Annotated in this window: 59 protein-coding genes and 2 tRNA genes (2 of these 61 running past the window's edge); 27 read left to right on the top strand and 34 right to left on the bottom strand. The window is 55.2% G+C overall.

Features of this window, described 5'->3' with window-relative positions; genetic code table 11:
- The 5 genes in view from DXY16_RS03830 to DXY16_RS03810 are tightly spaced (at most 44 nt apart) and all read right to left on the bottom strand, a layout consistent with a single transcriptional unit that may run on beyond the window.
- A protein-coding gene (locus DXY16_RS03830; protein ID WP_115119650.1) for an exodeoxyribonuclease V subunit gamma crosses the window boundary here: on the bottom strand, positions 1-969 show its start. It extends 2,274 nt beyond the left edge of the window; 969 of the gene's 3,243 nt are visible here — the first part of the coding sequence; the start codon lies at positions 967-969; the stop codon falls past the left edge of the window.
- The gene (locus tag DXY16_RS03825) at positions 963-1,649 is read right to left on the bottom strand and encodes a metallophosphoesterase (RefSeq protein WP_170953829.1); all 687 of its coding nucleotides are present in this window, start codon (positions 1,647-1,649) and stop codon (positions 963-965) included. The genes DXY16_RS03830 and DXY16_RS03825 overlap by 7 nt, the downstream gene beginning before the upstream one ends.
- Positions 1,650-1,693: 44 nt before the next feature.
- Positions 1,694-2,119: a hypothetical protein gene (locus DXY16_RS03820; protein WP_371410856.1), complete on the bottom strand. Its 426-nt coding sequence runs from the start codon at positions 2,117-2,119 to the stop codon at positions 1,694-1,696.
- Positions 2,116-2,433, bottom strand: coding sequence for an MgPME-cyclase complex family protein (locus DXY16_RS03815; protein ID WP_115017891.1), 318 nt, complete (start codon positions 2,431-2,433; stop codon positions 2,116-2,118). The genes DXY16_RS03820 and DXY16_RS03815 overlap by 4 nt, the downstream gene beginning before the upstream one ends.
- A complete protein-coding gene (locus DXY16_RS03810) occupies positions 2,433-3,179 on the bottom strand; it encodes a pyridoxine 5'-phosphate synthase (protein WP_115119648.1) in 747 nt (248 codons plus the stop codon). Before DXY16_RS03810 ends, DXY16_RS03815 begins: the two co-directional genes overlap by 1 nt.
- A 135-nt stretch (positions 3,180-3,314) precedes the next feature.
- Between DXY16_RS03810 and DXY16_RS03805 the strand changes: the two genes are divergently transcribed.
- The 4 genes from DXY16_RS03805 (at position 3,315) to grxD (ending at position 5,298) form a co-directional block, all read left to right on the top strand.
- Positions 3,315-4,013 (top strand): 1-acyl-sn-glycerol-3-phosphate acyltransferase, encoded by a 699-nt coding sequence (locus DXY16_RS03805; RefSeq protein ID WP_170953828.1) that lies wholly within the window; start codon positions 3,315-3,317, stop codon positions 4,011-4,013.
- A gap of 26 nt (positions 4,014-4,039) precedes the next feature.
- Positions 4,040-4,582 (top strand): hypothetical protein, encoded by a 543-nt coding sequence (locus DXY16_RS03800; RefSeq protein ID WP_115119646.1) that lies wholly within the window; start codon positions 4,040-4,042, stop codon positions 4,580-4,582.
- A 57-nt stretch (positions 4,583-4,639) separates the two neighbouring features.
- Positions 4,640-4,873: a BolA family protein gene (locus tag DXY16_RS03795; protein ID WP_115119644.1), complete on the top strand. Its 234-nt coding sequence runs from the start codon at positions 4,640-4,642 to the stop codon at positions 4,871-4,873.
- A 101-nt stretch (positions 4,874-4,974) separates the two neighbouring features.
- Entirely contained in the window at positions 4,975-5,298 is a 324-nt protein-coding gene (gene grxD / locus DXY16_RS03790; protein ID WP_115017901.1) for a Grx4 family monothiol glutaredoxin, read from the top strand.
- A gap of 13 nt (positions 5,299-5,311) precedes the next feature.
- Here grxD and DXY16_RS03785 read toward each other — a convergent pair whose 3' ends face one another.
- Both DXY16_RS03785 and DXY16_RS03780 read right to left on the bottom strand, forming a co-directional pair.
- On the bottom strand, positions 5,312-6,193 hold the full coding sequence (locus DXY16_RS03785; protein WP_170953827.1) for an alpha/beta fold hydrolase: 882 nt from the start codon (positions 6,191-6,193) through the stop codon (positions 5,312-5,314).
- A gap of 46 nt (positions 6,194-6,239) precedes the next feature.
- Entirely contained in the window at positions 6,240-6,509 is a 270-nt protein-coding gene (locus DXY16_RS03780) for a DUF6761 family protein (protein WP_115017906.1), read from the bottom strand.
- A gap of 100 nt (positions 6,510-6,609) precedes the next feature.
- On the opposite strand from DXY16_RS03780, the gene DXY16_RS03775 reads away from it, so the two are divergent.
- Positions 6,610-7,353: a response regulator transcription factor gene (locus DXY16_RS03775; RefSeq protein WP_371410861.1), complete on the top strand. Its 744-nt coding sequence runs from the start codon at positions 6,610-6,612 to the stop codon at positions 7,351-7,353.
- Here the strand turns inward: DXY16_RS03775 and DXY16_RS03770 are convergent.
- From DXY16_RS03770 to DXY16_RS03760, 3 genes are all read right to left on the bottom strand, one after another.
- Positions 7,328-7,894: a hypothetical protein gene (locus DXY16_RS03770; RefSeq protein WP_115119640.1), complete on the bottom strand. Its 567-nt coding sequence runs from the start codon at positions 7,892-7,894 to the stop codon at positions 7,328-7,330. The genes DXY16_RS03775 and DXY16_RS03770 overlap by 26 nt on opposite strands.
- A gap of 161 nt (positions 7,895-8,055) precedes the next feature.
- The gene (gene crtH, locus DXY16_RS03765; protein ID WP_115119638.1) at positions 8,056-9,597 is read right to left on the bottom strand and encodes a carotenoid isomerase; all 1,542 of its coding nucleotides are present in this window, start codon (positions 9,595-9,597) and stop codon (positions 8,056-8,058) included.
- A 169-nt stretch (positions 9,598-9,766) separates the two neighbouring features.
- Entirely contained in the window at positions 9,767-10,741 is a 975-nt protein-coding gene (locus tag DXY16_RS03760) for a cation transporter (RefSeq protein ID WP_244281531.1), read from the bottom strand.
- 1,096 nt (positions 10,742-11,837) lie between these two features.
- Here DXY16_RS03760 and DXY16_RS03755 point away from each other — a divergent pair.
- Positions 11,838-13,619 carry a TolC family protein gene (locus DXY16_RS03755; RefSeq protein ID WP_115119724.1) on the top strand — a complete coding sequence of 594 codons (1,782 nt, stop codon included), beginning with the start codon at positions 11,838-11,840 and terminating at the stop codon, positions 13,617-13,619.
- A gap of 25 nt (positions 13,620-13,644) precedes the next feature.
- On the opposite strand, the gene trmFO is transcribed toward DXY16_RS03755, so the two are convergent.
- The 3 genes from trmFO to DXY16_RS03740 all read right to left on the bottom strand — a co-directional run bounded on the left by trmFO (position 13,645) and on the right by DXY16_RS03740 (position 15,831).
- Positions 13,645-15,027 carry an FADH(2)-oxidizing methylenetetrahydrofolate--tRNA-(uracil(54)-C(5))-methyltransferase TrmFO gene (gene trmFO, locus DXY16_RS03750; RefSeq protein ID WP_115119636.1) on the bottom strand — a complete coding sequence of 461 codons (1,383 nt, stop codon included), beginning with the start codon at positions 15,025-15,027 and terminating at the stop codon, positions 13,645-13,647.
- 45 nt (positions 15,028-15,072) lie between these two features.
- The gene (locus DXY16_RS03745) at positions 15,073-15,195 is read right to left on the bottom strand and encodes a photosystem II protein Y (RefSeq protein ID WP_115119634.1); all 123 of its coding nucleotides are present in this window, start codon (positions 15,193-15,195) and stop codon (positions 15,073-15,075) included.
- Positions 15,196-15,312: 117 nt separating this feature from the next.
- The gene (locus tag DXY16_RS03740) at positions 15,313-15,831 is read right to left on the bottom strand and encodes a gamma carbonic anhydrase family protein (RefSeq protein ID WP_115119632.1); all 519 of its coding nucleotides are present in this window, start codon (positions 15,829-15,831) and stop codon (positions 15,313-15,315) included.
- Positions 15,832-15,974: 143 nt separating this feature from the next.
- Here DXY16_RS03740 and DXY16_RS03735 point away from each other — a divergent pair.
- Together DXY16_RS03735 and DXY16_RS03730 are read left to right on the top strand one after the other, a co-directional pair.
- Positions 15,975-16,046, top strand: a tRNA-Lys gene (locus DXY16_RS03735).
- A gap of 47 nt (positions 16,047-16,093) precedes the next feature.
- The gene (locus tag DXY16_RS03730; protein ID WP_170953826.1) at positions 16,094-16,525 is read left to right on the top strand and encodes a response regulator; all 432 of its coding nucleotides are present in this window, start codon (positions 16,094-16,096) and stop codon (positions 16,523-16,525) included.
- Here DXY16_RS03730 and DXY16_RS15095 read toward each other — a convergent pair.
- A complete protein-coding gene (locus tag DXY16_RS15095) occupies positions 16,496-17,584 on the bottom strand; it encodes an ATP-binding protein (protein ID WP_371410860.1) in 1,089 nt (362 codons plus the stop codon). The genes DXY16_RS03730 and DXY16_RS15095 overlap by 30 nt on opposite strands.
- Positions 17,585-17,684: 100 nt before the next feature.
- Positions 17,685-18,068 (bottom strand): PAS domain-containing protein, encoded by a 384-nt coding sequence (locus tag DXY16_RS03720; protein ID WP_115015422.1) that lies wholly within the window; start codon positions 18,066-18,068, stop codon positions 17,685-17,687.
- Between the two features lie 77 nt (positions 18,069-18,145).
- On the opposite strand from DXY16_RS03720, the gene DXY16_RS03715 reads away from it, so the two are divergent.
- A tRNA-Pro gene (locus DXY16_RS03715) sits at positions 18,146-18,219 on the top strand.
- A gap of 767 nt (positions 18,220-18,986) precedes the next feature.
- Here DXY16_RS03715 and DXY16_RS03710 read toward each other — a convergent pair.
- The 3 genes from DXY16_RS03710 to DXY16_RS03705 form a co-directional block, all read right to left on the bottom strand.
- Positions 18,987-20,099 (bottom strand): amidoligase family protein, encoded by a 1,113-nt coding sequence (locus tag DXY16_RS03710; protein ID WP_170953825.1) that lies wholly within the window; start codon positions 20,097-20,099, stop codon positions 18,987-18,989.
- A gap of 2 nt (positions 20,100-20,101) precedes the next feature.
- Positions 20,102-20,737, bottom strand: coding sequence for a hypothetical protein (locus tag DXY16_RS14285; protein WP_137007013.1), 636 nt, complete (start codon positions 20,735-20,737; stop codon positions 20,102-20,104).
- A 363-nt stretch (positions 20,738-21,100) separates the two neighbouring features.
- Entirely contained in the window at positions 21,101-21,412 is a 312-nt protein-coding gene (locus tag DXY16_RS03705; protein WP_115119624.1) for a hypothetical protein, read from the bottom strand.
- A 650-nt stretch (positions 21,413-22,062) separates the two neighbouring features.
- Between DXY16_RS03705 and DXY16_RS14600 the strand changes: the two genes are divergently transcribed.
- Complete coding sequence (locus DXY16_RS14600; protein ID WP_170953824.1) at positions 22,063-22,224, top strand: hypothetical protein; 162 nt, start codon at positions 22,063-22,065, stop codon at positions 22,222-22,224.
- A 143-nt stretch (positions 22,225-22,367) separates the two neighbouring features.
- On the opposite strand, the gene DXY16_RS03700 is transcribed toward DXY16_RS14600, so the two are convergent.
- Positions 22,368-22,661: a DUF1330 domain-containing protein gene (locus DXY16_RS03700; RefSeq protein WP_115119622.1), complete on the bottom strand. Its 294-nt coding sequence runs from the start codon at positions 22,659-22,661 to the stop codon at positions 22,368-22,370.
- 89 nt (positions 22,662-22,750) lie between these two features.
- Positions 22,751-23,071, bottom strand: coding sequence for a hypothetical protein (locus DXY16_RS14995; protein ID WP_115119620.1), 321 nt, complete (start codon positions 23,069-23,071; stop codon positions 22,751-22,753).
- A gap of 283 nt (positions 23,072-23,354) precedes the next feature.
- On the opposite strand from DXY16_RS14995, the gene DXY16_RS14280 reads away from it, so the two are divergent.
- From DXY16_RS14280 to DXY16_RS03680, 3 genes are all read left to right on the top strand, one after another.
- A complete protein-coding gene (locus DXY16_RS14280) occupies positions 23,355-23,678 on the top strand; it encodes a hypothetical protein (RefSeq protein WP_137007012.1) in 324 nt (107 codons plus the stop codon).
- Positions 23,679-24,049: 371 nt separating this feature from the next.
- Positions 24,050-25,039 (top strand): hypothetical protein, encoded by a 990-nt coding sequence (locus DXY16_RS03690; protein ID WP_137007011.1) that lies wholly within the window; start codon positions 24,050-24,052, stop codon positions 25,037-25,039.
- Positions 25,040-26,664: 1,625 nt separating this feature from the next.
- Positions 26,665-26,895, top strand: coding sequence for a hypothetical protein (locus tag DXY16_RS03680; RefSeq protein WP_115119722.1), 231 nt, complete (start codon positions 26,665-26,667; stop codon positions 26,893-26,895).
- A 38-nt stretch (positions 26,896-26,933) separates the two neighbouring features.
- Here the strand turns inward: DXY16_RS03680 and DXY16_RS03675 are convergent, their stop codons facing one another.
- Entirely contained in the window at positions 26,934-29,042 is a 2,109-nt protein-coding gene (locus tag DXY16_RS03675; protein ID WP_115119614.1) for a sigma 54-interacting transcriptional regulator, read from the bottom strand.
- 48 nt (positions 29,043-29,090) lie between these two features.
- Here DXY16_RS03675 and DXY16_RS03670 point away from each other — a divergent pair, with 48 nt between their 5' ends.
- A complete protein-coding gene (locus DXY16_RS03670; protein ID WP_244281527.1) occupies positions 29,091-29,495 on the top strand; it encodes a hypothetical protein in 405 nt (134 codons plus the stop codon).
- Between the two features lie 12 nt (positions 29,496-29,507).
- On the opposite strand, the gene DXY16_RS03665 is transcribed toward DXY16_RS03670, so the two are convergent.
- On the bottom strand, positions 29,508-29,720 hold the full coding sequence (locus DXY16_RS03665) for a hypothetical protein (protein ID WP_115015595.1): 213 nt from the start codon (positions 29,718-29,720) through the stop codon (positions 29,508-29,510).
- 105 nt (positions 29,721-29,825) lie between these two features.
- Positions 29,826-30,578, bottom strand: a complete 753-nt coding sequence (locus DXY16_RS03660; protein WP_115119610.1) for a metallophosphoesterase — start codon at positions 30,576-30,578, stop codon at positions 29,826-29,828.
- A 64-nt stretch (positions 30,579-30,642) separates the two neighbouring features.
- On the opposite strand from DXY16_RS03660, the gene DXY16_RS03655 reads away from it, so the two are divergent.
- Positions 30,643-31,095: a Fur family transcriptional regulator gene (locus DXY16_RS03655; RefSeq protein ID WP_115119720.1), complete on the top strand. Its 453-nt coding sequence runs from the start codon at positions 30,643-30,645 to the stop codon at positions 31,093-31,095.
- Between the two features lie 22 nt (positions 31,096-31,117).
- On the opposite strand, the gene DXY16_RS03650 is transcribed toward DXY16_RS03655, so the two are convergent.
- Together DXY16_RS03650 and arsS are read right to left on the bottom strand one after the other, a co-directional pair.
- Positions 31,118-31,576, bottom strand: a complete 459-nt coding sequence (locus tag DXY16_RS03650) for a hypothetical protein (RefSeq protein WP_115119608.1) — start codon at positions 31,574-31,576, stop codon at positions 31,118-31,120.
- Positions 31,577-31,603: 27 nt separating this feature from the next.
- Positions 31,604-32,599: an arsenosugar biosynthesis radical SAM (seleno)protein ArsS gene (gene arsS, locus DXY16_RS03645; RefSeq protein ID WP_371410859.1), complete on the bottom strand. Its 996-nt coding sequence runs from the start codon at positions 32,597-32,599 to the stop codon at positions 31,604-31,606.
- A 112-nt stretch (positions 32,600-32,711) separates the two neighbouring features.
- On the opposite strand from arsS, the gene DXY16_RS03640 reads away from it, so the two are divergent.
- Positions 32,712-33,617: a hypothetical protein gene (locus DXY16_RS03640; RefSeq protein WP_244281526.1), complete on the top strand. Its 906-nt coding sequence runs from the start codon at positions 32,712-32,714 to the stop codon at positions 33,615-33,617.
- Here DXY16_RS03640 and stpA read toward each other — a convergent pair.
- The gene (gene stpA / locus DXY16_RS03635; protein ID WP_115119718.1) at positions 33,614-34,813 is read right to left on the bottom strand and encodes a glucosylglycerol 3-phosphatase; all 1,200 of its coding nucleotides are present in this window, start codon (positions 34,811-34,813) and stop codon (positions 33,614-33,616) included. The genes DXY16_RS03640 and stpA overlap by 4 nt on opposite strands.
- A 343-nt stretch (positions 34,814-35,156) precedes the next feature.
- Here stpA and DXY16_RS03630 point away from each other — a divergent pair, with 343 nt between their 5' ends.
- On the top strand, positions 35,157-35,408 hold the full coding sequence (locus DXY16_RS03630) for a hypothetical protein (RefSeq protein WP_115119716.1): 252 nt from the start codon (positions 35,157-35,159) through the stop codon (positions 35,406-35,408).
- A 323-nt stretch (positions 35,409-35,731) separates the two neighbouring features.
- Here DXY16_RS03630 and DXY16_RS03625 read toward each other — a convergent pair whose 3' ends face one another.
- Entirely contained in the window at positions 35,732-36,319 is a 588-nt protein-coding gene (locus tag DXY16_RS03625; protein WP_115119601.1) for a glutathione S-transferase family protein, read from the bottom strand.
- Positions 36,320-36,408: 89 nt separating this feature from the next.
- Here DXY16_RS03625 and DXY16_RS03620 point away from each other — a divergent pair, with 89 nt between their 5' ends.
- A complete protein-coding gene (locus DXY16_RS03620) occupies positions 36,409-37,731 on the top strand; it encodes a site-specific integrase (RefSeq protein ID WP_115119599.1) in 1,323 nt (440 codons plus the stop codon).
- Between the two features lie 520 nt (positions 37,732-38,251).
- Here DXY16_RS03620 and DXY16_RS14275 read toward each other — a convergent pair.
- A complete protein-coding gene (locus DXY16_RS14275; protein WP_137007010.1) occupies positions 38,252-38,578 on the bottom strand; it encodes a hypothetical protein in 327 nt (108 codons plus the stop codon).
- Positions 38,579-38,753: 175 nt separating this feature from the next.
- Here DXY16_RS14275 and DXY16_RS03605 point away from each other — a divergent pair, with 175 nt between their 5' ends.
- The gene (locus tag DXY16_RS03605; RefSeq protein WP_137007009.1) at positions 38,754-39,197 is read left to right on the top strand and encodes a hypothetical protein; all 444 of its coding nucleotides are present in this window, start codon (positions 38,754-38,756) and stop codon (positions 39,195-39,197) included.
- 248 nt (positions 39,198-39,445) lie between these two features.
- On the opposite strand, the gene DXY16_RS03600 is transcribed toward DXY16_RS03605, so the two are convergent.
- Both DXY16_RS03600 and DXY16_RS03595 read right to left on the bottom strand, forming a co-directional pair.
- Positions 39,446-39,832: a hypothetical protein gene (locus DXY16_RS03600; RefSeq protein WP_115119593.1), complete on the bottom strand. Its 387-nt coding sequence runs from the start codon at positions 39,830-39,832 to the stop codon at positions 39,446-39,448.
- A 1,504-nt stretch (positions 39,833-41,336) separates the two neighbouring features.
- Entirely contained in the window at positions 41,337-41,606 is a 270-nt protein-coding gene (locus tag DXY16_RS03595) for a Nif11-like leader peptide family natural product precursor (protein WP_115119591.1), read from the bottom strand.
- A 59-nt stretch (positions 41,607-41,665) separates the two neighbouring features.
- Between DXY16_RS03595 and DXY16_RS15085 the strand changes: the two genes are divergently transcribed.
- Positions 41,666-42,181, top strand: coding sequence for a DNA-3-methyladenine glycosylase (locus DXY16_RS15085; protein WP_244281525.1), 516 nt, complete (start codon positions 41,666-41,668; stop codon positions 42,179-42,181).
- Positions 42,182-42,413: 232 nt separating this feature from the next.
- Here the strand turns inward: DXY16_RS15085 and DXY16_RS03580 are convergent, their stop codons facing one another.
- Together DXY16_RS03580 and DXY16_RS14270 are read right to left on the bottom strand one after the other, a co-directional pair.
- A complete protein-coding gene (locus DXY16_RS03580) occupies positions 42,414-42,689 on the bottom strand; it encodes a Nif11-like leader peptide family natural product precursor (RefSeq protein WP_244281524.1) in 276 nt (91 codons plus the stop codon).
- A gap of 1,291 nt (positions 42,690-43,980) precedes the next feature.
- A complete protein-coding gene (locus DXY16_RS14270) occupies positions 43,981-44,247 on the bottom strand; it encodes a hypothetical protein (protein WP_137007008.1) in 267 nt (88 codons plus the stop codon).
- Positions 44,248-44,859: 612 nt separating this feature from the next.
- Here DXY16_RS14270 and DXY16_RS03575 point away from each other — a divergent pair.
- Positions 44,860-46,398, top strand: a complete 1,539-nt coding sequence (locus DXY16_RS03575; protein ID WP_115119589.1) for a hypothetical protein — start codon at positions 44,860-44,862, stop codon at positions 46,396-46,398.
- Positions 46,399-46,435: 37 nt separating this feature from the next.
- On the opposite strand, the gene DXY16_RS03570 is transcribed toward DXY16_RS03575, so the two are convergent.
- Both DXY16_RS03570 and DXY16_RS03565 read right to left on the bottom strand, forming a co-directional pair.
- Positions 46,436-49,162 carry an AAA family ATPase gene (locus tag DXY16_RS03570; RefSeq protein ID WP_115119587.1) on the bottom strand — a complete coding sequence of 909 codons (2,727 nt, stop codon included), beginning with the start codon at positions 49,160-49,162 and terminating at the stop codon, positions 46,436-46,438.
- Positions 49,159-50,400: a DNA repair exonuclease gene (locus DXY16_RS03565; RefSeq protein WP_115119585.1), complete on the bottom strand. Its 1,242-nt coding sequence runs from the start codon at positions 50,398-50,400 to the stop codon at positions 49,159-49,161. Before DXY16_RS03565 ends, DXY16_RS03570 begins: the two co-directional genes overlap by 4 nt.
- 95 nt (positions 50,401-50,495) lie before the next feature.
- Here DXY16_RS03565 and DXY16_RS03560 point away from each other — a divergent pair, with 95 nt between their 5' ends.
- From DXY16_RS03560 to DXY16_RS03535, 6 genes are all read left to right on the top strand, one after another.
- Positions 50,496-50,717: a hypothetical protein gene (locus DXY16_RS03560; RefSeq protein ID WP_115015457.1), complete on the top strand. Its 222-nt coding sequence runs from the start codon at positions 50,496-50,498 to the stop codon at positions 50,715-50,717.
- Between the two features lie 117 nt (positions 50,718-50,834).
- Complete coding sequence (locus DXY16_RS03555; RefSeq protein WP_115119714.1) at positions 50,835-52,001, top strand: phosphotransferase enzyme family protein; 1,167 nt, start codon at positions 50,835-50,837, stop codon at positions 51,999-52,001.
- Between the two features lie 11 nt (positions 52,002-52,012).
- Entirely contained in the window at positions 52,013-52,600 is a 588-nt protein-coding gene (locus DXY16_RS03550; RefSeq protein ID WP_115119583.1) for a DOMON-like domain-containing protein, read from the top strand.
- 14 nt (positions 52,601-52,614) lie between these two features.
- Complete coding sequence (locus DXY16_RS03545; RefSeq protein WP_115119581.1) at positions 52,615-53,634, top strand: lytic transglycosylase domain-containing protein; 1,020 nt, start codon at positions 52,615-52,617, stop codon at positions 53,632-53,634.
- Positions 53,635-54,339 carry a hypothetical protein gene (locus DXY16_RS03540; protein ID WP_115119579.1) on the top strand — a complete coding sequence of 235 codons (705 nt, stop codon included), beginning with the start codon at positions 53,635-53,637 and terminating at the stop codon, positions 54,337-54,339.
- A 27-nt stretch (positions 54,340-54,366) separates the two neighbouring features.
- A protein-coding gene (locus tag DXY16_RS03535; protein ID WP_115119577.1) for an O-acetylhomoserine aminocarboxypropyltransferase/cysteine synthase family protein crosses the window boundary here: on the top strand, positions 54,367-55,479 show its 5' portion. 216 nt of this gene lie beyond the right edge of the window; 1,113 of the gene's 1,329 nt are visible here — the first part of the coding sequence; the start codon lies at positions 54,367-54,369; its stop codon lies beyond the right edge, outside the window.

Genomic DNA, 55,479 nt, shown 5'->3' with positions numbered 1-55,479 from the left:
GTCGTTGTTCTCAGCAGCGCTGGCCGGGCAAAAGAACAAGTCTTTCTCTCCCCATTCGCCTAGCTGGGTTTCGCCACTGCCCTCAAGCAATTGTTGAAACTCTGCCCCTAGCCGTCCGAAGCGAGCCTCCAGGCTGGGAACACTGAGTAGCCAATCCTCCGCCAGCGGTGCTTCGGCGAAGGCCACCTGCTGGCGTTGCCAGAGGTCCTTGCAGGGGGTGAGCAGATAGAGCTCAATCCTGCGCAAGGCCGAGATGGCTTGCAGCAGTTCCACCTGGACAGGCGCCAGGCTGCTGAGCCCAAAAAGACGCAGAGGAGGCTGAGGGGAAGCTTCAGGTCTCCACCCTTGCTGAAGGCGGCGGATCAGCTGCCGTGCTTTGAGCCCAAAGGGAAGGCACTTGAGCTCGTTGTGAAGTCGCCGCACCAGTTCCGGTTGCCACAGAACGCTCTCGGCCAATGCCTCACCTCTGCTTCCACCGTTCTTCCCCGCCAACCAGGCCTCGAGCATGGCCGGCCGGTAGAGGGTGTAGTCATCGATCGCATCGGCCATGGCTCGGGTCAGTTGCCATAGGGGTTGATCGAGGTTGTCGAGTCCGGCCGCATGCCGGTCCTGCAACCAGCGTTGCAAGGGTGCGCTGCTGGGATGCTGGAGCAGATCCGGTAGCAACTCGAGCAGTGGCCAGACCAGGTTTTGTGCTCGCCAGGGATCGGGGCCGGTGGAGGCCTGGTCGGGCTCGAGTAGCTGTTCCACGAGCTGCCGTAACAAGCCAGTTGGGAATGGAAAGCGCAGGTTGGCGCAGATGCCCGCTGGGTTGGCCAGGGCAAGCTGTTCGCCCAGCCATCGGCTGGTAGGCCAAGTGTTGACCCCCACTTGGGCCTGCTCAAGAATGCCCGGCGGATCCAAGCTGAAGTTGGCCGCCAGCACTGAGGCCAGCAGTTCCGATCGGTTACTACGGAAGACAGTCAGCAAGGGCCGCTGCTAACGAGAACGGGCTTGATCTGCTCTGCTTCCGTTTGGGTCGCGTCCGCTGCGGTCGATCCCGTCAGGTTGCTGAGACCGTTCACCTGAACGACAGCCTCTGTCTCAGGGCAGAAGGCGGTCAGCTGTCCGCCGTAGACCGCACCGGTGTCGATGATCACGATCTGCCCTTGATAGCGCACATCATCACCAGGGGTATGGGCCACCACTACCCGGCCGAAACGTCCGTCATAGGTGCGCCAAAACGGTTCTCGGATTTCCAGATCAGGTTGCCAATCTTGATCGAAGCCGGCGTGGGTGGCGACCCAGCCATCGCCTTGGAACACCACTGGCAGGGTGCGTAGCCGTGCGATCCACTGTTTGGTGTTGCACGGATTGGTCTTGCACGGAGTGTCGTCCTCTCCCTCCAAACGAGCGGCTTGTGCGTCAATCAGTCGTTGTTCATGGTTTCCACGCAGCCAAGTGGCTCGACCGCTGCTGACCAGTCCCCAAACCCTCTCAGCTGTGGTCTGAATGTCGGGCCCTCTCCCCACGACATCACCGCAGAAAATCAGATGATCACCAGGCGGTAGGAGCTCCAGCAACTCGTCTAGGGCCAAGAGGCAGCCGTGAACGTCCCCGATCACCCAATGGCGTGTGCTGGTTTCAGACACCTGGACGGTGGAGTGCATGGATTCATTCTGATGGCCTTGGCGGCCCCCAGGACTGAAGAGAGTTAGAAAATCCCGAGGAATTTCTTGCGTTGCGAGGGCTCAGGTCGATCGATGTTCTGTTGATAACGAGGCTTACGGTCGCCCACCGTGAGCAGAGGGTCGTTGTTGCGAAACCAGATCCAGTCACGGATCGGTGGGGTTTCCAGTAGGTCACGCCGGGTCAACCTGAGGCCAAGTTTGGCTGAGGCCCCAAGCAGAATGTCCACCATCTCATCACCGTTGCGGCAACGGGCAAGTGCTTCGTTGGTGCGCTTGGCTCCATCCAGCGCTTTCACCAGCAGGGCGATTTGCTGAGGCACAGGGAGTTGGTTGGCTTGCATCACTCCACTCCCTTTGCCGATGGCAACCGTGCTAATCGATCGCTTGCGGTCTGATCGATCAGCACGGGTTCTTTTTATCGAACGTTGATGAGCAGGGCCGTTGCTCAAGCTTCGGCGAGTGCATCGGGGATTGTGGTGGATGGTGCCTCGAAACGTCCCTCTGCAACGAACTCCAAACGCAGCTTCATGAAGGTGATAAAGCGGGGATCGGTCGACACCACCGCGGCTGAGGGTGTTGGAACCTTGGCGGCAATGCTTGAGAGCTCAGCAGCTTGAAGGAATGCCGGGTGCCGCACCAGCCAGAAATCAATGTCTTTGCCCTGCTCGGCATAGTTCCGTCTGCGCTCTTTCAGCACTTCTTCTAGGGGCTCTTCTTGCGTGAGGAAGCGTTCGCTGGCGGCAACGAAGTGATAGGTGGTCATCAGTTCAGACGTCCGAACAGGGGGTCACGGCGTGGATTCTCTATCAGACGCCGCATCTCGCTCACCGCGTTCTGCAGACCGACTGCCAGAGCCCTGGTCACGATCGTATGGCCAATGTTGAGCTCCTCCATGCCCTCGATGGCGGCAATCGGCTCCACGTTTTGATAGGTGAGTCCATGGCCTGCATTCACCCGGAGGCCGAGGGCCCTGGCGTGGGCAGTGGCTTGCGTCAGTCGTGCCAGCTCCACGGCTTGCCGATCCCAGCGCGCCTCTGCATAGGCACCCGTGTGCAGTTCGACCCAGCGGGCCCCGGTGGCCTGGCTTGCTTTGAGTTGCTCCGGATCTGGATCCACGAACAGGCTCACGGGAATGGAGGCTGCCTGCAGCGTCCCGACCATGGAGCTCAGGGCTTCCAGTTGGGCTGAGACATTGAGGCCTCCTTCGGTGGTCACCTCCTCACGGCGCTCTGGCACCAGAGTGACCATGTCGGGCTTGATGCGAAGGGCAATCGCCTCCATTTCTGCTGTGGACGCCATTTCCAGATTGAGGCGGCTGCGCACCGTCTGGCGCAGAAGCTCAACATCTCGGTCCTGAATATGACGCCGGTCTTCTCGCAGGTGCACGGTGATGCCATCGGCCCCGCCAAGTTCGGCCAAGAGGGCCATCGGCACGGGGTCGGGCTCCACCGTTCGCCTCGCTTGGCGAACATTGGCAATGTGATCAATGTTGACGCCGAGGCTGGCCACAGTGCTCTCTCTGACCGCCCGACTCTATGCAGCTCCTGATGGGGCGCGGGCCGAAGGATCAACTGCCCTGTGACGGCAAGAAAATGGCACGGCACGACCTAGCTTTTTGCCGTGATGAACGGATGAGCCTTCGCGGTGAACTCGAGCCTGGCGACTCGCGAACAAGCTCTGAGCTCGGGGATTGACCCTTTTTGGGCACCGATGGCGATGGTGCTCACGCAGGACTTTGCGCTGAAGAGTTACTTCCGTGAGCGAGTTGTCCTTGGTGCTGATCGTCTTCCCGTGGATGGCCCGGTGCTCTTGGCTCCGACCCATCGGGCCCGATGGGATGCTCTGATGTTGCCCATGGCGGCGGGTCGGAGGGTGACCGGTCGGGACTGTCGCTTCATGGTGACCGGTACTGAGATGGTCGGTTTGCAGGGGTGGTTTTTGCATCGCCTTGGCTGCTTTGCCGTTGATCAGGGCCGGCCGTCGATGACCACCCTCCGCTATGCCATTGACCTCCTCTCTGCTGGAGAGCAGCTGGTTGTGTTTCCAGAGGGAAGGATCAACCGCTCCGATGAGCCCATACGTCTGCAGCAGGGGCTGGCCCGCCTCTCTCAACTCGCGACACGTCAAGGTGTGCCTGTTCAGGTGGTGCCTGTTGGCTTGGCCTACAGCGAGGCCCGTCCCCGCCCTTGTGGTCGTGCGGCGGTCTGCTTCGGTGAATCCCTCACCACTGAGAACAGCGGCCGAGAGGCGACTCGGATTTTCAATCAGCTGTTAACCGAGCGGATGCAATCAGCTGAACAAGCGGCCCGTGCTGCCGTAGGCCGTCCTCTGATATCCCCTTAGAGTCCGCCCACTGTTGTGGTCTGTTCATGCGTTTCCGCCTTTCGCTGACTGCCCTTGCTGTGGCTGCTGGTCTGGTGGTTGCTCCCACCGTCGCCTTCGCTCAGGCCGATCAGCAGGCCTCGGATGGGGTCTCCAAAGTGCTTGCCTCAGAAGGTGCTGGTTTTAATACCGCTGCGGTTCAGTCGCTGCTTAACCGTGGTGATGCTGCCGTCGCGGCAGGCAATCTCGCCGAAGCTCGCAAGGACTACGACAATGCCCGTGCAGCAGCCAAGCAGCTGCTTGCGTTCTATCGCGATCTGAGCGGAGCCTTCCGTGGCCTCGATGCCCGCATTCCGCGTGAAATGGACTCCAAGGGTCGTGCAGCGCTCGGGCTTCTTGCCCAGGCCAATCTGCGTCTTGCAGCTTTGTTCCGCCGCCAGAATCAGCCAGAGGTTGCCGTTCCTGTCTTGGTTGAAGTTGTGCGTCTGATGACCCCTTCCCAGCCAGAAGGCCAGAAGGCTTATCAGAGCCTTCTGGAGCTCGGATTCGTTGAGACTCCCTTCGCTGCCGCCAAGGCTGGTGGCAACTAAGGCGATCATCGCCTTGAGCGATCTGCCAACATCACTGTCCAGACAGTCCCGTTGACCATGGTTCAACCTGATGCAGTGGCCGCGGCGATTCGGCAGGCTCTGCCTGACGCCAATGTGGAGATTGAAGACCTAACTGGTGGTGGAGATCACCTTCAGGTGAGTGTGGTCTCCTCAGGATTCACTGGACTGTCGCGGATCAAGCAACACCAGTTGGTGTATGGCGCCTTGCGGGACCATCTCGCCAGTGAAGCGATCCATGCTCTTGCCCTCAACACCTCCACTCCTGACTGACAATGAGTCTTTGAAGTCGTGCTCACGCGCGCATGACGAACTCCGTGTCACCGTCGCCCTCGAAACGAGCCAAAACACCCGTCTCCCTGCCTGCGCCCCCCATGGATAGCCAGACCAAATCACGCATCGAAGAGCTGATTCAATCCACGCCGATCTTCGTGTTTATGAAGGGCAATAAGTTGATGCCTCAGTGCGGCTTCTCCAACAATGTTGTGCAGATCCTCAATTCCTTGGGGATGAGTTTCGAAACCTTCGATGTCCTCTCGGACATGGAAATCCGCCAGGGCATCAAGGAATTCTCTGAATGGCCCACCATCCCTCAGGTGTATGTGAATGGTGAATTCATCGGTGGGTCCGACATCCTGATCGAGATGTACAACTCTGGCGAGTTAAAGGAGAAGCTGGAGATTGCCCTCGCAAGTTGAGGGGTCTCTTGATTCATGGTGTCCCCTCCGCCTTGGTGGAGGGGGTAGTGGCCATGTCGTTCGCAGTGTCATTCCGGGCTAGAAAGCTCTCAACGGTCTGGACATAAGCGCTGTGTTGGTCGATGTAGGTCTTATGGCCTGCATCTGGCAAGACCACCGTTTTGGCGAGTGGCCCGATCCTTTGTTTTGCCTGCTCCATGGTCTGAGGCGTGGCGGTGTCGTGTTCGCCGCAGATCAGTAGCGTCATTGCCTTGATTTCTCTGAGTCGAGGGAAAAAATCAAGGTCGCCCAGCATGCCGGCATGAGCGAATTCACTGGGGCCCCACATCTGTTCGTAGAGCTTTTTGTTGCTGCGTTCTTGTTCTCGTGCAAGCGCACGAGGCGCTGGGTTGCTGCGGCAGAAGTGGCGCCGATTGAACGCTTCCTCAAGGGCAGCGCCCTTGAGTCCCTGGTTGCTTAGCTCCTTGAGCAGGGTGTTGCAGTCCTCAATCCAGCGCAGAGTGGAAAGGAGTGGTGAGGACAGCACCAGTGCTTTCACCCGTTCTGGATGGTTGAGACAGAACTGGGTGATCACGCTGCCTCCCCAGGAATGGCCGAGCAGCTGAGCGGTTTCGATGGCTAGCGCATCCATCAGTCGCAGAGGCTCCTCCGCAAATCGTTCCAGCGTCATCTGTTCACGGCTGAGTTCTGCCGGAGACCCATGCGACCCCAGCTGGTCATAGAAGATCACCGGTCGCTGGTCTGCGAGCCCGTTCAGGGCGTCGTAGAGCCCGATGCTGCTTCCACCAGGACCACCATGGGTGACGATCAGAGGTGTGCGTTGTGCGGCTTGCTCAGAGTGAGGTTGATAGAAGCGATATTGAATGCGTCCTGCCGGCACGTCCACCAGCGACACCGACTCGAGCGAGTGACGGTTGAATCGGATGCTGTCCGTGATGACGTCAGCCTAGTTCTGGTTGACGGAAGAGGGTGCCTACATCGCCATTGGGCCCAATGAAGCTGGAAGGATCGAGGATCCAGCGATCGATCAGAGTTTCAAGCTTGGCCAATTCGCGAGGGTCGAGCTCTTCGCAGCGCCGAAGAGCATGCAGGTAACCGTCTGCGTAAAGGCGGAGTTCAGATGGACTGTGATAGCGATGGGTCAGTTCCTGACAAGCATCACAGAGCGACTGAAAGTGTCGGATCGCCTGTGGATGTTGCAGGGATGTCATGACCTTTGTGAGGACGGCAGCCTCTGTTACCAGCGTGCCATTGAATTGGGATTAGCGTAATGGCGCTCCGTCAACTGATGTGACCTCCTCTTCTCGCGATCTGATCCCCGTTGGAGCTTCTGAGTCTCCGGAGTATGCGCCGGTTTCGGCTGCAGATCTCCCCAAGGAGCCTTCTCGGGTCCTGATTGTGGAACCTCATCCCACCCTGCGAACGGTCTTGGTGCAGCGCTTGCGCCAGGACGGTTATCTCACGGCTGCTGTGGCGACTGCTGAGGAAGCCGTGGAGGTCTGTGAAGAACAGTCTCCTGATCTTCTGGTCAGTGCAGAGTTGCTGGAACGCAGTTCAGCATTGCGCCTTGGTCAGCATTTGCGCTGCCCCGTGATCGTTCTCACCGCTCGCAGCGGCGCCGAACCGGTCGTCGGTCTGTTGGACGAGGGCGCCGACGATGTCCTGCGTAAGCCCTTCGGTTTGGAAGAGCTGGCAGCGCGCTGTCGCACCTTGCTCAAGCGGGGTCGTTCGGGTCTGCAGGAACGCGTCACCGTCGGCCCCCTGGAAGTTCACCTCTTGTTGCGTCAAGTCACCCTGCGTGAGAAGCCGGTAGAGCTCAGCCCTCGCGAATTCGCCTTGCTCTGCGCCCTGCTGATGCCACCAGGAGTGGTTCGCAGCCGTCAAGACCTGCTTCGTATGGCCTGGCCTCCGTTCAGTGGTGGCCCCCGCTCGGTGGACACCCAGGTGCTCACCCTGCGTCGCAAGCTTGAACAGGCCGGACTGGGCAATGGCGGTGGAATCACCACCGTTCGCCAACAGGGTTACCGCTTCAGCCTTGACCACCTGGCGGCATGAGTGCCCAACCCTGCTGAATCGCCAGGAACGTTGTCGTTTCACTGGCGAGCATCAGGACAGCGAGGCCTGCGAGCAAGCGATAGGTCCATGGCGGAGTCAGCCCTTTGATCTCTGAGGTGTTGATTCCGCTATGCCGCTCAACCATGGCCAGGAACTCAGGGAAATCATTCAGGCGCTGGGGCAGCAACTGGTGCCTTAAGTCATCGGTCGTGAAGTAATAAACCCGCCCCCCTTGGCTGGTGGAGATGGGGACCAGTCCGCTGATCTCATCCCACTCCAGGCTCCAGCTTCGACGAAAGAGCCAACCGCACCATGTGGGGTATCCCACCCGTAGGCCCGAGTCCGACACGTCAACGTGTTCGGACAGCAGCGCCCAGATCAAGACCAGCCCTGCCAGGTCTGCCAGAACCAGCCAAGGCATGAGCGCCGATGGCGCTAATGCCGGCAGCGGCAGAACCAAGGCCAGATACACCGCAAGCAGTGTGAAGCGGATGAAGGAGGACAGCTGAAATCGCCGCAAGGAGTTCTCATCGAGCGCCAAGACGTTCTAGTTGCCTTCAGCCATTGTGTGAGCCCACCCTCAGCTGCTGTTCGCAGCATGCGCTCCATCGCATCAGGGGATTCCGAGTGATCCCAAGCCACCCTTCTACACGCTTGGAAAGCCCAGGTGTATTGCTCGCCTGGGCTGAGGTGTTGATCCACTCAGGCAGGCAGAGCCCATTGATTCAGTCCGAGGTCTGCCCCGATGCGGTGGCTACAGGCGTAGCCGCTAAAGGCAACGGCATTCAGTCCCTGGCCTGGGAAACATGAATCGCCCACGCAGTACAGATCAGGGAGCCCCGTGCGGTTAAAAGGCATCGGTAGCAGCCCTGGTAGGCGGCTGGCAGGGATTGGCCCATAGCTTCCTCCCATCCGGCCAAGGAAGCGGCGGTGGGTTCGTGGTGTTCCGATCTCCTTCACGTCGATGGCCTTGCTAAGGCCGGGCAACAGGGATTCCAGCCGTTCAATGAGTCGATCGGCATCCGCCTGTTTCTTGGCGGCGTACTCGCTTGGCCCTAACCCTTTCCAGTGGCGCATATCGCTCATCGTGAAGGTGTGCACGATGTGGCATCCCGTTGGTGCGAGGGAGGGGTCGAGCAGGGTGGGGATCGACACAAAGATCACTCCTTGTTCAGCCTCCATGGCTCGCCAGTCTTCCAAGAGCAGGTGATGGCAGTGGAAACCCTTGGGAATCACCTCCGCTTTCACCCCTAGATGCAGGGATAGAAATGAGCTCGAAGGCTGGTATCGGCGCCTCCATGTGGCCTCCGCCGAAGGGGTGTGGCTTTCGTCCACAAGAGTTGTTGAGGGTGATCCCTCGCCCGCGAAGGTGTCCCAGCGGGTGGCGTTGCTCACGATCCGCCGGGCATAGAGCTTGTCTCCGTCAGCCAAACGCACGCCTGTGGCTCTGCCGTTTTCAACGATCACCTTGGTGACGCGGGTGCTGTAGCGGATTGAGCCGCCATGGGCCTCAAGCCCAGTGACCAGTTTTTCGGCGATCACACCAACCCCACCTTTCGGATAGTTGATGCCGCCTGCGTGGCGATCTGAAAACACCATCCCTGCATTGATCATCGGGGTGCGATCCGCCGGCATCACTGACCAGCAGAAGCACTCCATATCAATCAGGCGGAGAAGATCCCGATCGCGGATATGGCGGCGTGCCACATCCCCCACATTGAAGGGCAACCAGCGCGCCAGGCCAAGGCAGGCAAGCGGTGCTCGAAAGAACACCTTGGCTAGATAGGCAGGGTCCTCCAGGGACAGAAGGGGCATGGCATCCAGGCAGCGGAACACCTGCCAGCAGGTGTCGTAAAACGCTTGAATCCCTTTCGCTTCATGGGGAAAGCGGGCGCTCATGCGCTGGATGAAGTCGCCGTAATCGCGATCCACGGCCATGGTCAGGCCGTCGGGGAGGTGGTATTCGAGCTGTACAGCGTCTGGCACGGTCTCACAGGATTGCCCTACATCTGCAAGGGCACGGGTCAGCAAGTTGGTGTGTCCCTTCTCCCCGAACCCGAAGATCATCGAGGCGCCCACGTCGAAGGTGTATCCCTTCCTTTTGAAGCTGCCACCGGAACCGCCAGGGATCAAATACCTTTCCACCACAAGGGTCTTGGCCCCTTTTGCGGCCAACTGGGAGGCGGTGACCAAGCCACCGATCCCGGAGCCGATCACGATCACATCCCAGGCGGGCTTGGTCACTGTTGGCCAGTTCGTCCGCCGAGAACCCTAGGCGTTGCGGCCGCTGATCAGTGCTAGGAGCGACGTTCGCACTCAAAGATGAGGGGACCAGGAACGAGCTCGAGCGCGTTGTCTCAGCGGCTTGATCCCCCCAGCTGATGGCACTGTTGATGCCCCCAAGCGGCCTGATTCAGCCAGCCGGGAACGGTGGTGTGGCCGTCAGGATGACCTCTGAGCGCACCGGGCTGGCCATCAGCTGCCGGCAGCGCTCCTCGATGCGCAGCCGAATCAGGTCGATCGCGGCGCCATCCATCGGTTGACTTGGATTGAGATACACAACCACGAAGGCTGTGCGCCCCACCTGCATCACTGTGAGATCCAACAGCCAGCAGGAGAGGCCAGAGAGAAGATCTTCCAGGGCGGCGCGCGTGGAGCGGATTGTGTCGCTTTCAGCCGAAGCGCCGGCGGCTTGGTTCAGGGCGGTGAGGAAGGCCTGAAGCGGTTCTCGCAGCACCACTCCACTCACCACGAGCACCAAGAGTGAGTCGGTGATGGGAGTGATCACGGCCAGCGCCGTGCCCTGCAGCAGAGGTGTGCTGAGCAGGGCCATGCCAGTGAGCCCACTGATGAGGCCATCCACCTTGGCGGCACGGGCTTCTGTGATCAACAGCTGAGATTGCTCTCCGGTGCGACGCCAATCGCGGTGATGGCACCAGGCGAGCCCCCAGCAGATCACGACCATTGCGATTGAGTAAAGCGCCACCGGGCCGAGACTCACCGCTGGGATCTGCTGGCCTTTGGCGTAATCGATCACCGTGCCCAGCCCTGCGGCGGCGGCAAATGTGAGCACGCCGATCAGCACCAGGGATCGAAACAGGACGTAGAGAGCTTCTTGACCGTCGTAGCCATAGGGGTAGGCCCGATCCGGCGGGCGCACCACATTGCGGCTGATGCGTGCGGCGACGAGGCCTGATCCCACCATCACTGCGGAATAGAGCCCGTCTAGCAGCAGCGCATAGGAGCCTGAGAGCACATGCACCCATAGCCCGCCGACGGCCATCACTGCACTGGCCACCACTCCGATGCGCAAAGAACGCTGTTCGATCAGGCGATGGCGGCGTCTGCGTGAGGCCTCGTCATCTGCTGCCATCAAGGGCCTCGTCATGTTCTCTTCTGGTAGCAGTGGAGATCAGACCGCTGCAGTTTTCGCTGTTGCCAAGGCTCGTCGATCGCTAGTGGTGCGTCACCTGCTGTGCTTTAAATGGTCGATTTGTTTGAAAGGTGGCATGGCGGTGCTTGATTTTTTCAGGGCTGTCTAGGTCTCTATTCTGTTTCCATAGACGCCGTCATTCGTGCATAGAGCCCTGCGCCAATGACTCGATACTCTTGTTGATCAAGGGTCGTTTTGATGTTGTCTTGTTTTTGGTCAACCTAGATTTTAGTTGCGTCTTTTCTGGGCTAGGGACTGGGTGAATGTGTTGGGTTAGGTCTTGCTGAAGTGTTGTGATGCTGCTGACTGCAGTTTCTGTCGAGACAGCGACATCAGTTCAGCCTGAGATTGTCATGCGGCCTTCTTAAGGCCCCACGGCAAGGCCAAATTCGAGTGTTCCATGGTCTGCACTATGAGTTTTAGGATTGTGAAGATAAGCAGTGCTCCGATTGGATCGGTCTCCAACGAGTTCATGCTCATGCCACTAACTGTGGCCATTGATGGCATAGGAAGGAAGGCGCGTGGAGGGCTGGAGAGGCCTCAGCAGGGAATACCTTGTTGAGCTCCTCTTTTTGATTGGATCGAAAGGACTGGCAGTCAGTTGCTCTTGGCATGCGTTTGTTCCGCTGATGCTTTGAGGTCTTCTATTGGCCTTGGCCACAGTGCTTTTGCGTGCTTGCCACAGTTTGCACGGAGCTCTTCGTATCCCGACTCATCCAGGCACAACAATGGATCGCTAGCCCTGTGTCGGAAGGCTCGAATGTCGGGTGACCAGCGCAGCACCGTCAAGCTTGCAATTGTGTCGTGGAGGGTGCGAAGGCCTGATCCTCGTTGTTGGCAACAGGAGGCGTTTTTGGTTCAAAAACCGTTTGTTCCATGTCTTGTGGTGTTGCCCTCTTCACTGCTTAACCGCCACCGTTCTTCTGCTGAACCCTCCTTTGGCACTGTCGAGCCCCCAACCGTCCTGATCGCTGAGTCGTTGGCGGGGAAGGCTTCAGCATCTTTGCCCAGAACCGGCAAACTGAGTCGCAACCTTGTCAGGATTTCTGGCATGTCGACGGTGACCCGACTCACGCGCCTGGCCTTGGGCCTTGTGATCGGATCCGCATCGTTGTCCATCACGTCGGCGCAGGCGCAGATCGCTCAGGAATCGTCTGGCGTGGAGCGTTTGGAACGCAGTTGGAACGACCTGGATCAACAACTCCGTGCTCTTGATGCGCTGATCCCTTCTGATCCCGAAGGTGCGCCTGCTCGTTACACACCTGCCCCAGCGCTGCCTCAAACCCTTCTGCAACCGAATCGAGTGGCCGAGGGGCCTCTTCCCCCAAGCTCTACTGCCGCACCTGCTCCGCTCAGTTTGCCCAGCGCCCAAGAGTTGCAGGCAGGAGAGGTGCAAGGCCTCACTCTGTTGGATGCCTTGGGCCTTGGCTTTGCGAATAACCCTGCACTGCTGGCCCAACGGGAGCGTGTTGCCGCAGCCCTTGATGCAGTGCAGGCAGCGTTAGGGACCTACTGGCCGAGGATCAGCGCCGTCGCCTCAGGCAACACCGGTCAGATCAGTTCCAACAACGTTGCTTCGGTCGGGAATGCAGACCTCGGCAATAGTCCCTTGTTTGCCCCAAACCCACGAGGAGCCTTCTTTGTACCCACTGGCGGGTGGGCCTATCTGAACCAATCGACGACGCGTGGTTCAGCAGGTCTCCAGCTCGACTACCCCTTGCTCGACTTTGCTCGAACGCCCAAGGTGCAGGCGGCAAGAGCTGTGCTTGAACGCGAACGCCAGCGCTACGCCAACCAATTGAGGCAGCTGCAGCTCAAGATCAGTGAGGCCTACTACCGGTTACAGCAGGCTGATCAAAACGTCCGCATCCAGGATTCTGCGGTGCGGAATGACCTGCTGATTTTGCAGGACTCGATGGACCTGAAGCTGGCCGGTTTGGTTCCCCGCTTGGATGTCCTGCGCCGGAGCGCCATCGAAGCCAGTGATCAGGAAGCACTGATTCAGGCTCTCGCTGATCGGGCGATTGCCAGGCGGCGTTTGGCTTTGGTCCTCAATCTTGCGGCCGAGATCACGCCCGCTGCCAGTGATCCAATCGCTGTGATGCCGAAGTGGCCCCTTGATCTGGAAGCCAGCCTGTTGGCGGCCTATCGAGGTAACCCGGAATTGGAAGCGATCCTGGCGACCCGAACGGCGTTGGCGCGGCAAAAAGATGCCACAGCAGCCGAACTCCTGCCGCGCTTGTCTCTGTTTGCCGGCGGTGGGAGCTACGGCCAAAACGTGAATCAGTTCAACCTCGCGGTCAGCAGTAATGGCGGTTGTTGTGGCGGGACGGTCATCCCCACTCTCAACACCAGCGGTTACGACTGGTCCTTTGGGCTCAGTTTGCGTTGGTTGTTATTTGACGCTGGTACCACCAGCGGTGAGGCTCGCGCCCTGCAGCGCCAAATCAATGCCGCCAGTCAGGACTATGCAGCTCGTCGTAATGCGATTCGTCTGAGGCTTGAAGCCGCCTTTTTTACGCATGAGGCGAGCCTGGCCAAATTGGTGTCTGCACGCCGCGGACTGGCTGCAGCTTTGGAGGCATTTCGCGATTCGCGGCTTCGCTATCAAACTGGTCTCTCCAGCGAAGTCGATCTATCCATCACCCAGGAACGTCTGATCCGCAGCCTGGAACAACGCTTGAACGCAACCGTGGGTGTCAACATCTCCTATGCCCAGCTACTGCGAGAGCTGCTGCCTGTTCCACGTGACCCAGCAGCTGCGATCACACCGGACTTGCGCTGGGACGCTCCCCAACCTTCGGTGGCTTCGCCTGCCATGGAACATCCCTAAAGGCAGAGCTCTTAGAGGCAACGACTCAACTAGCAGCTGCAACCGGTTGCAGCTGCTCAGTCTCTGCCATCCTCTGGGCTAGGTCGGCAAGAGCACGGTCGCGGTAGGCGCCGTAACGTTGGCGCTTGTCTCTGATGCGTTCGGGCAGGGCTGGCAGCAGACCAAAGTTCGGAGGCATCGGTTGGAATTTGCCGGATGGGGCTTCGCTGATGAAGTGGGTGAGGGCTCCGATCATGCAGGTGGGAGGCAGGTTGATGGGCGCCTTCCCCTGGCACAGACGAGCGGCATTGGTGCCAGCCAGCCAGCCCCCGGCTACGGCCGCTGCATACCCCTCGGTGCCTGTGATCTGTCCTGCGGCGAAGAGAGAATCGCGGCGGCGGAACTGCAGGGTCGGCTCGAGTAGCTCCGGTGCCTCGAGAAAGGTGTTGCGGTGCATCACTCCAAACCGCACAAAATCAGCCTGGTCTAGGCCGGGAATCATGCGCAGAACCCGTTTCTGTTCACCCCATTTGAGGTTGGTCTGGAAGCCCACCAGGTTCCAGAGTCGGCCGTCCTTGTCTTCCTGGCGGAGTTGCACCACTGCATAGGCCCGTTTGGCACGGCGCACATCCCGATCGTTGACATCTCCCCAGCGGGGGTCCCAGAGGCCAATGGGTTTGAGCGGTCCGTAGCGCATCGTGTCTTCACCGCGACGGGCTAGTTCCTCGATCGGGAGGCAGCCCTCAAAGAATGTGGCGCTGTCTTTTTCGAAATCTTTGAGCTCCGCCTGTTCTGCTCCCAGCAGCGCCTCGCGGAAGGCGAGGTACTGCTCCTGAGTCATTGGGCAGTTGATGTAGTCGGCGTCGCCTTTGTCGTAGCGACTGGCCCGGAAGGCCTTGGCCATGTCAATGCTCTCTCCATCCACGATCGGACTGGCGGCATCGAAGAAATGACAGTCGTCCCGCCCAGTGAAGCTCCTCAGGTCTTCTGCGAGGGTTTCGCTTGTCAGAGGACCAGTGGCCAGAACGGTGATCTGACCCTGTTCCGGCAGGACCAGTTGCTCGCGGCGTTCAATCGTCACCAGCGGGTGTTGGTCGAGCGCTGCAGTGAGGGCTGCGCTGTAGCGGCCTCTGTCAACGGCCAGAGCGCCGCCGGCGGGTACGGCGTGTTGATCTGCCGTGCGGATTACGAGGGAGCCAAGTCGTCGCAGCTCTTCTTGCAAAAGGCCGGCAGCTCGATCACTGCTGAGCGCCCCAAAGCTGTTGCTGCAGACCAGTTCGGCAAATTCACTGCTGTGGTGAGCGGGAGACCGCTTCACCGGACGCATTTCGATCAATCGAACAGGAACACCTGCGGCAGCCACTTGCCATGCCGCTTCGGTACCGGCGAGGCCAGCACCGATCACAACGACGGTTGATCCTGTGCTCAAGAGGGTTGAGGCGCTCGCTGACTCTCAACCTTACGGATTAGGGGTTTAGGCGCGGCTGCGCTTGATCATCAGTTGCAGCTGCCCGACAGCGGCACGACCGACGTTGAAACCAGCCCAGCTCAGTGCCAGAAGAATTGGGGATGCCACGAGGACGAGCCGGAGGTCCATGGGTCTATCAGAAAAGCCCAATGATCTTAATGACTGCTTCGCCGTCTTTGCGCTGCTGTGGACAGCTCGTTTGGTTTTGCAGCATTTCGGCCGCTGTGTCTTGGGCCTCTGGAGGGATCAGGTGCTGCCCAGGCTTGCGGCGTGCTGAAGGGCCAGATCGGAGTAAGTGCGGGCATGCTCCACTTGCTTCAGCATGATTTCCTCGCTCAGTTCCCGCTTGTCCTTGGCAGGGATTCCGGCCACCAGCATGCCTGGCGAGACATCTTTGGTGACGACGGACCCTGCGGCGACGAGGGCACCTTCTCCAACGGTGACGCCGTTGAGCACCACGGCTCCGATGCCAATCAGGCAGCCATCCTTCAACGTTGCACCATGCACCACAGCACGGTGGCCAATGGTGACATGGTCGCCAATCACAACGGGTTCTCCAGGATCTCCGTGCAGAACTGCCCCGTCCTGCACGTTGCTGCCTTCGCCGATGCTGATGCTGGCGAGATCGGCCCTGGCCACGGCCATCGGCCACAGACTGCTGCCAGCATCCATGCGTACATCCCCGATCACCACTGCAGTGGGCGCCACCCAGGCCTTTGAATCTATCTGGGGCTCGGGCCAGGGACTGCTGGTGGAATGCGTCATCTCAGGGGTGGCAAGAGCAATCGCAAAGCCTGATTAGGCTCTCAGGGAAACGGATCTCTTGGACGAGGGTGGCGCCGGGTGATACCTTCTCATGGTGCCTGAATGGCACTCCAGTTCCAGGGCAACACGCCACGGTTCCGGAAGGGTCGCTAGCTCAGCGGTAGAGCATCCGGCTTTTAACCGGCTGGTCCTGAGTTCGAATCTCAGGCGACCCATTTCCCTCATCCTTCTGCTTGACGCTCCAGATTGCGCCAGGATGGGAATGTCTTTCGGTGAGTCCGCCGTTCCTGTGGTGGAGACGTGTTCACAGACTGAAGGTGCTTCGGTTGCCGTCGTTGACGATGACCCTCGCCTCCGTTCTCTGCTTGAAGAGGAACTCCAGGATTTGGGCGTCGATCCCCTGCTTTGCGATAACGGTGCTGCGCTGATCGAGCTGCTCGCGAACCAGCACGTGGACCTGATCCTGTTGGATCTGATGATGCCAGTGATGGATGGCTTCGCTTGTTTGGATGTCTTGCGCGACCAGCGCTATGCCGGTCCGATTGTTGTCGTGACAGCCCACGGTGACCCTAGTTTTCGCCAGCGTGTTCTGGCTGCGGGTGCCTGTGATTACGTCCTGAAACCAGATCTGTTTGAGGCCCTTCCAGGGCTTTTACAGCGCCATCTACCTGGTTCCTCTACCCGGGCTCTTTGAGGCGACGCTCGCTTGGCCGCTGAAAGGAAGGCTGAGAACGAGACACCCGCCCTGCCGCATCTGTTCCGGCCGTGAGCTGCGGAGCTCGACCTCCACATGACCGCCCATTCCTTGCATCAGCTCGTGAACGATCGCGAGCCCGAGACCGGATCCTTCCGGTCTGCTCTTGGAGCGATGTTGTTCAAGACGCTTGAAGCGCTCGAAGATGGTGCTGAGTGCAGCCAACTCTGTGTCGGTAAACCCCGGACCAGAATCCTCGAAGAAGATCAACACGGTTTCATCCTCCAGGCTGGCGGAGATCTCTACAGTCGCTTTTTGATCACTGAAGTGCAAACTGTTGTCGAGTAACTGATCAAGAACGAGGCGGAATGCTTCTCTGTCTATCTTGGCGTAGAGACACTTTGGGTCGAGTCGAAATGTGATCCTTGCTGCCTTCTCTTTAGGCAAGGATGTTCTCCATTCTTCGAAAGCTTCTGATAGGAATGTCTCCTTAATTTCCCAATTAAATTGACCAGTATCCAAGTCTGAGAGAAGCATCAGCTTGTCAACTAGGTTGCACACACGTCTCGATTCTGATGTTGCAGTTTCAAGATTTGAAAGCACGCGTTTGTCGTGCTGAATGATGCGACTTAAACGCTTGAGGCTGCCCGAAAGAATGGCCAAGGGTGTGCGCAGTTCATGGGCGAGCGCCTGAATGAAGATCCGTTGTTTCAGCAGTGCTTGCTCTATCGGATCGAGATCACGAATGATCAGTAGAACAAAGGGTTCTCGCAGGTTCGTGATCTGTCTCCACAGCAGCAGAGACAGTGTTTGAGATGTAGAACCGGATTGATCTTCATTGTTGGCGATGAGAAGACGTTCTGTACCATCGCCATCTTCAAACCGTTGACAAGGATGCTGCTCAGCGTCAGCTGGAAGCAGCTCACCCTTCAGGCTGTAAAAAGGGATGGCTTTGCTCAGTGGTTTGCCGAGCAGAAGTGCTGTCATTCCCTTGCTGCAAAGGTCGGCTGCTTTTTGATTGGCCCATCGGATCGTTTGTTTCTGATCGAGGATCAGCATGGCTTCGTCAGTGCTGTCGAAGGCCACACGCAGCAATCCAAGTGACTGCCGCATCTGGTCTAGAAGGTCCTGTTGGACGCTCTCCTGTTTTTCGCTGTCGTCAACAGGCATGGGGCCCTTCCAGGGGGCGCAATGTTGCGGCAAAGCTCCAATGATTATCGGTTGTTTTTTCAGCAACTATGAAATGTTCACTGCGCACACTGGTTCCATCACAGCAGATGGTGATGAGTTCCAGAGGGTGATTCACCAGCTTGGATGTTTCCGTGAGCTTGAAGCGTGAGAAGCCGCTGTGATGTTGCTCTCTGAATTCCTGAGGAAGGATGGCACTGATCGACTGACCGATCAATTGCTCATCCCAGCCATAGACATCGTGAAAGCGTGGATTGAATTCCATCACTCGACCTTCCGCATCTGCGCGGACAAACGGAAGGTCATGCCGCTCACGCAAGGCTGCAACGGCTCCTGGGGTCCACTCGCTGGCCATCGAAGGACTGCAATCTTGTTCAGGCTAGGGAGGGGAAGGGATTGCGTCTGCCTGCTGACCGCTAAACTCTGTTGCATCGGGGTATAGCGCAGTTTGGTAGCGCGCCTGCTTTGGGAGCAGGATGCCGGGGGTTCAAATCCCTCTACCCCGACTTCCAGACAACGCAGTCCATGACTGTGTTCTTCGCCGCCTTCCCAAGGCGGTTTTTTATTGGCGTCTTGAAGGTTGTGAGACAGCGCTACCAACAAGAGGAAGCCTGCGTAGCGGTGCAGACCTGTGTTCCACTCATGCTTGGTGCGTTCCCCCAGCGCAGATCGCTGTGAACAACGCCAAGGCAGCAGGCAGCTCAAGCACAGGACGCGCGAACAGCATGAGCTGAGATCGATTGGCAGCACTCGCTGTGGCTGTTGCTGATCAGGGACCTTCAGTCTGCTTGTGGCTTCCCGTTTCTGTGTTGCAGTCAGCTCGGCATCCACGGGAAGCAACGCTTGGGGAGAGGTTTGGTCTGAGTGGCCCGACAAACGAGCAGTGGTTGATCAGGGTGAGCTTGTCTCGGCCCCCACATGCTTTGACCTTGTTCAGTCGCAGCGGCAGTGTTTGCTGCAGCTCAGGTGTTCACGTTTGGCGCATTGCCAGGTCAAGCCGCTCAAAATGGCTGTCCCGAGGCCCACTGGGTCCAGACGGGCGCACTCTTGGGTGCTGGTTTTTGCACGACTAAGCACCGAAAACATCACTACGTTCGCGCGCTTGGTGATCACTACGCCGGCAAAGGACGGTGCGTCAGAAATGGTCCTTGGTCGACTGGTCGTCGATCAGTCGAATGGGGGCCTTACTACGAACCTCGCAATCAATCTGGCAGTGTCACCTTTGAAGGCCCTCATGGGGAGAGGTTGAAGCTGGAGTCTCGTGTTCCCTCGGCTATGGCCTAAATCGAGAGCAATAAAAATCCCGCACACTCGTGTCTATATTGATTTCATTTAAAAAGGCAAGAATACTTTTGTTGTCAGTACCAACTGGCCCAAGCCGCTCAATGTTGATTGACGAGCAAGCGATCGTCAGCAGTGCTTCCACAACACAGGCTGCATTGATGATGTCTAATGCTTCTAGGCTCGAGGGGAGAATACGCACTTCGAATGTCGGCTTTTCTTTGATCTCGTGAATAATATTGGCTAGGTTGTAGTTACAGTATTTGGTGATGGGCAACTCCTGAAGTTGCCTTTTTGCTTCTGGCCAGGCGAGAAGCGTGAAGGATGGTTGTGCAACTAAGTTGAAAAGGGATTGAGGCCATTGACCAAGCCTTGTACAGTGTATGTTTGTTTTGAATAGTCTTCTGAGCAATTGATCATGGTCGTCAAAGAGGTTGACGATGTTTTTGATTGTTTGTGCGGAATGAAATGATAAGGCTTCAAAATGGAGATGGGTTGCTCCCTCTACTGGAATCGTATATGCCAGATCTTTTGCCAGACAAAGGAATTCTGAGAGTTGCTGATGATGGTCTGTCTTTATTGGGGCAGTCACTAGTTCGCATGCCCTCTCTCTCTCTCCAGGTAATGGGGCTGCGATCGCGATTGAATGATTCGATTGATCAACGACTCGGCACATCCCTGAGCGATCGATCTGTAAATCAGTTCGATATAGATGTGCAAGTTTGGTTAAGACCTGTTTGATCGGTAGCCCAGCATCACATTGGCAAGCAACCAATTCTAGGAATCTCGCATCATCACTAACGATCCTGTACCAGCCTTCCTTTGACGCTGCTGATTTGTCCAGGTCTGATTGAAGTGTTAGGTCGTCAACGCATAAAGCGATCAGCTTTTGACCTGGCCCAACAACTTTAAAGCCAAGTGTTAGGTTCTCAAAAATTGGAGTATCTGGTAGTTTGCTTGGTTCAGCTTGAGCATGGAAAAATCTAATGACTTCTCCATTGTGAAGTCGAGCTATGGCATCAGCCAGATTTCTTCTCGACAAGCCTTTGGGGGCAATTAATTCAACCTCAAATCCGATTCGAGATCTTAAGTGATTTGTAATCACTTTTATCGATTGTATAATCTTCTCGCTGTTTGCAGTGATTGATTAATATATTCATTGTTTCCTCTGGCCAGGTTCTGGTCGATTCTATATTTACTTTGCCGGATCTCAGCAGCTGTCGCCTGTCTGCCATGTCTGCTATGGTTCCATAGCAGAGCGAGTAAAACAGCGTCATTATATGTGTATCCTTCTTGGTAAAGTCTATAGGAGCTTAGGTCGTTGATTCTTGTTGTTCTCAGATACCGATTCTGTGCCAAGGAGACTGTCTGATTGATTGCACGAAGTGTGTTATTGAGATCACCATAGTGTTGACCAATTAATATTTTTCTGCCTATTCTTAGCTTCGAATCCCAGGTTGATTGTCCCCAGAACTCGGAAAGTACTCTTGCATCCCAATAATCATAGCTGCTCCTTGAAAATGCATTCATCTGCTGCTGGCGCGTGGTATACAGCGTTGAGATGATGATCTCGTTCTTGCCTGTTAATGGAGAATATAGATTTGCCGTAAAGTGTTCATAATCAGCGCTTCTTTGTTCTGCTTTTGAAGGCCGTTGTGCTGTCAGTGTGAGGGTGCCTAGGACAAGCCATGTGGCAGCAAAGGCCGAGGCCAGTTTGTTCACCATATTGTTTACCGTTGCCATTTCCTACTTCATAGCATCACTTGTGTCAATTCTATTTTCTTCGGACAATCCTTAATGGAAGGTCGGCCTGTTGCTGCGGATGCGCTGCTCACTGGTCTGAATTCATCGCTATTCGCCGTTGTCAGTGTTGATCGCTTGTTGAGAACTGGTTGATCATGATCGGCGTGCTTTATCTTTTTTGGATCCAATCCCTTCAGATCAGTGTCGTTGTTGATGTGGAATGGTGTTAGTTCATTGTTGGATTGTGTTCATGTTGAGCTTGCTGAATGATGTAATTGAGCTTGTCAATCCTTATCATTATTTTGTGAGTCAATGCCCTGACTCTTCTGTGCAGGGTGGGTAGAGTCGTTCCTTATTACCCCTCTATCGATCCCAGATGCTGGTGCAGTTCTCCTTTTCGTATTGACGTCTATTTTCTCTAAAACTTAATTCCTGTTTGGCAAGTTGCTGACTCGCTGCTTCGACCAGCTGCTCGTCATCGTTGGAGGAGATCACGAATCGATTGATCGCCATGCTTCTACCAAGCCTGTTCTGAGCAGCTTTGATCAGATCACAATGATTGGTGTCATTGCTGTGGGTTGGTACTGGCACGATGAAGACTCCCAGTACTAGCAGCGCTGCAGTGGTGGCAGTACGTCTCCATTGGGCTGGATCAATATTGGGGCTTGAATTCACGTGGGCTTGCCTCGTCTGATGGTTTTTAGTGTCCGTCTTCTTACAGAATTCTCTGCCAGGTTTAGATCTGCATTGGTTCCATCCTGATCACTGCTGATCGCTAAGCCTCTCACTTTGTGGCTTCACCTGTTTCAACATTAGTCGTTGTTAACGCCAACGCAGGGATCCTGTGCTCGGCCTGAGGGTAAATCTTCGTCATCAATCATCCCACTTAAAAATAGTTCGCACAACTCTGCGGGATTTCGGCTGTTGACCCACCCCTCGAAGCCGTCATCGTCAAAGGCTCCGACAGACGGTTGTGACAACCCTGAAGCAAGAAGCCCGAGACAAAACAGCAATGCAGCTCGTTGCATTTGGTTTTTTTGAACCACTCGCTCATGTCTAGCAATCCTTCACCCCGCCCCCCAGCTCAAGCTGGTCTTCACCTCGATCTGCATCAGGCGTCGTCATCGATGTCAGTCACGAATTTTGAACCATTTGGCGCCACACTTCACGCAAGAACTTCGATTTGATCCCTTCTCCAGAATAGGGCTTCGCCTTTGTGTGCTTTTTGCTTCAGCTTGCGCTGTTGTTTCTGTGGCCATGCATGTCATGCCTTGCGTCGAAACAACCAAATGGGGGTGTAGCTTTGAAATGCATTGCAGCGGATCATGATCAGTACTGTTGCCTTCATGCTCGGTGAGCTTGAAATCAGCAATGTCACCGTGGTGTTTCTGGCGATTATTTCGCTTGTCTTTGTCGGTAGCTTTGCTGTTGTGTCTTGGCAGACAGGTGAATTGATTAAACCACCAAAAGATGAACAAACGGATTGATTCCTAGGTAATTTCATATTGGTCAAATACGCCAATAGCTATTAACATGCTCTTATCTCCCTGATTCTGCTCGATACCTCTTTTGTCTAAATAAGCTTTTGGTGCGACAAGGGCGATCTCCTGATCGCCGAGTCATCAGCACCTTATTCATTCAGCTCTTCGGTGATGGTTAGGCTTAGTTCGGAGTAAGGCGTTCTGAGTTTGATAAGCTCTTGGTATCCCTCAGATTCATAAGCATCGATTGCATTTTCTTTTGAGTCAAATTCTACAATTACGTTCACCGTACCTGGGCTACCTTCTCTTACGTCACTGCTAAGGTCCCGGATCAAAATCCGTGCATTGACTGTCGCTAGCCAAGCTGTGAACTTGCTGATGTAGGGCACCATGCCCAACGGAGTGTGAATTGTACCGGTGCATACCCAATACCCTTTCGCCATGAATCAAGCTGGAAAACCTGACCTTCTCACAGATTTGCTGACTTGTCTTCCTTCTTGTTGCAGATACCCATGATGCCTCAATTGCCTTTTCAGCCTAAACGCTGTGTGCCGCTGTTCATCATCTCTGTGTAAGTCATGGCCCGGGTTGGTTTAAGCCTGGCGTCTGCTTCTGGCTGCGCTAGACCCTTCTCCTCTTCGGAGCGCATCTCTATCTCCATTCCCGCGGCCTTCTGTCCAGTCATTTCGTTTGAGCGCCCATCCCCCACTGGGTTGTGCTTGCCCTGATCTTGATCCTGACTCACCCTCGCCTCACTGTTGGCATCCGATTCTTGTAGTGTGCCGGACTGATCGGGATTTGGCCTTTTCTGGGTCTGTTTTTCTACCTTCTTTGCGCCATCACGTGATCTCAATGCTGGTTAAAGGCACTGAGGATCAGATCTGAGCATTGATATGGCCTCTCGTTTCTATGTACCAAGCCTTGCATTGCCTCGTTTGTCTCACTCTTGGCTTCCTCGGTCATAACGATCCTTCGTTCCAGCGAGACTCCGCTTCTTGTTGGCTTGTCAGCCCTTTCGTTCTCTTGTGCGTCGTTGTTCTGGCTTGCTTCGCGTTGGTTATCCCTTTTGCTCTTAGGGGCTTCAATCGTCCTACTGAGTCCCTGGGGACCTGTCTATCGGTTTGAACGTGTATTGATTGTCGATTTCATCAAGCACAATTGCGCGTTCCTTGTTGCTTTTATCTGTATCGTGGATCACAGTTTTTACTCAACTTCATCGATGCGCGAAGTTCGGTAAAGATGCTCCTCGCTCTATTGGCTTTGAATTTAGGTTCTGTGAACTGAATTCCATCACCATGTACAAAGTTGGCCAAATAGCCCGTAAGAAGCAAAATGCTCATCTTGAACATTTAGCGCGTGAAGCGGAGCATCGAGCTAATCAGGCAAGGGAAGATTATTTTCAGGAGCGCTATCGCTCAGTCGCAAACGAGGTGCAGGCATTTAGTGACTGCCTGGATTGAATCCAGTTTAAGCCTCCATTCAGAACGTTTCTCACCGCCTCATCATTGGTGTTTGTGGAGCTTGTCGTTCTCTGCTTGCCTAGAACCTCCAATTTTGGTTCTCCCCTCTCTTGAGTGTTGCCACCCTTGGCCTGCGCTGGATGGCGACCCTTGCGAGTCTCCATGTCAGCCCTCGTTATTCTTTTCGCTCTTCTCCCTTATCCCGTATTGCTTGTGCTGTTGCGTTGATCTCCGTCATCGCACTCCCTTTGCCCTGCATCCCTAATCGCCGCGATTCCCGATTGTTCCCTTTCATCTCAGGCGAGCATTTTTGAGCCGTCCACTTTGTGTGAATGCTTGGGGCTAGGCCTTCTACTTCATTGTCGATAGACTTGGCTCGATTTGTTGTAGGGGTTTTAATGTTTTTAGTTCATAACTCGCCTGAGCAGGCTTCTCTTCTCGCCTCAGCACTTGTGCAGGTGCATCGTCCTGGCGGTGTTTGGTATACCCCTTCCCAAGCAGACTTGGCCCATACGTTGTTTCTGAAGCTTCTCGGAGTCGAGATTGACTTCAACTCTCATCCTGGTCTTGCTCCAGCTTTTGTCAGTACAAGTTTGAACACTCCTGGCGAGCGACAGGAGTTACTCGAGCTTCTTATCGCTTTTGAGATGCTTTGCAATCCCATCCCTGCAGCATTGGCAGATGATATTGACTCCTGGGCTGAAACCCTTGACGTTCAAAGTGATTGTCTCTTGATGTCACGAGACTTGGCCCGTAATGCGATCGCCCAGGCGACCTCTGATTTTTATCGATTAAATTGGATTGGAGAGGGCGATCATCAGGATGATCCTGCCTTTCAGCACCTTGTTCAACAGTATGGCGATCATGCCTATGGCTTGTGTGTTGAGGCAGATCCTGATGAGTTTTCTAAATGGAATCAGCTGCAGACTTTACCCCCAGGCAGTCTCGGTCGACGTCTCTGGGAGTTCTATCAAGCCAGAGGTTTTAAGCTTCCCGGTGAGCTTGGAGCAGGTAACGCAGCACTTGCCCACCATGATTGGATCCATTTGATTGCTGGCTATGACACCACTCCGATTGGAGAGTTAGAAGTCACATCATTTATGGCCTCCTCCAGCCACTCACCTGGTGCAATCCTTGGCTTTATCGGTGCCATCTCCATCCTTGAAACAGGTCTGCTCCACAGTTTTTATGGTGCAGACAAGTTTGGCTTGGCCCTGTCCTCTGGTGATGGGATCGCAAGGGTTGCCAGTGCCATTCAACGCGGGAAAGGCTGCCTTGTCGATCCCTTGCTGGATGTTGATTACTTTGCCATTGCCGATCAGCCTCTCGTTGACATCCAACGCCAGTGGTGGGCTGTCTGAGGATCCAAGTAGGTCTTGGTGTCAGGCCTGTCGGTTGTGCATTTGCCACACTCCTGCTGTTTCTTCCTTCTTTTTTACTGGCAGTCGTTCTCTTTGATGTCCGACGCCAGGGTTTTGTGTTTATGTCCAGAAGTCGTTACGTGTGATCGCTTCATTTGGCATATTGCTTTGGTCATAGGCTCGCCTCGATTGGCTCTATCTCTGTGGTGGGTTCTTCTCTAACCCGCTTGGGACCCATCGGTTCCGCATACCCCCGAGTTGGTTGACCCAACTCTTTGTCAATCTCTAGCTCTGTGTTTGTGTTGCTTGGGGCTCACGTTGCGGTCTGCTCGAGCGGTTTGATGGTGCTTTTGCTTGTTTTTACGTTTGCCTTGATGCTGTCAGCGTTGTTCTCTCTCGTAGGCCTACGCATTCGACTGTGTACTCGTGCTAACGACGCCAGCGCTTGATGTGGCGCCCTCTCTCTCTTCACTTCCGCTGCTGCCCAGGATGTATTCAAAGCTTTTGTTGTTTGTGACATCAGTCACCCCAGCTTGTTGAGTCTTTTGTGTGACTCGTTGACTTTCTTGATCGCCTTTCGATTCCTCACAGATCTGATCCCAGGGCGCAACGATTCGTACCTCGCGGCATTCGTCGTGATGTCTCCCCAGTTCTGTGCTGATCTACACCAGAAACTTTGTTGTGAGCAGGATCACTTTAGTCATTGATCCAAGTCATCGACGCTGAAAGCCTTGGCCTAGAAACTAGGCGCCTCGGGGTTTCAGCCTCATCGTTCTTTGTTTCATGTCTTTCAAGACCACTAGTCGGTTCAATGTTCTTGCCTTTTTCGGTATCAGTGCATGTTTTGCCTTCTGTGCCCCTGCTTTGGCTGCTGATGGGTGCGGACGCTTCCATCGCTTTTCGTACCGCCTACAACGTTGTGTGATTCTTGGTGATCTGAGCCCCCGCCTTCTGCCGGCTGCTCCTGGTTATCGGCCTGGCTCTGTTCGTTTGGCGCCCAGTTTCCCTCCTGGCAATCCCATCGTTTCACCTCGTTATCGTCGTTATCGACACCCAGCTCGGCCCTTCATTCGTGTTCATTCGCCTTTGATTCGCATCTCTCTTTGAGATTGTGTATTGGGCCATTCACGGGGATCTCCCATCCAGAGCCAATGGTTCACGTCTCGCTTGCGCTGTTGGGTTGAGCGTCGTCGTGCCTGCCTGCCTGCCTTGTTGGCTCGGACTGAGACGGTCTCAATCTCGCTTCCGTTGGCGGCTGATCTCGGCTCAGAACACCCATAAAAAACGGCCCCCCTCAGAGCCGTTATGTTTGCTCAGGAGCATTTCCCTGATTCCATTGTGTGTAGCGCTACGAACATCTGCCAGGGGTAAATGACTCATTGCGTCAGCACGCGTACTGAGGTAATCGATCTTGTCCTGTCGCTGAATGCGTCTCTTTCCTCCTTGGTTGGCTTCGACTGCCGATGCCTTCGACCCCTACCATTTGTCCTCTGTCGTGACCAATCAACTTTCAGTTGTGGTTGCCGATCAGGTTTTTTTTGATTGCCAAGGCATTTTTTGCGCTGCATCGTGCTTCAGGTGTCTCCCCTCGCTGGCTTAACGTTTTTTGGAATCAGGCGTTTGCCATGACTGTTGCCTCTGCACCCAAGGCTCCAGTGTCTGAAGACACGCTCATTGATGCCTTGCGTGGTTGTGAGAACTTGCAGCAACTGCTCCTGCTAAGAGATCAATTGGCCAAGGATCCTTCTAATCCTCAATTGTTCGACTGGGTTTGCTCGTTGCTTGCTCATCGCAGCGTTTCCCGTGGGCTGGCGGCGCGTGTGCTGCTGCAGCTTCATCATCATCCCTTGGCTTGAGCATTTGCTTTTCAGCGGGCTGCCGTGTTGGTGCTGTTTCAGCTCCCAACCAGCCATCGTCCACAGCCCGCCACACTGATTAACACCATGCAGGCAGCCAACCAAGCTTTGCGTTGATTGCACAGCATTCGTCTCAGCACAACAACACTGCCGAGACCTCCCACTGTGACCACGGCACTCTGGCAGAACCGGATCACATGGGGGTCGGCTTGCCAGCTTGGCAACCCAAATTGAGGCAAGCCCTCTAAGCCCTCCATGCTCACAGGCAGCACCATCCCTGCCTCACGCATTCCTATCGGTAGATGGGAGGCTAGGAGCAGCGCCCAGAGCACGGGTAGGAAACCGTAGAGCGTGTGTTCCAGTCGTTGTTGATTGACGATCAACCTGGCCAAGAGATAAACCGTTGCTGGTAGGGCAAGGCTGAGGCATGCGATCGCTATTCGCGGTAGCAGGGGCCCACTGCTGATCGAGCTTGGCGTTAGCCCTGTCCAGCCCCATAATTTCTGCCATTGCTGTAAGCAGATACTCCCGGTTAGCACCAGGACCAGGCCAGGTTCACCGTTGGGAATCACCATGTCGCGTTGAAGGTCGGCAGCAGGTGGCCGGATCGCCAGGCGCACGGACCGATGCGGACAGGCCTGGGCGCAGGTCATGCACAAGACACAATTTCGGTTGTCGCGCAGATGGGCTGGATGGGTTCCAAGCGGGCAACCTGATGTCTGCAGTCCCTCTCCTTCAGCCGGCCCTCCCTTGAAACAGGCATAACTGCTGCAGTTGCCGCTGCAGACTCCGGCTTGGGCTCGAAGTTCCAGCATGGACAATTTGGCGAACAGTCCGTTCATGCCACCGATTGGACACAGATAACGGCACCAGAATCGTTTTTCAAACCGTATCGATCCGCTCACGGCTCCTGCTGTGATTAGCAGCAACAGACAACTGCTGAGTTGCCCGTTCTGAGGCAAATCGCACAGGCTTTCCCAGAGCAGGATGAGGGCAAATCCACCTGCCAGCCATCTTGAGCCCCAGGCATCGTGATCACCTCGTGGCCATGGGGATGGCGTCCAGCCCAATCCCCGAGCCAGCTTCTGGGCAAGTTCACCCCAAACCATGAACGGGCAAAACGAACACCACAACCTGCCCACAACAGGAAAGCTGAGCAGAATCAGTGGCCACCACCAGGCCCAAAACAAATTCAGTGCTCCGTTGTGAGCCCTGTCTTGGGGGCCAAACCACAACCAAAGATTGATCAGAACAAACACCCAGCTCACGATTCCAAAGAGCAGGAGATTCCAGAGCTGAGGTGCACGCATCCAGTTGCGCAACTTTGGTTTCCAGGCCCACAGGTCAAACCGTGAACGCTGTTGCCGTGGTGACGTCCAGAACACGTCCTCTGGTAACGCTTTTGGACTGCTGCCTTGGCGACGCACTTGTTGGAGTGCTCGCTCGATCAATGCTTCCAGCTCGCGCAGATTGTTCGGGAAGTCATAGTTCTGCAGTTGTTTCACCACTGCCATGGGCAGCTTGGGTGGCTTCTTCCAGCCCAGGCGCAAACTCTGTTGGCGGATGCCATAACGCAACCAATCGCCGAGATCTTGACGTCGCACCCGAAGTGGCGGCACTCGGATCAGCTGCGTCAGCGGTGACAACTCAGGGATGGCGCTTTCGGCGGTGATCAGCAGCCGTCCGCGAAACGTTTGCGGCTTGGGCTCCAACCCAGGAGATTGCCATCTGCCAGTGGCGGCGATCTCCACAATCCTTTGGCGAACGGGCGCTTCGAGTTGTTCGAAGTTGTCGATCAGAAGACTGCCTTCGCCGACCAGCTCCAGCAGCGGAATCTGGTCATTGTCCCCTTCCCGCCCGAAGAGCTCGCTGCCATCACTGCGCATCTGAGCCCCGTCCACGCGCAGCATCAGTTGATGCCTTTGGCTGGATCCAAAGTGAATCAGTGCCGCGAGGTTGTCTTTTTCAAGCCCCGGTTCACCCACCAGCAACACTGCTTGGTGATTGCGATCCGTCGAGGCCTCATGGAGCGCTTCCCGCAGTCGTCTTGCCTGGGGACTGTTGCCGACGACACCGCGGCGGGGCCTGGCCACCAGATAGGGGGCAAGACGCTGAAGTGTTGCATTGCCGCTTGCACTGGTACTCATGATTCAGCGTCGAATGGCCAGCTTGCGCATGTCATGGCTATGGAGTGAGTGGCATCCCCCAGCTCCACCATGCCTCGATTCTCAATCGCAGCCCTGCTGATGGTGGTAAGTGCAGTCGGGATGCCGGTTGCCCTTGCTCAGCCGCGTGGTGTCCTCCCCCTGAGTGCGGGGCAACCCATTCTCGAGGCCGATGCTGTGTTGCTTGCTTCGGGTTGGAGGCCCCATCCTCAGCAACAACCCATGGCGTTGGATCAGCGTCGAGCCGGTGTTCCTCTCTCCAGTCTTTCCGCTTGTTCGGGGACTGGGCATGGTTTCTGCCGATTTGATTACCGACGCAATGGACGTCAGCTTTCGGTGGTCACGATTCCAATCTCGCAGCGCTCAAGGCAGACCAGCCAGCTCGGTGGCGTGGTGAAGCGCTGGTGGGTCGAAACAGTGCAGAGCCGTCGTTAAGGCGGTGGGTTTTCAGCCGATGGCGGTGGTCAGTCGAACGGTGCCCCACAGATCGAAGACGCAGAAGATCACACCGATCACGATGATGTCCCAGGCTCGATGACGCACTGCCCATGGGGCGAGAAACAACTCGGCAATCCCATGTAAGGCGGTGCCAATGGCAATGTGCTCCAGCACCAGAAGCCCATGGGCAAGCAGAAACAGGGCACTGGCGATGCATCGCATCAGCACGTCCCAGGATCCACTCGAGGCTTTCGACAATGGACCATCAAGAGTTTCAGCACCTTAAGCCGACTGACCGAAGGGATTCAACCTCCTCTTGGGCATCGGTCATCTCAGCAGTGTGTGTGTGAGGCGCCCATTGCTGCTTAGGTCCAGCAGGCGACCGCCAGGCAGTTGACTGCGTCCTAGTGGGCACGCCTGTAGTGCCGGAAAGGCGCAAAGCGTGGATGGGCAAGCCAGCAGAACGACATCGTTGCGTTCAGGCATCGAGCCTTGCCAGTGCTGATGCAGATGGCCGAACACAACGGCGCGTAGCAGCGGTACTGGTTGCAGTAATCGCATCAGTTCTTCTCCGTCGTCGAGTCCGATCCGATCCCATTCGGGCGCTCCGATTGGCAGAGGTGGATGGTGAAGGCAAACCAGCAAGGGGCCTGACGTGAGGTTGCCTTGCTGAAGCTGCGTCTCCAACCAGCGCAGCTGACCCTTGCCAATTTGTCCACCTTCGTGGCTGTACCAGTGACTGTCGAGGATCAACACAGTCCAGTCGCCAAGACGCAAGGCCTCTGGTGCGATCTCGGCCCGCCGACCTAGGGCTGCTCTCAGTCGCTGAGGATGATCATGATTGCCAGGTAGGACGGCCACCCTGGTCTTGCTTGGCAGCAGATCGAGGGAATCACGCAGGAGGGCATATCCGTTCCAGCTCTCGTCCTGACAGCAGTCACCAGTAATCAGCAGCAGATCAGGGTGATGGAGTGCTGCCTGGCCCAGGGCAAGCTGCCAGTGCTGCAATGCCGGACGCTGGCGTACCCATCCTGATGGTGCGCTGACCAGGTGCGGGTCACTGAGCTGGACAACACGCATGGCCTGCAGGGCTGACGGCCGCTCTCATTAGTGGTTACTCTTGAGAAGACCATATCGAATGACGATGGCAACGAGTTCGTCTTCGACACCGGTTCAGGAGCCCCTTCAGCAGGGATTACATCAGGACGGTCGCCGTCTCACTCCTCAACGGCTGCGCATTCTGGATCTCTTTGAACGCTTGGGCTCAGGTCGGCACCTCAGTGCTGAGGACGTGCATCAGCAGTTGCTCGAAGGTGAAGCGAAGGTTTCACTGGCAACGATTTATCGCACCTTACGGCTGCTGGTGGACATGGGTTTCCTCCAAGAGCTGGAACTGAGCGAGGCCGGCCGCCGCTTTGAGCTTTCCTCTGCGGATCATGGCGATCACCATCATCTGGTCTGTATCCGTTGTGGTCGCACAGAGGAGTTCGAAAGTATTCCGGTGATCACTGCCGGCCAAGCGGCGGCCGATCAACATGGTTTTGACTTGATCGAATCGACCCTGAACGTCAGAGGGATCTGCCCAGACTGTCGCTAAGTTTCTGCGTTTGCCTGATCCGTCAGTTGCTGCCTGGATGGTGTTCGCAGGGCATCCAAAGATCTCCCATGGCATGCACCCCTTGGCAGCCGATCTTCTTCGCTTCCTCTTCCGCCTGTTCGCGACTGGGGTAGGCCATCGATGGCTCTGACTTCTGTGCCGATGTTGTGTGGTTGTGCAATTGGTGGTCGTGGCTCTTGCTTCCATCGAGTTGCACCAGCCCCATGCTCACCGGGCCTGCCGTCCAGATCCCCATCGTGTTCACGCCGACGGCCAAGAGGCCCATGCCTACGACTGAAAGGTTGATCACGCCCATGGCGACAACGCCAATCGAGACAACTCCCATCGGCACGACACCGATACAGACCACCCCCATGGGCACGATGCCGATGGACACAGTGCCAAGGGGGGCGATGCCAATCGCGAAGCGCTTGGGCTTGCTGCCGCAGTGGGCAGGTCCTGAATCTGCTGATGCGCTCATCGAGCCAGAAGGTTCTTTGGAATGACCCTAGGTGGTATTACTGCCTCCATTCAGAGCCCCCCCACAGCTGGAACCGCTGCCGGCGGTGCAGCCGAAGCAGTGTTCGGCGACGGTGATCGCCTGGTGCTCTAGCTCTTGTGCAGGAATGCTCAAGAGATCCTCAAGGGTTTGAACATTGCCGCCGCAGGCGATCCCGAGTTGCTGATTGAAATCACAGTCAAAGAGTCTCCCCTGCCAGTTCACGCTGATCAGGGATCTGCACATCACAGCCTCGAGGTTCTCAGCCCGGAAGGACTGGCGCAGCAGCTCCCGATAGCGCTTCAGCTGATTGCTGCGTTCCAACTCTCTGGCGAAGCGTTCGATCGCCATGTTGGTGATTGTGAGCAGATGGTTGAAGCGGATGCCGTGGTCGCTTAGCAGCACCTCCCGGTAATGCTCTTCAAGCTGCTCCTGGGCCGGTGGAAGCTTGGGACCGGCTGGGTTGTACACCAAGTCCAGGCTGAGGCCGGTGCGGGGGTCTCCGTATCCGAGCTGATTGAGTTGGTGCAGTGCCTCGAGACTGCGCTCAAACACCCCTTGGCCCCGCTGGTCGTCCACCCGACCCTTTTCGGTACAAGGCAGGGAGGCCACCACATGCACGCTCTGGTCGGCAAGGAAGGCTGCTAAATCGGCCTGCCCCGGTTCGTTGAGGATGGTGAGGTTGCAGCGGTCGATTACCTCCACCCCAAGCCGGCGTGCGTCTCGGACCAACTGGCGAAACAGGGGGTGCAGTTCCGGTGCGCCGCCGGTTAGGTCCAGCACCTTCAGGTTCAGATGCTCCAACACGCGGGGGATCAACTGCACCTGCGATTCGGCCATCATCTCGGTGCGCCAAGGCCCGGCGTTGACGTGACAGTGGCTGCAGCTCTGATTGCAGCGGTAGCCGAGATTCACTTGAAGTGTTCTCAGCCCTCCTCGCGTCAGTGTTGGGAAGGGCGCTGTGGTGGTGATGCAGTCGCTAGACGTTGGAGAGACGCTGATCAGTGGTAGGCCGAATCAGACGTCATTCTGAGAGATCACTGCCACGATTGACGTTGACAGTGGTGCCGGCAGCCTCGACCCTGGCCACAGGATTTGTTCTCACGCTTTCATTCGGGTGCCGCGACGTTGGCTGGCTTTGATCGCGCTGACTTCAGCGGCCTTTGGTGCCGTGGCTGCCACGCTGATGTCAGGACCGTCCTGGCTGCAGCAGTCATCGAAGCTTCCATTAACAGTCTTTGGTGAGGATCCCGCTCCAGAGCCCACGCCAGCCCCTTCTCCCAGTGAGATCGCGGTGTTTATGCCTGATCAGTCCCTCGAGGTTGAGAGGGAGGATGGCAGTGAGCTCACCATCGCCTACTCCAGCGTGATCCTTGATCCTCGTTGGATCGACCTTCACTACTACGAAGGCTGGAGCCGGGAGTTTGAGGCCAACACGGATCGCGAGGCTCTGCTCTTTTTTACCGGACCGACCTTTGAGAAAGGCCATCCCGATCAACCCCTCGGCATGGTGCTCCATGGAGACCTCAAACTCACCAACCGATTGATACGAGCTGGAAACCGAGCAGCTGCCGCTGGTCGTGCCTTCATTGGCATTCGTCACGACGGCACACTCACGTTTGGCTTCGGCCCGTTCACCGCTTCAGACGCAGATGACTTCCGCCTCTTCATCGGTGGATTGCATGCCTTTGATCATTCCTTTGAGACCCCACCGGCTGACTACAAGGGTGTGTATGGAGCCATGACGATGGCTGATGTACGCATCGTCTACGGATTGAGAAAGGATGGACGACTCGAGGTGGTGGAAACTGCTGATGGGGTGCTGTTCCCTGATCTGCGGTTGTTTGTGCGTGCCAAGGGTTTCCAGGCGGCCTATCTGCCAGACCATGCCTCGAAGTCGCGTTTGATCGTTCCCGGTCAACGCCTCTGGAGTGATGAACAAGCTGAGTGGGTCAGCGGTGGGAAACCATCAATCACAGCGCTACCTTTCATGCTTCGGGTGGTTGCTCGAGCTAGTCACTAGGTGCGTGTCGCCAGTTGTTGGAACCAGGCAACGTATTGCTCGGGACCTCCTGGCATGAGCAGATCGAAATGGAGTGGATCCTCAGGATCGCTGATGCCTGTCAGGCTGTTGTTGGAGAGGCTGGGGCGATCGACTTCACCGCCGCTGCTGTCCACCAGAACCACACGGTTCGGTTGCTTATAGCGCACACCGATCTCCTGCAGAAGCATCAGGAAGCCGCGATCACTCCCTCCACGTAGCCAGCCATTCCCCTCTGCGGTCGGGGTGGACGTGACGGTGTCACCGACCCCGACAAGCACTGGCATCTGCTCCTTGGGAATGGCCTGCTCACACAGGCTGATCAACGCCTGATGCTCTTGTGGTGCCGTTCTCACATTGAAATCATCCCCAAGCGGGGCCTTGCCCGTGCGGGCGGCGATGTGGCGATTGAGAAGCACCAGCAAGCCTGCTTCCTTGATCGCACCGCGCAACATGAATTGGATGTCGGTAGAACCCACATCGCCTTCCTGAGCTGGTTTCAAGCGTTCCTTCCCCTCAGCATCCCGACCTAAATTCGGGGCCACATGGAGGAAGAAGGCATCGCTTAGACCCTCCAACGCTGCGAGCGTGAGGAGTTCTTCCATCAGGTCCTGCAGCATGGCCTGCAGGGCGCGTTGCAGCTTGACGTCATCGCGGCAAAGGCTGAACAGTCCGTTCAGATTGATGGTGGGAGAGACCTGGGTGTCGAGCACGGCCTTGTGCACCTCTGCCTGCAGTTCTTCTCCGCTGAGGGACGGCATGAGGGCAGGAAGTCGCTGGAAGAGACCTGCTTCCATGCGTGCGGGTAGATCCGCCAGAAAGGCCATCTCTGCTTCGCTCACGCCAGGGTGCGACAGCTCTCCATGGCTGTTTTGAAGTTGCACGCCACCAGCGGCCAGTCCCGGCAGGTAGAGGCCATCACGGCCTGGATGCTGAGTGTTCCCGAGGGCGCGCTCAACAAGCCGATTCACTCCCCGTTTGCCCTCATGTTCGCCATTCGTGAGCACAGAGAATCGACCTGCCATTCGCGCCACGGCTTCCACATAGCTTCGCTTGATGGTGCGCGTGAGAGGGTCCTTGACCAGATTCATGCAGACCCCATCTAGGTCCTGAACGATCAAGAGGTTCTCAAGGCCTGAAAGCTCATTGAGCAGCTCGTCAGATGTCAGTCGTGGCAAGGTGTGTCGCGAGGTGAGAGGGGCTCGTGTCTGGCGTTGCTCAGCCTGGTGGTCAATCAACACCACCAGTGCTTGGATTCAGAGTCAGATCCTGGCTGCCGCAGGGACCTTACGGCAAATGGCCAGGTCGTCCAGATATTGCCGAGTTGCTGGCATAGATCACCAACGCCATCACGGCACCGCTGGAACGCATAAGGAGGGCTGAGGTCGGAGGTGGAACCCTTGCTGATCACCTCCGAACGCTATGGGGGTGGAACCTCAAGACGCTTCAGCTTGGAAAAGATTTGATCTGATTGGATCGCGAAGATGCCACTGGCAAAATGGTGGGCGTCACAATTCAGCAATGGCTGGCTTGCCTGATTTCAACAGTTCCGAAGAGAAGCGGGCCCGGTTCGGCAAGGTCTTCGCTCCTCGGGTGGAGAAATTGATCGAGGATCTCCAGGCTGTGGCCAAGACGGCCAACCTCGAGATTTATGAATTCGACGATGCCTTGGTGAAAAAGCTGTTCGTTGAGCTAGCAAGGCGTTTTCGTCTCACGGCGCATCGCTTCGGCATTGAATTTGAGATCAGTGTTGAGGGTGAGCAGGTTGAGTGATCTCTGTCTGCACGAGGCAGCTTCAGCTGGCCACGTTGCTGCAGCGTTGGAGCAACCTCACCTCTTGTTCGACCATCAAGTAATGCAATGAACCAGCAGGTACAAGCTTTGCAAAGGCTTGGGAGCTTCGTCCTGATCGCGATGATGACCAGGCTTGAGGGTTAGAGGCCGACGTACGGCTAAAGGATGTCGAGCAGTGCATAGACGTGGTGAATGAGTTGGCGATGGACGCGTTCGCGGCTGGCGGGTCATCACGTCATAGAGCCTCGTTACGAGGTGTGCTATAGGCAAAGTGGCCTATCTGCTCTTGCCTGCGAACGCGCTCAGCTTTGTAGCCCCATCGCTTTCTGGTAGGCGGGCCTCTGCTGCACTGAGGCGATCAGGGTCTGGATGGTCGGGTATGGGCTGAGGTTGAGCTCAGGGAAGAACATCGGCAGGTAGGCCAGGTAGGCCTGCACGGCACAGTCGGCGGCACCCCACTGGCGACCCACCAGTGGTTGGGCTGGGTCAAGCCTCTGATTCAGTGCATCCATCAGGCGCGGGAATTCGCGCTCCCGATTGCTGGGCACGAACAAGGCAATGGCCAAGGTTGCATTGGCGAACAGCAGCCATTGGCTGGTGAGGGCTCGCTCGGCATCGGATTGGATGTCCTGACTGTGACGGTCCGCCAGATGCAGAAGGATTGCACCGCTTTCGAACAGTTTCAGCGGTTTCCCTTCGTTGTCGCAAAGGCTGTCATCAGCAAGGGCTGGCAGCTTGCCGAAAGGATTGATCTCCAGAAAGTCCGGTTGGCGGTGTTGATTGGCCTTCAGATCCAGTTCCACCAGCTCGTAGGCGATCTCTTTTTCCTCCATGTACCAGCGCGGCATCGATGCTCTGGTGCGCTGACCGCCGTAAAGGGTTAGTGTCATTGAATTTCTGGCCTCCAATAAAAGTAAGGTAGAATGGATAGACAAGCACATGACAAGCAGTACTTGGGTCTTTTCCATGCTGCGAGCCTATGCCAGCAATCAAGTCGTCCATCACTGTCGAACAAGGCATCAGCGTCTTCAGCTACCAGACAGGTAAGGAAGGTTGGTATGTGCGCAAATGGGTAAAGCACGAAAGGCGATACCGAATTAAGAAAATTGATGGTGCAACAACACAAGAAGAGGCGCTAGCAAATTTCTACAAAGCACTTGTTTCGTTCGAGCAAAAACCGCAGCGTGTCAATGCGAAAAAATTGAAGCATATAACAATAGGTGAACTAGTCCTTGAGTTTACTAAGTGGGAAGCACAGCGAGTTTCTGCTGGATTGAAGAACGAGCGAGCACACGAGAGGAGGAGAATTTCATTGAAATGGATGTTGGCGTATCTTGCGGTTAAACATATTGAGTATCCAGATCAGATAGATCCAACTACTTGGGAAGACTATCCAGTATTCCGAATGGACGTCAGGAAGAATACACGTAAATCAGAACTCAAGGATATTGGTGTATTCTGCCGACACTTTTTGGTGCCTCGTGGATACTTGAGTAATGAGATCGCGATGGGTAGACTCTTTATCCCAAGGGTCAGCGTTAATGAGGAAGACCTGGATGCTAACCCTGCAATCACGCCTCATGATTATAGAGTGATTAATAACCATCTTAGGAATCACTTTGTCACTGGTAAAAATAATAAGAAAGGTGAGTACACGCGTCGTATGTTCTATGGTTTGGTGCACATCCTTAAAAACAGTGGGTGTCGTCCCTCTGAGTTGCTGGCTGTGCGTCGCAAGGATATTGAAATCACCAATCCAAAACGCTGGAGTGAAACACTGAAAGATTGGGTAGATGATTACAAGCTCAAGATTCACATCCGAAAATCTAAAACTGGTAAGAAAAGAGATGTGTTGTGTCGTAGTAATGCTGCTGAGCATCTTCTTGAGTTTATGAAGTATCAGCGCTCATACTTTGATGCTTATTACCCGAGGCTCATCACCTATCCAGAAACGCTTTTGTTTGGCAACCCAGCACAACTTCTTGAAAGGCCGTATGTCTATCGTTATCTCGATAGCTTATGGGAGGAGGTTAGAGGTGCTGTAAAAAGTAAATTAGATGGGAACAGGTTCAGTGAGCGTAATTATACGCTGTACTCTCTGCGTTCAACCTTCATTGAGGACTGCATTACAGATGGTCTAGATGTGTATCTTGTCGCTCGTCTGTGTGGCAATAGTGTTGATGTCATTCAAAAGCATTATGACAGGCATGATGTTCTTAATCGTGCTGAAGAAGTACAAGCAATTCCAGTAGGCAGGAAGAAGCGGCCACGGGTTGAGGTGATTGAGATTGCAGACATCTGACTCGTCACCTTTACTTATTTGCAAATATCACTTCAGATCAGACCAACGTCAAACACAATTACTCCGTCTAGTTTTCAAGTCTCTTCTATTAGCAACAACATGACAGCATAAAAACCTCTGCAAATAACGCCTGAATGGCTTTCTGACGCCGAAGAGGTAAGAAGAAGCTACACACCCCTCACCCTCCCTCATCGGGCCTCACAGCCGCTCACAAGTGGCTCTCAGAGGACACCAACGCAAACATTAAATTACATTCACAATCATTATGGAAAACACGAATACCCGCGACAACATGATCAAGCGGGCTGCAACAGGAAACAATCCGAGCAAAGAGGATAAGGATGCTGTCGTTGCTTACGGATTAGAGCAACACCGAAAGAAATTCCCACATCTAAACCAAACGAATAAATCAAAGCTGAATCCGTCAGCGAATCTAACCGAGACTAAAAATTACATTCTGGAATCAATGATGAAGTGGATGTAGCTATCTACTGTGCTGGCTGCTTGTCTCTAGAGGCCTCTAATCACTTGCACCTGACTCTACTCTAAAAACTCTTGTTCTAATTAGTTCATAGCATTTTGGTTTGGCTTCCCTTATGGCAGTCAACCCGTCAATAGCATATTGAACACCATTCCATTGCTTCATATAAGTCGTGGCTCGACTATTGAACTGCTCTTCACTTATCTCTTTGAGGTTTCTGAGATTGCAGAGTTCTCCAAGAGTTCCGTAGACCAATCCAGCGTTAAATTGATAATCAGCAGCCCTCTCAGCGAAAGGTTTTTCAGCCCAAGCTGGTGTTGCTGAAGCAAGGAAGACAAGTCCTAAGAGTGGAGTCCAACGCATCATGCTAACAATAAATTAATTCCAGCATACTCCAAATGCCGTATTAGCTCAAAGGTAGAGCAGTGCTTTTGTAAAGCGAAGGTTGTCCGTTTCCGATATAAAGTAGTATCTCTAGATTGGTTTGCTGCTCTTAAGGAAGGTGGTAGATTTAAGCTGGGAAGCTTTCAGTATTAGAGAGATGACTAACGAAATTGTAGACAGTGCCGATGGATGGGAACGCCGCGAATGCGGAACCTATTACTGGGATGAGGACCATTATGGGAGAATCTATGTATCCCAAAAGATGGTTGATAAATACAAGCTGAAAGAATGCCTAGACCCATTAGATGGTGAATGGTTTGCCAGTCGAATATTTATGGGTTCTGACGAGGAGGATTTAAAAGAACTTCAATCTAAATATACTCATGAAATCTACATCAGGCATTGTCGTGGTTTCTCCAAAGATGGTGACTCAATGAATCAATCCCAGCTAACTCCACATGGTGACATCGGGAGTGAAGAGTTCGTCGCTTGGTATAACGATTTCCCGCTTGAACTGTTGAGTGAAACAAATGAGGATGATGTTTATATCGAAGGTTGGATTGACTCTTACCCTCCTATTGAGAGGAAAGGATTAGTGTGAAAGAAAGGGTGAGGGTGGGACTAGCTGGCTGACAGCTCTGTGGTCCTGCAAGCGGTCTTGGCAGCCTCTGTTCGGGATCCTGGTTGAGAAAGCAAGAGGCTTTTTAGGTCCTTCTAGGGCGACATAACGTGCAAAGAGGAACCTTTTGCTATTGGCTTAGGGTGGCGTTCTTTTTATGCGCCGGTTTCAATAATCTTTTGGAGCTTACCCTTTAAGCGTGTAGGAAGAAGAGGAGGAAACAAGCAGCCTCAAATAGGCTTGCAAGAAGACCTCGTGCCATTCACATAAAGGTCGGGTTCTGAGTCTTTGCTCGTTGTCATCAAGCGGAGAGTTAAATTCTTACCCTTTGGGTTTGGTGCTTTGTATTTCCAGGCTGTCATTCGAGTTCCACCCATCTCACCCTGCATAGCTGCTTTCATTTTATACGGACCAAATTTGGTCCCATCTTCAATGAAAATAGAAATCTCTGTCTCATCTTCTAGCTCTGTATCACTAGAGCTTTGAACCAGTGAGGCATCCATTTCAAGCCTGACCGATTCACATTGCAGAGCTTGAGTCTCACCAGCGACCGCTTCAAGCGGGACCACCAATAAAGCAGCGAGCCCAGGAGTCAGAAGCAAGCTGATTGCTTTCATTGATCGCGAGAGCAGACAAGAGAACTACATAGTAGGTAATCTCGAGAAAGAGATGCAATCAAGAATAATGACCTGGACGCTTTCACACTAAGCCGAAGGCGGGTCTCATTGACATGTCATCTATACAGGGAGCCCCAGTCTGCAATGTGTTCAGATAGCGGTAACCCGCACCGTATACAGAGAGAAGCGGTAACAGGCACCGTATACAGGGAGAAGCGTTAACAGGCACCCTATACAGGGAGAAGCGGTAACCCGCAGTGTATACATGGGGAAGCGGTAACACGCACCTTATACAGGGGGAAGCGGTCCGCAGTGTATACAGAGAGAAGCGGTAACAGGCAGTGTATACAGGGGGAAGCGATCGGCAGTGTTTAAAGAGAGAAGCGCGAGAGTCAAGGAAAAGACTTAAACACCCGTGGAAGTACGTACCCAAAAGTGTTCTATCTGGGACACAAGTATATATACAAATTAATGGCAGTAATTTTGAAAGACACCGTACCTCCTATTACAGAGGTGGCCAAACTAGGCTATGCATCGGTTGCGGTTTACAGCCTCTTGTATCAATCGGCTTATCAGGACCAGCGCTATGACAAAAGAAGCTTTGCTCAAAGACGTGATTGTGGTGGAACTACAAATTGGTCCCATAAAGCAATCGCTGATACACTTGGGATGGGTAAAAGTAAAATGCTCAAATGCATTAACCTTTTGCTAGATCATTGCTTTATTCAGTGTATAGGCTTGCTTGACTCAAGTAAAGGAAGTAAGCATCGGATTTACAGAGTAGTGCACCCCTCGGAGATAGAGAATGTTAGAAATGCAATGGCATTCATGCCGCTTACTCCATCTGACCTAGCTAAAAAATATTTTTAGCCATTCAGAGCACAACTCTCGCTGAGACTCTTTGGTATGACAGGAATTATTCTTGTACCCTCCTACTCTATGAGGATAAGAACAGGAACAAATGAGTACACTCGATAAAGCAAAAGAACGCGTGGCTGAGTCTTTACTGTTCAAGATTGAAGCCTGTGATTACTTGCTTAACAACACCAATGAAATCAATAGGTTTAATGATTTACTCAAGACAAGGATTTCATTGCTAACAGGTCTTGAAGACTTGGTTCTGCGAACCTAAAAGACACATGTTTGATTACTACTATGGTGAGCGAGCGAGGCGAAGCCGAGCGAGTGAACAGACACCAACTTCTATTTACTTATCTCCTAAGTGAGCGAAGCGAACGTGTGAATGGAGATCTTTAAATTACTGTCTCTAACAAGACACAATCTTTCTATTTACTTATGTCCTAAGTGAGCGAAGTGAACGTGTGAATGGACATACTTAAATTACCGTCCTTCACAGTCATCAATACAAGTCATTCAATGTGTTAAATACAATGTCTATTAGCTGGAAACAGCTTTATAGGGAGCATAGGTATCAATCTCAATTCATTACATCCAGAGATCAAAGAGATTGGTATGACTACAGATACTCCAACTTTATAGAGCTTCAATTACATGGATCCATGCTAGCACATGTGCAGTGAACGGTTAAAGCTCCAGTTGGGCATTCTCCCACCTTAGTTCCACCACCAGCTACACCTTCCAGCTCAGCATCAGTCAGATTTTGGCGATGAGAGTTTAGATCTTCTGTGGTGATGGAGAAGCCTGCATCCTTTGCAATAGCTACAACATCAGCTCCTTCTGCTTTGAGCTGTTCCTGCAGTGAAGTATCGGCTTGAACTTTGGCGATGAACGCTTTGAGTTGTTCTTCTGACATAAGGCAAAGAATGTAGATAATTCAATTTTCGCTCCTCCAAGCAGCATTGTCAGACTTTGGTGAAGAAGGTTGTCGCTCCAGCCACGCCCATAGCCACCCAGCGCATCACCAAAGATTTCCCCGCTCTTCCTCAATCCTTCTTCTGCCGTCCTGCAGAGGTGGTGGGACCTGACTTGGTGGGCTGCAGGTTGGTGAAACGCCAAGCGGATGGCAGCTTGCTGTGGGGCGTGATTGTGGAGACGGAGGCGTATTCGCAGGATGAACCTGCCTGCCACGGTTATCGCCGCCGCTCACCGCAGAACGAAACCCTGTTTGGCGAGCCAGGGCGGTGTCGCCAGAAGTATCGCCATCACGCCAAGGGAGGAGCGAAGTGCCATTGGGGCTCACGGATGCTGAAGCGATTGGTTGGGAGCAGTAGAAGCAAGGGAAAGCGTGTCTCGCCAGGTCAACAGCAACTCCCTTTTGCTTTTGATGTTCGGCTCAATCAAATCCCAGAGGAGTGGCATCAGGTTGCGGTGAGATTTCGCAAGACGAATGGCATCCGTGATGGTGATTCACGTCTGTTGCTGTGGTGATTAAGTTAGGAATATAAGTAGTTTTAGGGCAAAAGGATTTAGAGGCAAATTTGTGATCAATACGAAAAACTATTGGTGGTTGTTGCCTGCTAAATAAGACATCAAGGTAACTTTTGCAAGTCAATGGTGCCAGGTATCGGATGCCGTTTTAAGCAAATATGGAACTCGTTGATGAAATAAAAAGCCCCTGCTAATGCAAGGGCTTTGAGTGTGTAGGCTGTGGTATGTCCTGTCAGAGGCAGTTCGCTTCAGTAACAGTAAATCCCTTCCTCCTTCCTCTCCTCTCCTCCTTCCCACAATCCCAGTATCCTGACCCTCCCCCAGCCACACCTTCCAGCTCATCATCAGACAGGGTTTGGCGATCCTCTTTTAAGTCTTCTGTGGTAATCGAGAAGCCTGCAGCTTTGGCAATAGCAACAGGGTCAGCTCCTTCTGCTTTGAGCTGTTCCTGCAGTGAAGTATCGGCTTTGACTTTGGCGATGAATGCCTTGAGTTGCTCTTCGGACATGAGTCTTTTGTATTTTTTTATCCATAGCTACATTTTTGAATATTGACAACAACCTCTTAGTGATTCAATGCAGGTGCAATTCCTGTTGGTTGTATTGGCCAATGGAATTGATGAACCCATTGGTATAGAACTTGAAGGGTGGATCAAGTTTTAACTACTCATCATGTCATTAAAAAAGCCAGCTCTTTTTGAGCGGCGGTGTCCTAGTGGATAGGAACAGTGTTCATCTGGTGATCTTTGTGTCGGTTCGATTCCGACAGTTCACATTCGGTGAGTTTTCCACGTCCTAAGTGATGTGGTTAAAACTACACCCTTCAAATAATAATGAAAACGGCTAAGCAAATTAAAGTAGACAACAGAACTACCACAATCATCACTTGTGATAACTGCGGTAAGGAAACACAAGTCAAGGCGAGTATCGATACCAAGACTGTCTCTAAGGCACTTGAGCGATCTTGTTCATCGTGTCAACCACACTTCTATGTCGATGGGTGGTGGCAACAGTTCGGACTGAAAGCCAATCCATACGTATATGGTCCTATGCAACGTCTACGGACTGGCAGAGACTATCGAATGCAGGAAGCGAGGCGAATGGGATGGATGGCTTGGACTTGGGATGACGAGTACACAGAAGCACGAAAGTGTCCGTCCTAAAATCCCAAAAAAAATAATGTAATTGTCTGAAGCTCTATACGTATATAGTAGGACCTAGGATTTACCCCATAGGGTGCCTCTCTAGCTGGCTTGTTAGTCCAGATAGATCGGCTAAACTCGCTTTACTAGGTGCTCCAGCACAGGTTTTAGGACTTCAATACCAACCAATTTTTTATTTCATACCAACCACCGCTGAGAACCGTTGGTATGACTGCAGCTTCCTACTTCGTTGGGAACTCGAACCTATTGTTGCTCATTCATGTCATAGTAAGTTCAATCAGCTCGAACGCTAGTGGAAAGATCAGGCGAATCTACTGCTGGGATCTGGTCTTTAGTTCTTTCGTTCATTCCAATTCCGCTCATCTTCCTTTTAGTATTCCTTTCATCATATGGCGTTGTTATGCTTGCCTTGATGATATTTTGTGTTGGCCTAAGCCTTGAGCTTATCGCACTTGTTCTTGGAATTATAGGTATCTTTAAAAAAACAAAACGTCGTGTCTGTGCTTTTGGGGGAACGGCGATTTCGACTGCCTGCATCATTTGTCTTGTGTACCTTGTATTGCCTCTGTCGCAATGGTGGCGGTTTGGTGCAAATGTACAAAATGTCCAAATGCACGGTTTCCTATAGAACTCGAACCTATTGTTGGTGGATTCTTCTAGGAAGAGGACAATTTGGATAAGGTCTTATGGCCATTTCATAACCCCTCATCGCTCCATCTAAGGAAGCACCTTTTTCTCTTTCTTTAATGCTGGCGCTATAGCCAATTTCGAAATCTTTTACTTCTTTTTCAGATATCACTCCTAGTTCAAACATGCCGCATATTGTTTTCAATACACCAAAATTAAAACCAAGTTCCAAAGCATATTTCTGTTCTTCGCTAAATTGATCCACGGATCGCTCCATGGCAAGCGATGGAAGTATCGAGTAACTGATTAAACTAATGCCGGTTACTAGTAGTAAAGATCTCTTCATTTTGTCCCTTTAGTAGTTTTTGCTGACACTGTCGCGCTGCCTGTAGCCGGTTTGACTTCTATGTCTGGTGTTCTGATTTCCATTGCGGTGGCTGTTGACACTATTACTCTTCATTGTGCCTCTTGAGCGGTCTGTAGTAGACCAGCTCGATCTGTCCGCTGCAGCGGCCTTGTACTAGCGGATGTTGTTCAGGCGCAGACAAGCAAGTCGACAAGCAATAAACCTATTGATTGTCTCATTCTTCGGTGTTTCTATAGGACACAGAGGAGAACATCGCTATTTGGTCAGGTTTGCTGGTTCCATGAGCCCTCCTTGTTGTTAAGTGTCGAAGACAAGCAAGTAAAGGCTGCTTGTTCGTAAGAGTGATGAACAAGCAAATGTCAAGCGCAATTATCCGCTTTAAACCATTGCTATGACTGGGTTGCTCCTAACACCAGCGCAGCATCGATGCTCTGGTGCGCTGACCGCCGTAAAGGGTGAGAGTCATTGGCCTTGCTGATTAGGGTGTGAGGCGATCATCGCGCCAGTGAGTTGACCGGACGGATGACGCTTGAAAATGGCCTTCGCAGCAATGCTTTCTTCCCTCGCAGCCTGGATGCCGATCTGATCAAGCAACGCATCCTTGATCTTGAGCGAGGCAAGGTCGGTCTGTACAGCGTTGGTTTATACCCCGCTTCACTGGCCTACAACTGCGCGATGCAGCAGGCGTCAGAAAATAGTCTGATGCTGGCGCCACGCCCAGGTCGCGCCCTGTTCGGGGCCTTTCCAGCGAGCGCGCTGGATGGGATGGATTTAGATCACGTCGATGCGATGGAGCGGATGGCCAGCCATGCCGTCGCGGGCGGCAGGGTGCCCAACACCCTCAGTGATCTGATCCGGGAGTGTGAACTGGTGGTGTTGGCTGCCAACAGCAACCACATTGAGGAAGACCTGCAGGAGGCCTGCAGGTTGCGACAGGAGCTCGGCCGCGAAAATGTTGTGCTGGCCTGTCTGGCCGGATCCTTCAGTCACGATCACATTCAGAACGAGTCCTACGTGCTCTGTGAACGAGAGCCCAATCTCGCCTTCTTTTCTGGATTCCATCGGCACGGTGCCCTACGCAATCCGCTCGACAGCTTCACGGCAAATTTTTGCCATCCCAACGCGCTCACGGCGCTGCTTGGCGCACGCATGCTCGATCGGTTGTCACCGAACATCCAGGTTTCCCCTGGCGTGCACAACGTTGAGGGGCAATACATCAAGGCTGCGAAGAATATGTCTTCGGTGTTTGCTGGCTTTGGCTACACCTATCACCAGGAGAACCCTGGGGTCTTACCGACTCTCCTCACCCTGTTGCTCGAGCAGTGCCTTGACCAAGCGGCAACGGTCTCGATGGCGCGCCGTGATCGTCAGCGGCTTTACAACCGTCAGCCCTTCCCTCTGACAGAGCTCGGCTATGGGGTGCAACGTATTGAGGCGGCCTTGGTGCGTGGTGGGGATATGGAGAAGGTTCGGGACCATACCTTCGCCCAACTCACGGCGATGGTTGCCGATGTGCGCGGCAGCATGATGTTGCCGGTTTCCGGTCGACCTACACGCAACTTCCAGGCTGGACAGGTGCTTGCCGATCGGATGCGCGAGCTTCAGCGTTGTCCTGCTTCGATGGAGGAGCTGGAGGGCTGGTGCGAGGAGGAGGGGCTCAGTAAAGGAGGCCTCGAAGGTTTAAAGGCGTTGCGTTATTGGCCTCAGATCGTGCGCAAGTACTCCATCCCTGTGCATGACGCTTCGATGGTCAACTTGCTCTATATGGCGATCTACGGCAAACCTTCCACGAAGGATGTCGCTCTATCCGTGATGACCGACAGTCGAGAACTCTCCACGTATTGCCAGGAGTCTGTGCGTCCGACCCACAGCCGACGTTATGCAGAGGCATTGCAGAGTTTGCAGCAGCCGGAGGCGATGGATCTCATCGTCAACGCGGTGATCGCCGATAACGCACGCAAGGCGATCCGTGATGATTTGGCCCTCGACGAGGGAGACGATCTTGGCCAACCCCCTGCCTATCTACGGGCCATGAATGTGATTGAAACCGCTTTGGATTAAGCGGCGATCCAGCACAGGCGCCTGCTGTCTGGATTGCTCAGCCCAATGTCACGACGGCATCGGCAATCTCGCAATAGGGGCTGCCATCGCAACTGAGCACGATCACTTGCAAACCCCTGTCCACCGCCTTCCGGAGCATCGCCAGAACGGTCTGGAGACGCTCCGGATCCGTATTGGTAAAGGCATCATCAAACAAAATGGGTAGGCAATTGTCATGCCCAGAGCGCAGGGCGTCGGCAATGGCCAGTCGAAGTGCTGCGTTCAACTGTTCCTTCATCCCGCCACTGAGTGCTGTGAAAGGCAGCGTCAGTCCGTCGCGTTGAAGGCTGAGATCCTTCAGTCCATCCTTGGCGGCATAGTTCAGGGCGCATGCATCGTCGGGGTTCCTGAGCAGCGGGGTCAGGTAGCTGGTGATGCCGTCACTAATGGGTGCTGTGTAGCGGCTGGATAGATCGCTGCGCGCGGTGTCGAACAGTTCAAGCAGATGCTGATGGGCGCGCACCTGCATGGCTTCGTCCTGATGGTCCTGTTCGGCCTGGTGCAGCAGCGTTCTGGATTCTTCCGTCACCGCATAGGGATCTCCTTTCCCCAGGCTGAGGCATCGTTCCAGCAGTCCACCTCGTTCAGCACTGAGGTTCTGAAGTTGTGTCTGCATTGCCTGCTCCTCTTGCCGCAGCGTCGCCAACTGGCTTGCGGCATTCGGTGGCTGATCGTCATCGCTGCCTGCGGTGTCTGCGAAGGCCGAGAGCTTGGAGCGCAACTGTTCGATCTGATCGGTGAGCTGCCGCAGCGTCTCCGTCAGGACAGTTCCATCGCCGTGGTCGCGAATCATGGTCTGCTCTTGCTGGTGGAGGCTGCGGGTTTCGGCTAGCAACCCCTCGCGCTTGAGTTGCAAAGCCTGGTGTGCGTTGCGGACGGTTGCGAACCTCTGTTCCAGCTCCTGCAACCCTTGTTGGGCCTTCTGGCCTTCATCCTTCACCTGGCGGTAGCGGCTGCGGCAGTGCTCAAGCTGCTGCTGGAGTGTGTCCCCATTTTGGCTGGTGCTGGGTTCTGGGAGTGAGGGATCCACTGTTGTCAGTTCTTCGTCTGTCAGTTCCTCGTCAAGATCACGCAGCCGCTGCCGCAGGGTCTGTTCGTCCTTCTCCAAGCCCTCTTCAGTACCTGCGGACGATCGTTGCTGCTTCAACAGGGATTCACGGGTGAGCAGCTGCATTCGCTTTTGGCAGCGCCCATCGAGTTCCTCAAGGCTGGTGGCCTGCCACGTCTTGAGGCTTGTTTCAATCGCATCCTGCAGCGCCTGTCTGTCCTGGCAGAGCTCTCCGAGGCCAGCTCCTCCCCCGGGGCTAATGCGCACCCTGACGTTCTTACCGATGGATAGAGCAAAGGTGCTGGAGCGACGCTGTGATTCACCTGTTGCCAGCGATTCGTCATCAAGGCGCACCTCTTGATCGCTGCGTTCGAGGGTGACCACCGAGGCCATGGCCTCAAGGCGGACCTTGACGGCCTCCAGTTGGCGATGTTGATCCTTGAGGGTGTTCAGTTCCTCTTGCGTTGGTGCCGTTAGCCCGGCCAGGGCTTTGGTGATGTCGACGAGCTCCTGTTGCCAGGCCTGTTGCTGCTGACGTTGTTGGATCAGGTGCCGCAGACGTTCTTGCAGTTGATTGTGTTCTTCCAGGCGCCTGAGCCTTTGGCCTTGCTGTTCCAATGCACTGCGCTCTGCTTCGCTCTGGTCACGGTTGCGCCGCGCAGTGTTCACCGTCTCCTCCGCCTTGTTGATCGTTTCGCAGAGGCGGTTTAATTCGACATCAACTTGCTTCAGTTGTGTCTGCTGCCGCTGGAGGCTCTCCTTTGTCTGGCGCAGATTGCGTTGCTGCATCGCCAATTGGCTCTGCTGTTGCTGCATGGGGATGAGTTGTTGTTCCACGCCCTTGCGCTCTGCCAAGGCCTTGTCCTGTTGCTGCTGCAGAGCAACGAGCCGCTGACGTTCCGCTTCCAATCTCGGACGCTGGACCTGCTCGAGTTGACGGTGCTTGTCTTCAATCGCATCCAACTCGGCGCTGGCCTGCTCATAACGCTCCAGGTTCGCGGTCGCAGCATCCAGCTGGAGGCGACGCTCCTCCACCGCCTGTTCGCACTGCCAAAGGCGACTCTGATGGCGTGTGCCGCGGCTGGTGAGACTTGAACTCACCAACTGTTCCAGTTGACGATGCAGCTGTTGGTCAAGAGGGGATTGCAACGCGGCATCTGCCCGTTGCTCCAATTGCTCAATCAGGCCATGGAGGTCGTAATACTCACCACCGAGTTGGAGTAGATCTTTGCCGGCCTCCCCTTGCATGACCCACAGATGGGCCCAGCGGCTGGGTAAGACACGTCCGGCTTGGCGGCTGCCGACGATCTCCTCCACACCGAGCAAGGTGGCTAGATGTTCCTCGGCCTCTGACCCCAGCCGAGGTGCCTCGCCAGTCCCCTTCAGACTGGTCGTGCCGCTCTGGCCGCTGAACCGTTTTTGGAGGGCCCACTCTCGTCCGCGGGCTTGAAACTGGAGGTCCACCTGCGGATGGCCAGGGTGCTGAAGGGAGCGCATGCGCTGCACTGGGGCCCCTGTCGCAGTGGCCCGAAGGAAGAGGGTGCGGTGCAGCGCTTCCACCAGGGAGCTCTTGCCGGTTTCGTTGGCACCTGTGATCAGGGTGAGGCCAGGATCAAAGGCCAGCGTCAGCTCTCGATGTCTGCGAACGCTGCTGAGCCTGCAATGCAGCAGTTTCATGCGGCGACCTCCAGCGCTTCCTCAGCTTCCGCCGCCTGATAAAGCCTGTGCAGTTCGCACAGTGATGTTTCCAGCAGGGAAATCTGTTCAGCGTCCGTGGGGTCGGTCTGTTCGAGCTTGGTCTGAAGCGTATGGGCAATGGAGCGCATCAGGGGAGCGTTGCTGCGATCCAACAGTTCGGAGAGTTCCGAGGCCTCAGGGCGGCGATGACAATGTCCGCGGATCCTGAGGTGGAGCAGCCGGGTGTGCAGTCGATCGAGCCACAGCTGCAGCTCGTGGTGATCCTCAAGGCCCAGTTGACCATCGAGCTCCAGGCGGAGTAGGTCCCGTCCGACTCTGCTGCCGGTGAGGGCTCTGATCCGTTGTTTGACGCGTTCGAGATCCTTGCCGCTGCGGAGGCTGATCCGTTCGCTATGCCAGTGCATCCCAGCGGTGCACACCGGTTGGACGTCAGGGGATTGACCTCGCTCCACATCGGCGATCAGCACCTGGCTGCGTTGGTCATCGCTGCTGGTGGGAAAGCGGTCAGGTTCGGGGGTCCCGCAATACCAGCCTTTTGGACCTACTGCCTTGAGAGCATGCCAATCGCCGAGGGCGAGATAGTCATAAGCATCGACATCCCAACGGGATGGGTTGAGTTGATTGACGGCCTGGGGGCGTTTGCTGTCTGCCTGGGCGACGTCTTGTTCGTTGTGAATGGATGCGTAGTCGGTGGCTTGGAAACCTTGGATCGAGCCATGGGCCAGCACGATGCGGGCGAGATCTGGATCGAGTTGGCTCCAGTCAAGAGTCTCGATCCAGGCACCAGGACTGACGCTCTCGTGCTGGCGTCGTAAGGGGCAAGGGAGCACGGTGAAGCCAGCGATCTCCAACGGAACGGGCTCGAGGAGCAGATGGAGATTGGCGGCCCGTTGCTGCATTTCCGCCTGCACGTCGTCTCGCCGCCAGACGCCACCAGCACCACCGTGGTCATGGTTGCCGGGAATGACCAGAACCGGCGTGCTGATCGACCCGATCAGTTCCAGCACCTCCATCACCAGGGCACCGTCCACGGTGCTGCTGTCGAACAGGTCGCCAGCCACCATCACCACATCAGCCGCATGGTTTGCGGCTTGTTCAATGATGTGCTCGATCGCGACGAGTCGGGTCCGCTGCAGACGGCTGCGGCGTTCCGGATCAGTGATCCATCGATAGGGCTTGCCGATCTGCCAGTCAGCGGTGTGAAGCAGACGAGGCACGGTGGAACGAGGAACGACGGAGTTGCGCCCATGCTGCCTTGCGCTGTCATGGTTGGCGAATGGGGCGAAGATGAAAGAGCCTCGAAATCTCGGTGATGGTCCTTAACCGTCTTCTCACCACTGGAACGCTGTCGCTGGCGATCAGTGTTGGGGTCGTATCAGCAGTGGTGTCTCCTGTTGAAGCCAAAACGACCCGTTCTTTCAGCGGTTCCAACCCTGCTGAAGTGGAAAAGAACGCGCGGCGAGCTGGTTTCGACTACCCCGATGGCGAGATGAAATGCAGCAGCCGTTGCAATCAGCGCTGGGCGAAAGACTGACCACTGGCGCTGATTCTCTTTTCGCTTGCCCTTATAACGCCTGAGTTTCTGCACACTCCGGCCTGAATCTCTGGCCTGAACCCGCCATGGTTGCGGTCTGAGACGCATGCGAATCGTGTGACCCTGGCTTCCTCCTCTGCCACTCGCTCTCTGGAGGTGATTGCCGGTCGTTTCCACCCTCCGGATCAGATTGATGCCATCGATGCCATCGGTTCAGGCAATGTCAACGACACGTTTTTAGTGCGATTGGCACGGGAGTCCAATCCCGATGCCTTTGTGATGCAGCGCATCAACACCCAGGTGTTCACACGACCCGATCTCGTGATGGGCAATCTGATCGCCCTGGGTCGGCACGTGCAGCGCCGCATCGCCTCGGGGCTTCCGGAATTGGATGGCCGCCGTTGGGAGGTTCCACGCGTGCTGTCCACCCTCAGTGAGGACCGTCACTGGGTGGAGCATGAAGGTCAGTTCTGGCGATCGATCAGCTACATCGGCGCCGCCACCGCCCACGATGTTGTTAGCGACTGTGCGCATGCTCGAGAGGTGGGCTATGGCCTGGGCATGTTTCACCATTTGATCAGTGATCTTCCGGTGGAGGCCCTTGCTGACACCCTTGAAGGATTTCATGTCACGCCTGCGTACCTAAAGCGTTACGACTGCGTGCTATCTGCTTGGCCTGGCGCTAATTGCGATGTCGATGGAGATGTCGATGTTGATGCGACTCGCTTGTCGGAGGCGTTCGCTTATGTCGCCCAAGGTCGAGCCGGGGCGGATGTGCTGGAAGCAGCCTGTTCCAGGGGGGAGCTGCAGCGCAGGCCGATCCATGGAGATCCAAAAATCAACAACGTGATGATCGATGAGAGCAGTGGTCAGGCCGTGGGCTTGATCGATCTCGACACCGTGAAGCCCGGCTTGGTGCACTACGACATCGGTGATTGCCTGCGATCCTGTTGCAATCCTGTCGGAGAGGAGGTCAGCGACCTGAGCAAGGTTCGTTTTGATCTCGGTCTGTGTCGCTCCATCCTTGAGGGGTATTTCTCGGTGGCACGCGCTTTCCTCTCGTCTGCTGATCTGGCTTATCTGCCTGCTTGCATTCGCCTGATTCCGTTCGAGCTTGGTCTTCGTTTTCTGACGGATCATCTGGAGGGAGATCGGTATTTCAAGGTGGAGCGTCGCGGTCAAAATCTGGATCGCGCTCTTGTGCAGTTCGCCTTGATGCGTTCAATTGAGAACCAATTCGAGGCGATTGAGGCCCTCGTTGTTGAACTGACAAGCACCACCTGATCTGAGCCACGATGGCGCGCCACTCAACGATGGTTTGCCAGGTTTGCAGGCTGCAACCTCACTGCCTGGACCCAGCTCCATCCCTTGCGATCACTGCAGAGATCATCTGGCAGGAGGCCGGCACGATCCTTCTCAGTTATGGCGTTTTGCCAGTTGGTGATCGCAAGGCTGCTGAGCCACTCGATCAACAGCTGGTCGGTCCCTGGCAGTGGGGTTGCCCGCAGGGCCAGCGTCGCGATCAGCTATGGCAGCACACCTGTTTTGAGGCCTTCCTTGGACTCCCTGGTAGTGAGGCCTATTGGGAGCTGAATGTGTCTCCTGGTGGGGATTGGAATCTTTATCGCTTCAGCGGTTACCGCAGGGATGGGTTGGCCGAAATGGCGGCTGTTCCGCCTCTTGTCTCGATCAAGCGACAGGGCCTGGGGCTTCGCTGCACTGTGCAGTTGGATCCCCGAGGGTTCTGGCCAGCCTCGGCTGTGCCTGAGATTGGTCTGACCATGGTGGCGGAAGATCCCACGGGTGCCCTCAGCTACTGGGCCTTGTCCCATCCTGAAGATCAGGCAGATTTTCACGATCGCCGCAGCTTCCTCGTTCCCTGATTCCTGCTCTCCCTATGACCTCCCTGAGGCGCTGGATTGGCATTCTTGTTGCCGGGTGTGGCGTGCCCCTCGCCCTCGTCGCCCAGCAGCGGATTGCCATCCCGTCAGGTGAGGAGATGGCCCCAACCTCGGTTCCGGTCTCGAGCCCGGCTGAAGGCCCGACGCTGCCAACCGATCCTTCTTTGCCCCTCAGCCCAAGCGGCCGTCACTACCCCCTAGTCCCAGCTCAGGGCGATGTGCTTGCCCAGCTGATCAGTGTTTTAGAGGAGGCAATCCGTAATCCGGCTACCCCCTTGGATCAGATCCCCCAGCTCGCCCATCAGCAGCAGGTGATTTATCGGGTTTTGTCTCACGAGCCTGAGCGCGCAATCGCTGTGCGCAACGCCCTCCCAGACCAATGGCGCTGGGTGTTCGATCAGCACATCGCTGCGCGTCGGGAGTTTCTAGCGATGCATCGCGGTCCGGCTTCTGCTCGTGTTCCTGCTTGGCGGATTCAATCGCCAGCCCCTGAGGCGCAGCTCCTCAGGGCCTATCGCAGCGCGGCTGAGGCCACAGGAATTCCCTGGACTGTTCTGGCTGCGGTGAATTTGGTGGAGACCGGAATGGGCCGCATCGACGGCGTGTCTGTGGCGAATGCCCAAGGCCCGATGCAGTTCCTGCCCACAACTTGGGCTGAGGCGGGCATCGGCCAAGGGGGTGACATCCGCGATCCCTGGGATTCGATTCATGCTGCCGCTCGGTATTTGGTGCGTCGTGGCGGCCTGCGCGATCTTCGCCAGGGACTGTGGGGATACAACAACAGCAATCATTACGGCGAAGCGGTGCTGCGCTACGCCGCGCTGCTTGATCGCGATCCCCGGGCCTATAGGGGGCTCTATTACTGGCAGATCCATTACGCCTCTGCTGCTGGTGACCTTTGGTTGCATGAGGGCTATCACCGCAGCAAGCCTGCATCGGCCCATCAGCACACCCGAGAGCAGCCGTTCAGCAAACCGCCCTCTACGCTGCCCTTAAGTACAAACACACAGAGCTGAGTGGCGAAGGAACTGACCCATCGCGCCGATGAACTTCAGGCCCTCGGCTGGTCTGCTGATGACGTGGCTCGTTATGCCGAACTCTGGGATTATCGCCAGCGCTGGGGTGCCATGAACCTCGAGCGGGAGGACCGACTCTTTCTGCGCAAGGCCGAGGCTGCTCTGCCGGCGATTGTGACCGGTAAGGCGGCAGCCAAGAAGAACATTCGGGAGAAGTCCTACTACCTCTGGTTGCGGTTCCACCTTGATGCGATGACCGCGGCGGAGCAGGGATTCGGACTATCCGACGGTTCCCGCGGAGCATGGGCGATGCTGCTTGAGGAGGAGCTACGCCTGCTGGACTATTACCAACCTGTGCTTGGTCTCCCCGACACCCTGAAGGCCAAGGGGTTCGATGCTGTGCGCGCCGAGATGGCCGCTGATGCAGTCAGCCTCGCTGCCGATGGTGGTTCGATGCAGCAGTACGACTTCAAAGCAGCGCTGGACACCCTCAAGGCAACGGAAACCAGTCGTTGGCGCCACTTGTTGGATCAAGACGGTGCCCAGCCCTATCCAGTCCTGGATGGCCCAACGGCGGTGTCCTTCCGGCAGCAGGTTCGCAGCCGCTTCGTTCCCCTCGTGCGTCAGACCTTGCCGTCCCTGGCTGAGTCCGACAAGCCAGAGCCAGCTGACGACTGGAGTGGTGCTGTTGATGCCGACAGCTAGAACAGGATCACGCTCGCCTGATCAGCCTTGACCACGCATCGCTTCGAGACGCTTCAGCTGCACGCCGGTCAGTCCCCCGATCCCGCGACCAATGCACGGGCGGTGCCGATTTACCAGACCAGTTCCTACGTTTTCAACGATGCCGAGCATGGGGCCAATTTGTTTGGCCTCAAGGAATTCGGGAACATTTACACCCGTCTGATGAATCCGACGACGGATGTCTTCGAGAAAAGGGTGGCCGCACTTGAGGGCGGTGTTGCGGCTCTTGCCACGGCCTCTGGTCAGTCGGCTCAGTTTCTTGCGATCACCAACTGCATGCAGGCGGGTGACAACTTTGTCTCCACCTCGTTTCTCTACGGCGGAACTTACAACCAGTTCAAGGTGCAGTTCCCACGCCTCGGCATTGAGGTGAAATTCGCAGAAGGCGATTCCGTGGAGAGTTTTGCCGCTCAGATCGACTCCAAAACCAAGGCGATCTACGTCGAAGCGATGGGGAATCCCCGCTTCAATATTCCCGATTTTGAGGGACTTTCGGCTCTCGCAAAAGACCACGGCATCCCTTTGATCGTTGACAACACCCTGGGGGCCTGCGGGGCGTTGCTGCGCCCGATCGAACATGGAGCCGATGTCGTGGTGGAGAGTGCCACCAAGTGGATTGGTGGCCACGGCACCAGTCTGGGCGGTGTGATTGTGGATGCGGGCACCTTTAACTGGGGGAATGGCAAGTTCCCGCTGATGAGTCAGCCCAGTGCTGCCTATCACGGCCTGGTGCACTGGGATGCCTTCGGCTTTGGCAGTGATATTTGCAAGATGCTCGGCCTCCCCGACGATCGGAACATTGCCTTCGCTTTGCGTGCCCGCGTGGAGGGGCTGCGTGATTGGGGCCCGGCCGTGAGCCCGTTCAACAGTTTCCTGCTCCTGCAGGGGCTGGAAACTCTCAGCCTTCGGGTTGAGCGTCACACCCAGAATGCGATGGCGTTGGCCACATGGCTGCAGGAGCACTCCCTGGTGGCGTCAGTGAGTTATCCCGGTCTGGCAGGCGATCCGTACCACGATGTTGCCAAGAAGTACCTCACTGGCCGCGGCATGGGCTGCATGCTGATGTTCTCGCTTAAGGGCGGTTACGACGATGCCGTCCGT

It is taken from the genome of Synechococcus sp. UW105 (genome assembly GCF_900473935.1).
Classification (GTDB): domain Bacteria; phylum Cyanobacteriota; class Cyanobacteriia; order PCC-6307; family Cyanobiaceae; genus Synechococcus_C.
This window is presented reverse-complemented; position numbering and strand designations above follow the sequence as displayed.

What these genes read in the sequence shown, in the direction of transcription:
- DXY16_RS03825 (WP_170953829.1), bottom strand. Translation starts at nt 1,649, where the DNA reads ATGCACTCCACCGTCCAGGTGTCTGAAACCAGCACACGCCATTGGGTG.
- DXY16_RS03815 (WP_115017891.1), bottom strand. Translation starts at nt 2,433, where the DNA reads ATGACCACCTATCACTTCGTTGCCGCCAGCGAACGCTTCCTCACGCAA.
- DXY16_RS03800 (WP_115119646.1), top strand. Translation starts at nt 4,040, where the DNA reads ATGCGTTTCCGCCTTTCGCTGACTGCCCTTGCTGTGGCTGCTGGTCTG.
- DXY16_RS03795 (WP_115119644.1), top strand. Translation starts at nt 4,640, where the DNA reads ATGGTTCAACCTGATGCAGTGGCCGCGGCGATTCGGCAGGCTCTGCCT.
- grxD (WP_115017901.1), top strand. Translation starts at nt 4,975, where the DNA reads ATGGATAGCCAGACCAAATCACGCATCGAAGAGCTGATTCAATCCACG.
- DXY16_RS03780 (WP_115017906.1), bottom strand. Translation starts at nt 6,509, where the DNA reads ATGACATCCCTGCAACATCCACAGGCGATCCGACACTTTCAGTCGCTC.
- DXY16_RS03760 (WP_244281531.1), bottom strand. Translation starts at nt 10,741, where the DNA reads ATGACGAGGCCCTTGATGGCAGCAGATGACGAGGCCTCACGCAGACGC.
- DXY16_RS03755 (WP_115119724.1), top strand. Translation starts at nt 11,838, where the DNA reads ATGTCGACGGTGACCCGACTCACGCGCCTGGCCTTGGGCCTTGTGATC.
- DXY16_RS03745 (WP_115119634.1), bottom strand. Translation starts at nt 15,195, where the DNA reads ATGGACCTCCGGCTCGTCCTCGTGGCATCCCCAATTCTTCTGGCACTG.
- DXY16_RS03740 (WP_115119632.1), bottom strand. Translation starts at nt 15,831, where the DNA reads ATGACGCATTCCACCAGCAGTCCCTGGCCCGAGCCCCAGATAGATTCA.
- DXY16_RS03730 (WP_170953826.1), top strand. Translation starts at nt 16,094, where the DNA reads ATGTCTTTCGGTGAGTCCGCCGTTCCTGTGGTGGAGACGTGTTCACAG.
- DXY16_RS15095 (WP_371410860.1), bottom strand. Translation starts at nt 17,584, where the DNA reads ATGCTGATCCTCGATCAGAAACAAACGATCCGATGGGCCAATCAAAAA.
- DXY16_RS03720 (WP_115015422.1), bottom strand. Translation starts at nt 18,068, where the DNA reads ATGGCCAGCGAGTGGACCCCAGGAGCCGTTGCAGCCTTGCGTGAGCGG.
- DXY16_RS14285 (WP_137007013.1), bottom strand. Translation starts at nt 20,737, where the DNA reads ATGGCAACGGTAAACAATATGGTGAACAAACTGGCCTCGGCCTTTGCT.
- DXY16_RS14600 (WP_170953824.1), top strand. Translation starts at nt 22,063, where the DNA reads ATGATCAGTACTGTTGCCTTCATGCTCGGTGAGCTTGAAATCAGCAAT.
- DXY16_RS03700 (WP_115119622.1), bottom strand. Translation starts at nt 22,661, where the DNA reads ATGGCGAAAGGGTATTGGGTATGCACCGGTACAATTCACACTCCGTTG.
- DXY16_RS03680 (WP_115119722.1), top strand. Translation starts at nt 26,665, where the DNA reads ATGACTGTTGCCTCTGCACCCAAGGCTCCAGTGTCTGAAGACACGCTC.
- DXY16_RS03675 (WP_115119614.1), bottom strand. Translation starts at nt 29,042, where the DNA reads ATGAGTACCAGTGCAAGCGGCAATGCAACACTTCAGCGTCTTGCCCCC.
- DXY16_RS03665 (WP_115015595.1), bottom strand. Translation starts at nt 29,720, where the DNA reads ATGCGATGCATCGCCAGTGCCCTGTTTCTGCTTGCCCATGGGCTTCTG.
- DXY16_RS03660 (WP_115119610.1), bottom strand. Translation starts at nt 30,578, where the DNA reads ATGCGTGTTGTCCAGCTCAGTGACCCGCACCTGGTCAGCGCACCATCA.
- DXY16_RS03655 (WP_115119720.1), top strand. Translation starts at nt 30,643, where the DNA reads ATGGCAACGAGTTCGTCTTCGACACCGGTTCAGGAGCCCCTTCAGCAG.
- DXY16_RS03650 (WP_115119608.1), bottom strand. Translation starts at nt 31,576, where the DNA reads ATGAGCGCATCAGCAGATTCAGGACCTGCCCACTGCGGCAGCAAGCCC.
- DXY16_RS03630 (WP_115119716.1), top strand. Translation starts at nt 35,157, where the DNA reads ATGGCTGGCTTGCCTGATTTCAACAGTTCCGAAGAGAAGCGGGCCCGG.
- DXY16_RS03625 (WP_115119601.1), bottom strand. Translation starts at nt 36,319, where the DNA reads ATGACACTAACCCTTTACGGCGGTCAGCGCACCAGAGCATCGATGCCG.
- DXY16_RS03620 (WP_115119599.1), top strand. Translation starts at nt 36,409, where the DNA reads ATGCCAGCAATCAAGTCGTCCATCACTGTCGAACAAGGCATCAGCGTC.
- DXY16_RS14275 (WP_137007010.1), bottom strand. Translation starts at nt 38,578, where the DNA reads ATGATGCGTTGGACTCCACTCTTAGGACTTGTCTTCCTTGCTTCAGCA.
- DXY16_RS03605 (WP_137007009.1), top strand. Translation starts at nt 38,754, where the DNA reads ATGACTAACGAAATTGTAGACAGTGCCGATGGATGGGAACGCCGCGAA.
- DXY16_RS03600 (WP_115119593.1), bottom strand. Translation starts at nt 39,832, where the DNA reads ATGAAAGCAATCAGCTTGCTTCTGACTCCTGGGCTCGCTGCTTTATTG.
- DXY16_RS03595 (WP_115119591.1), bottom strand. Translation starts at nt 41,606, where the DNA reads ATGTCAGAAGAACAACTCAAAGCGTTCATCGCCAAAGTTCAAGCCGAT.
- DXY16_RS03580 (WP_244281524.1), bottom strand. Translation starts at nt 42,689, where the DNA reads ATGTCCGAAGAGCAACTCAAGGCATTCATCGCCAAAGTCAAAGCCGAT.
- DXY16_RS14270 (WP_137007008.1), bottom strand. Translation starts at nt 44,247, where the DNA reads ATGGAGCGATCCGTGGATCAATTTAGCGAAGAACAGAAATATGCTTTG.
- DXY16_RS03575 (WP_115119589.1), top strand. Translation starts at nt 44,860, where the DNA reads ATGACGCTTGAAAATGGCCTTCGCAGCAATGCTTTCTTCCCTCGCAGC.
- DXY16_RS03570 (WP_115119587.1), bottom strand. Translation starts at nt 49,162, where the DNA reads ATGAAACTGCTGCATTGCAGGCTCAGCAGCGTTCGCAGACATCGAGAG.
- DXY16_RS03560 (WP_115015457.1), top strand. Translation starts at nt 50,496, where the DNA reads ATGGTCCTTAACCGTCTTCTCACCACTGGAACGCTGTCGCTGGCGATC.
- DXY16_RS03550 (WP_115119583.1), top strand. Translation starts at nt 52,013, where the DNA reads ATGGCGCGCCACTCAACGATGGTTTGCCAGGTTTGCAGGCTGCAACCT.
- DXY16_RS03545 (WP_115119581.1), top strand. Translation starts at nt 52,615, where the DNA reads ATGACCTCCCTGAGGCGCTGGATTGGCATTCTTGTTGCCGGGTGTGGC.